Origin of the sequence: Nocardioides oceani (assembly GCF_030412965.1) — a bacterium.
Lineage (GTDB): Bacteria > Actinomycetota > Actinomycetes > Propionibacteriales > Nocardioidaceae > Nocardioides > Nocardioides oceani.
Map to the genome: position 1 here is coordinate 196,405 of NZ_JAUHJQ010000006.1, position 56,772 is coordinate 253,176.

Genomic DNA, 56,772 nt, shown 5'->3' on the forward strand with positions numbered 1-56,772 from the left:
ACCGGCCGCTCAGGCCAGCTGCAGCTCGTCCCAGTCGACCTCGGCGGTCCGGGCCTGGTACTCCGCGACGAGGCCCGGCCAGTTCGTGGTGATCCGCGGCCCGTCGACGTACCAGCTGTTGCAGCCGGCCCAGGCGCTGGTGGCCAGCCGGGTCTGCATCTCGCGGTCGTAGGCGTCGGCGGCCGCGGGGGTCGGCTCGACGGTGCGCAGGCCGCGGTCGGCGAGCCGGCGGACGACCTGGGCGATCCAGCCGGCCTGGCCCTCCATCATGTTGATGATCGAGCTGCCGCCGAGGTTGGTGTTCGGCCCATAGATGCAGAAGAAGTTCGGGAAGCCCGGGACGGCGATCCCGAGGTGGGCGCGGGCGCCGTCGGCCCAGTGCTGGTGGAGGTCGACGCCGCCTCGGCCGGTCACCTTCATCGGCGCGAGGAACTCGGTGGCGGCGAAGCCGGTGCCCCAGATCAGCACGTCGGCCTCGTGCAGCCGCCCGTCGGCGGTGCGGACGCCGTGCGCCTCGAGGCCTACCACCTCCTCGGGGACGACCTCGACGTGGTCGCGGGCGAGCGCGGGGTACCACTGGTTGCTGAACAGCACCCGCTTGCAGCCGAGCGGGTAGTCCGGCACGAGCTTCCGGCGCAGGGCCGGGTCCTGGACGCGCGCCCGCAGGTGCGCCTTCCACGTCGCCCCGATGGCGGCCATCAGCGGCTTGGTGACCGGCGAGTCGCCGGCCAGTGCGCCGTTGAAGCGCTCGGTGAGCCAGAAGACCGCCCGGCGCTCGGCGCGCAGGGCCGCCGGGAACCGCTCGAAGAGCCGGTGGTGGTGCGGTTGGTACTCCTGGTCGGGCTTGGGCAGCACGTAGGGGGCCGAGCGCTGGAAGACCGTCATCGACCCGACCCGGTCGACGATGCCGGGCACGAACTGCACGGCGCTGGCGCCGGTGCCGACGACGGCCACCCGCTTGCCGTCCAGCTCGACACCGTGGTCCCACTGCGCGGAGTGGAAGGCCGGCCCCGCGAAGTGGCCGGGGACCCGCGGCAGGGCGGGGTTGGACAGCTGCCCGACCGCGGAGACCAGCACCTCGGCCTCGTAGGTGTCACCTGCGGCGGTCTCGACGCGCCACGTCGCGCTCGCCTCGTCGTACGTCGCCGCGGTGACCTCCTGGTGCAGCCGCACCAGGTCGAGCAGGCCCTCCCCGCGGGCCGCGGACCGGAGGTACTCCAGGATCTCGGGCTGCGTGCCGTAGCGGCGGCTCCACCGCGGGTTCTGCGCCCACGACCACGAGTAGAGCGGCGAGGGGACGTCGCACGCGGCGCCCGGGTAGGTGTTGTCGCGCCACACCCCGCCCACGTCGCCGGCGCGCTCGAGCACCGTGATGTCGGTGATGCCCTGCTGGCGCAGCGCCCGCGCCGTCCCGAGCCCGCCGAAGCCGGCGCCGATGATCACCACGCGAGGTCCTTGCCGCTGCTGTGCCATGTCCTCATCCTCGGCGGCCGCACGGTCGGCGGGGATGCTCCGCGAGCACCATGCTTGATAATTCCGGCCATGAGCCGTCCGGTCGAGGTCGTCGAGCCGGCCGCCCGCGACTGGGAGTTCCCGCGCGCGGCGGCCGGCACCGCCCACCTCGTGGCGTACGCCGTGGCGCGCGGCGTCGCGCCGCGGGTCGTCCTGGCCGGCACCGGCCTGCGCGAGGACGACCTGCGCGCGCCCGGCCGCGAGGTCACCGCCGCCCAGGAGCTGCTCGTCGTGCGGACCCTCCAGCGGCTGCTCCCCGGGGCGGGCGAGGACGTGGGCGCGACGTACCGCGCCTCCTCCTTCGGCGTCCTCGGCTACGCCCTCCTCGCGAGCCGGACGGTGCGCGAGGCGATGGAGGTGACGCTGCGCTTCATCGACCTCTCCTACGCCTTCGCCCTGCCCCGCGCCGAGCTCTCCGGCGACCGGGCCCGGCTCGTGGTCGACGGCACCGCGCTGCCGGCCGACGTGCGGGCCTTCCTCGTCGCCCGGGACACCACCGCGATCCACGTCGTCGCGGACTCGCTCGTGCCCGGCGGCCTCGGCGCGACGCGGACCCTCGGGCCCGGGGTGGGGGTGCTCGACCTGGCGGCGGCCGAGCTGGAGCGGCCGCTGCCGCGGGAGGCGTCGGTCGCGGGGGAGCGGCTCGCCGAGGACATGTGCCGCGACGTGGTGGCGCGCCGGCGCGAGCGCACCGGCATCGCCCGCGACGTGCAGGTGCTGGTCACCCAGCGGCTGCCCGAGGGCGCCCCGATGCCGGCCGTCGCCGCCGGCCTCGGCCTCAGCGAGCGCAGCCTCCGGCGCCGGCTGGCCGACGCGGGGGTCGGCTACCGCGCGCTGGTCGAGGAGGTGCGCGAGTCGCTGGCCCGGTCGCTCCTGGAGTCGCGCGCCACGCTGCCGGTCGCCGACGTCGCCCGCCGGCTCGGGTACGCCGACGCCGCGGCCTTCACCCACGCGTTCACGCGGTGGACGGGCGTCCCGCCGGCGGCGTACGCCCGGGGGGAGCGGGTCAGGTGATGGTCATGCCGCCGTCGACGACGAGCGTCTGCCCGGTGATGTAGCCGCCGGCGGGTGAGGCGAGGAACACCGCGGCCGCGGCCAGCTCGGCGGGGTCCCCCTTGCGGCTCATGGGGATCCGGTCCTCGCGGGACTCCAGGTAGCCGGGCGGGTACTGCTCGGTCATCTCGGTGTCGAAGAACCCCGGCGCGATCGCGTTGACCCGGATGCCCTTGCGGCCGGTCCACTGCTGCGCCAGGTCGCGGGTCAGGCCCAGCAGGCCGGCCTTGCTGGCGGCGTACGCGGCCTGCGGGAGCCCGGCGGTGGTGATGCCGAGGACCGAGGAGATGTTGATGATGCTCGAGCCCGGCTCCATGACGCGACCGCACGCCTGCGCCATCCAGTAGCAGCCGTGCAGGTTGACGTCGACGACCCCGCGGAACTGCTCGGGCGTCTCGCGGGTGGAGGGGACCGCGGTGCCGATGCCGGCATTGTTGACCAGCACGTCGACGTGGCCGAGCTCCTCGACGGCCAGCGCGACGATGTTCGTGCACGAGTCGGGGTCGGAGACGTCGGTCTGCACGACCAGGGCCTTGCGGCCGGCGGCCTCGACCAGGCGCGCGGTCTCGGCGAGCCGGTCGGCGCGGCGGGCGCCGAGCACGACGTCGGCGCCGGCCTGGGCGAACGCCTCGGCGAACGCGACGCCCAGCCCGCTGGACGCGCCGGTGACCACGACGACCTTGCCGTCGAGTCGGAACATGTCGGTGACGGTCATGCGCGGAACTCTAGGCGGGCAGGCCGAGCGTCTCGCGCAGGGCGTCGGCCGCGCTCACCTGCGGCGACCAGTGGAGCTCGGCCTTGGCCCGCGTCGTGTCCATGAGCGCCGGGTGCGCGAGGGCCTCGACCCACTGCGCCGGCTGCGGCAGGCCCGGCAGTGCCGCGGCCAGCCGCGCCGCCGCGTGCGCGGGAGCCGCCGGGAGCGGCACCGGGACGCCACCGAGGATCCGCACGACGTCGGCCGCGGTGAGCACGTCGTCCGCCGCGATGTTGTAGGCGCCCGGAGGCCCCGCGGCCACCACGCACTGCAGCAGCGCCCGGCCGACGTCGCCCTCGTGCACCAGCTGCAGCGGCAGGTCGGGCACCGGCACCGGCACCGGGGGCAGCCGCTTGGGCACGTGCTGGAGGACCGACCCCAGCCCGCGTGCCCACTCCGCCCACCCGGGCAGGCGCAGCTTGCCGCCGACGGCGTTCGGACCGACCACGATCGGTGGGCGCAGCAGGTAGAGGTCGATCCCCTCGCGCTCGCCGGCCGCCTCGCGCAGGAGGCCCTCGAGCTCGGCCTTCTCCTGGGCGTAGAACAGCCGGTCGGCCGGCCGGGTCGGCCAGTCCTCGCCGATGCCGACCGGGTTGTCGGCGTGGAAGCCGTACGCCGCCACCGAGCTGGCGTACACGAACCGCCGCGCCCCCGCGTCGGCCGCGGCGTGGAAGGCGTTGAGCGTGCCGTCGACGTTGATCGCACGGGTCTCCGCGGCCGCGCCGCCGACGATCGCGAACGCCAGGTGCACCACCACGTCGGCCCCCGCGAACGCCTCCGCCAGGGCGTCGGGGTCGCGGACGTCGCCCTGCCGGTAGGTCGTCTTCACCCAGCCGCGCGCGGCCGGGTCGACGGGGCTGCGCGCGACGCCGACCACGCGGCGTACCCGGTCGTCGGCCTCGAGCAGCGGGACCAGCCCTGCGCCGAAGGTGCCGGTGGGGCCGGTGACGGCGACGGTGAGGTCCGCCTCGGACGGGTGCTGGGTCATGGCGACCCGTTACCCGCCCGGCCGTGGCGCTACCATGAGCGCATGCGCAGGACCCTGCTCCTTACCTAGCCGCGTCGACGAGCACGACCCGACGCGGCTGCCCCTCGTGACCGAGGGGTTTTTTCATGCCCGGGCGTGACCGGGAGCAGACGACCACCCAAGCGTGAGAACGGGAAGAGACGCAGATGAGCGAGCAGGGCCGGACCGACGAGGCCGCGACGTACGACATGTCCGCGGCGCAGGAGAAGTGGCGCCGGGTGTGGGACGACCTCGACCCCTTCCGCGCCGGCAGCGCGGCGCCCGGTGCGGAGAAGCGCTACGCGCTCACGATGTTCCCCTACCCCTCCGGCGACCTGCACATGGGCCACGCCGAGGTGATGGCGCTGCACGACGTGATCGCGCGCTACTGGTGGCAGCGGGGGTACGACGTCCTCAACCCGATCGGCTGGGACTCCTTCGGCCTGCCCGCCGAGAACGCCGCGATCCGCAACGACGAGCACCCGGCGACCTACACCTACGCCAACATCGAGACCCAGGCGGAGTCCTTCCGCCGCTACGGCATCTCCTTCGACTGGTCGCGCCGGCTGCACACCTCCGACCCGGAGTACTACCGCTGGACCCAGTGGCTGTTCCTGAAGTTCCGCGAACGGGGGCTGGCCTACCGGAAGAACAGCCCGGTCAACTGGTGCCCCAACGACCAGACGGTGCTGGCGAACGAGCAGGTCGTGCAGGGCATGTGCGAGCGCTGCGGCGCCGAGGTGACCAAGCGCGAGCTGAACCAGTGGTACTTCAAGGTGACCGAGTACGCCCAGCGGCTGCTCGACGACATGGACGCGCTGGTCGGCACCTGGCCCGACCGCGTGCTGGCCATGCAGCGCAACTGGATCGGCCGCTCCGAGGGCGCGCACGTCGACTTCGACATCGAGCTGGCGTCGGGGGAGACCCGGACGGTCACGGTCTTCACGACCCGCCCCGACACGTTGTACGGCGCGACGTTCATGGTCGTGGCCGCCGACGCGAAGCTGGCCGCCGAGGTCGTCGCGCCCGCGCAGGCCGACGCGCTGGCGGCGTACGTCGAGGAGGTGCGCAAGGCCTCCGACATCGACCGGCTCGCCACCGACCGCCCCAAGTCCGGGGTCGACCTGGGCGTCACCGCGACCAACCCGGTCACCGGCGAGCAGATGCCGGTGTGGGCCTCGGACTACGTGCTGGCCGACTACGGCACCGGCGCGATCATGGCCGTGCCCGCGCACGACCAGCGCGACCTGGACTTCGCGAAGGTCTTCGGGCTGCCGGTGCGCCGCGTCGTCGACACGGGCGAGGACAACCCTGAGGAGACCTACGTCGCCACGACCGGTGACGGCACCTACGTCAACAGCGGCCCGCTGGACGGGCTGGCCGACAAGGCCGCCGGGATCAGCCGGATCATCGAGCAGCTGGAGGCCGACGGGCGGGGGACCGGCACGGTCAACTTCCGCCTGCGCGACTGGCTGCTGAGCCGCCAGCGCTTCTGGGGCGCCCCGATCCCGGTCGTGCACTGCCCCGACTGCGGCGAGGTCCCCGTGCCCGAGGACCAGCTGCCGGTGCGGCTGCCCGACGACCTCAAGGGCGCCGACCTCAAGCCCAAGGGCGTCTCGCCGTTGGCCGCGGCCGAGGCGTGGGTCAACACCGAGTGCCCGTCCTGCGGCGGCCAGGCCTTGCGCGACAGCGACACGATGGACACCTTCGTCGACTCGTCCTGGTACTACCTGCGCTACCTGGACCCCTCCTACGACCAGGGCCCGTTCGACCCCGAGCAGGCCCGGGAGTGGATGCCGGTCGCGCAGTACGTCGGCGGCGTCGAGCACGCGATCCTGCACCTGCTGTACTCCCGGTTCTTCACCAAGGTGCTGCACGACATGGGGATGGTCGACTTCGTCGAGCCGTTCTCCGCGCTGCTCAACCAGGGCCAGGTCATCAACCAGGGCAAGGCGATGTCGAAGTCGCTGGGCAACGGCGTGAACCTGGGCGAGATGATCGACACCTACGGCGTCGACGCGGTCCGGCTGACGATGGTCTTCGCCGGCCCGCCCGAGGACGACATCGACTGGGCCGACCTCTCTCCGGGCGGCTCGGTGAAGTTCCTGCAGCGCGCGTGGCGGCTCGCCGGCGACGTCACCTCGCCCGCGGGCACCGCGCCCGAGGGCGGGGACGTGGCGCTGCGCAAGGCCACGCACAAGACGGTCCACGAGGTCGAGCAGCTGATCGAGGCGCACCGCTTCAACGTGGTCGTCGCGCGGACGATGGAGCTGGTCAACGTGACCCGCAAGGCCATCGACTCCGGGTGCGGGCCGGCCGACCCCGCGGTGCGGGAGGCCGTGGAGACGGTCGCGGTCCTGCTGTCGCTCGTGGCGCCGTACACCGCCGAGGAGATGTGGGAGCGCCTGGGCCACCAGCCCACCGTCGCCCGCGTCGGCTGGCCGAGCGTCGACCCGGCCCTGCTGGTCGAGGACACGGTGACCGCGGTGGTCCAGATCCAGGGCAAGGTCAAGGCGCGCCTCGAGGTCGCCCCGGACATCTCCGAGGCCGACCTGGAGCACCTGGCCATGGCCGACCCGGCCGTGGTGCGCGCGATCGACGGCCGCCCGGTCCGGAAGGTGGTCGTGCGCGCGCCGAAGCTGGTCAACGTGGTGGTCTGACCCCATGTCCTCGGAGTCGCCGGTGTCCTCGGGACGCACCGTCGTCGTCACCGACTCGACCGCCAGCCTCCCGTCGGAGGTGGCGGCCGAGCGCGGGATCGTCGTGGTGCCGCTGCAGGTCGTCATCGGCGCGGAGGTGCACGACGAGGGCGAGGGCGGCGCGACCCCGGAGATGGTCGCGGCGGCGCTGAAGTCGTTCACCCCGGTGAGCACCTCGCGGCCCTCGCCCGCGGCGATGACCGAGGTGTACGAGCGCGCGGTCGCCGAGGGGGCGACCGAGATCGTCTCGGTGCACATCTCCGGCGACATGAGCGGCACCTTCGAGTCCGCCCAGCTCGCCGCGCGGTCCGCGTCCGTGCCGGTCGTCGCCGTGGACTCGCGGCAGGTCGGGGTGGCGACGGGGTACGCCGCGCTCGCGGCCGCCGACGTCGCCGCCGCGGGCGGGACGGCCGCGGAGGCCGCCGCCGCCGCTGCGGCCCGGGCCGAGGTGTCCTCGTCGCTGTTCTACGTCGACACCCTGGAGTACCTCCGTCGCGGCGGACGGATCGGGGCCGCGGCCGCGCTCCTCGGCGGGGCGCTCGCGGTCAAGCCGCTGCTCACCATCGCCGAGGGGCGCGTCGAGTCGCTCGAGCGCGTGCGGACCTCCGCGCGCGCCATCTCCCGGCTCGAGGAGCTCGCCGTCGAGGCAGCCGGCGACCGGCCGGTCGACGTCTGCGTCGCCCACCTCGCCAGCGCCGACCGCGCCGGCGCCCTGGCCGGCCGCCTCGGCGAGCGGCTCGCCGAGCAGCTCGACGGCCGCGACGTCTGGTGCGGCGAGCTCGGCGCCGTCCTCGGCGCCCACGTCGGCCCCGGCATGCTGGCCGTCTGCGTGGCTCCGCGGTTGTGCTGACCGGCGCGCTGCAGGAGTCCCCGGTCAACCGGTGACTCCTGCACACACCACGGCAGATCTGCCGTGTATGTGCGGGACTGCCCTGATATGTGTGACCGCTGGGGCTGGTGGGACTCCGCGGTGAGCAGCTCGCAGAGCCCGGATCCGCGCACAGGGCGTGTGTCCGCCGCGGTCGTCCACAGGTCGGTGCCGGGGCCCGGCGGCGGAGCGGTCGACGTACCTAGCGTCCGTGGCATGCGTACCCGCCGTGCCGCCGCCGAGCACCAGGAGGCCGTCTCCCGACGGCTGGCCCTGCTGAGCGCCGAGCTCGCCGCGGAGCGACCCGGACCGGGTGCGGTGCTCGACGGACCTCCCGCGTCACCCGAGCCCGACTGGACGAGCGGCCACACCCGGGTGCGACCACCCGCGGGGCCGCCGCCGGCGACCTCGCCACCTCCGCCGCTGCCGCCGCCACCGCGCCAGCCGGAGCCGCCGCCGGGCCCGCCCGCGGTGCCCGAGCCGGGGAGGCACGCGGCCCGCCGTCGCATGCGGCTGGTGCCGCCGGCGGCCGACCTGGTGCCGGAGACGCTCCGCGGACGGGCGGCGCTCGGCTCGGCCCAGCTGACGGTCGTCGCGGTGGTGGTGGCGCTCGGCCTGGCGATCACCTGCTGGTGGGTCGTGCGCGGCGACGCCGGCACCCCCGTCGCGCCCGCGCCGGTGGACGCCTCCCCGGTCGCCGAGCTCGTGCCGGTTCCACCCGTGGCCGCGCCCACCGTGCCGACGTCGGCCGCCTCGTCGGGCGGGGCTCCGGTGGCGGAGGTGGTGGTCGACGTCGCGGGCAAGGTACGTCGGCCGGGCATCGTCGTCCTCGACACCGGAGCGCGGGTGGTCGACGCGCTGGAGGCCGCGGGCGGCGCCCGGCCGGGCGTCGACCTGTCCTCGCTCAACCTCGCGCGGGTGCTGGTCGACGGCGAGCAGGTCCTGGTGGGTGGGGCCGCAGCACAACCACTGCCGGGGCCGACCGGGGCGACCGGCGTGACGGGCACCCCCGGCACGCCGACGGCGCTCGTCGACCTGAACGCCGCCACGCCGGTGGAGCTCGAGGCGCTGCCGGAGGTGGGGCCGGTGACAGCGGCGGCGATCGTCGGCTGGCGCGACGAGCACGGCGGGTTCACCACGGTCGACGAGCTGCTCGAGGTCGACGGCATCGGCGAGGCCACGCTCGCGCAGATGCGCTCGTTCGTGACGGTGGGAGGTGGCTGACCGGGTCGACGTCCGGATGCCGCTGCTGGCGGCGGCCGCCTGGTCGGCGGGGCTGGCCGCCCAGCTGCTTGCGCTGTCGGCGGTCGTCGCGGCCGGGCTCGGCGCGCTGCTCGTGGCGCTCGCGGTGGCCCTGCGGCGCCCGGACCGGGCGACCACCGTCGCGGCGGTCGTGCTGGTGGCCGCGGCCGTGGGCTGCTCGGCAGCCGTCCGGGCCGAGCAGACCGGGGCCAACCCGGTCGCGGAGCTGGCGCGGGAGCGGGCCGCCGTGACGGTGATCGGCACCGTCGTGGCCGACCCGCGGCCGGTCGAGGGCCGCTTCGCCGACCGGGTGCTGACCCGGCTCGACGTGCACGAGGTGACCGGCCGCGGCGCGACGACCAGGCTGAGCACCCCGGTGCTCGTGCTGGGCGACGGGCCGTGGGCGGAGGTGCGGCTCGGGTCCACCGTGCGCGCGGGCGGGCGGCTGGACACCGCCGAGGGCCACGACCTGGCCGGGGTGCTGGTGGCCGGCGATCCCGAGCTGCTGGCCGGCCCGGGACCGTGGTGGCGCGGCGCCGACGCGGTGCGGACCTCCATCCGCGAGGCGGTCGAGCACCGGCCGCCGGCGCAGGCGGCCCTGGTGCCGGCCCTGGTCACCGGTGACGACCACCTGCTCGACGAGGAGCTCGAGGAGGACTTCCGCACCACCGGCCTGACCCACCTGCTGGCCGTCTCCGGCACGAACCTCACGCTGGTGGTCGGGTTCCTGCTCCTGCTGGCGCGCTGGTGCGGCGTCCGCGGCCGGGGGATGTACGTCGTCGGCGCGCTCGGCATCGCCGGGTTCGTGCTCCTCGCCCGCACCGAGCCGAGCGTGCTCCGGGCCGCGGTGATGGGGTCGGTCGCGCTGCTGGCCTCGGGCGTGCACGCGCTGCAACGCGGCTTCCGTGCCCTGGGCGTGGCCGTCGTGGCGCTCCTGCTCGTCCAGCCGGGCCTCGCTGTGTCACCCGGGTTCGCCCTCTCGGTGCTCGCGACCGCGGGCATCCTCGTGCTGGCGCCGGTGTGGCGTGACGCGATGGCCCGCTGGCTGCCGCGCTGGGCGGCCGAGGCGGTGAGCGTCCCGCTCGCGGCCCAGCTGGCCTGCACGCCGGTCGTCGCGGCGCTCTCCGGCGAGGTCAGCCTGGTCGCCGTGGCAGCCAACCTCGTCGTCGCCCCCGCGGTGGGCCCGGCGACGGTGCTCGGGCTGGCCGGCGGGCTGGTCGGCCTGGTGGTCCCCGCGGCGGGTGCCCTGCTCGGCACCGGGGCCGGCTGGTGCGTCGGGTGGATCGTCGCCGTGGCCGACCGCGGTGCGGACGCGCCCACCGCTGCGATCGGGTGGGGCACCGGCCCGACGGCGCTCGCCCTGCTGACGGTGCTGTGCCTGGTCCTCGCCCTGGCGCTGCGCGGGGTGCTCGCCCGGCCGGCGGCTGCGGTCGCGGTCGCCGTGGTCCTGGGACTGGTCGTGCTCGTCCGGCCGCCGACGCCCGGTTGGCCGGCGGGCGACTGGGTGGTCGCGATGTGCGACGTCGGGCAGGGCGACGCGCTCGCCCTGCGGTCCGGGCCGGGGGAGGCCGTCGTGGTGGACGCGGGGCCTGACCCGGGCGCGGTCGACCGGTGCCTCGACGACCTCGAGGTGGACCGCGTGCCGCTGACGGTGCTGACGCACTTCCACGCCGACCACGTCGACGGACTGGCCGGGGTGCTGGACGGCCGGGCGGTCGGCGCGGTCGAGGGGACCTCGGTCCTCGACCCGGTCGGCGGGGTCGAGGACGCCCGGGCGGCGGCCGCGGTCGCCGGGCTGCCGGTGCGGACGGCGACGTACGGCACGACCCGGAGGGTGGGGGAGGTGACCCTGCAGACGCTGTGGCCGCGGCCCGGCTCCGCGGCGGGCGCGGTGGGGGAGGAGGGCGACGCCGCGAACGACGCGAGCGTCGTGCTGCTCGCCGAGGTCCGGGGTGTGCGCGTCCTGCTCACCGGCGACCTCGAGCCGCCCGGTCAGGCCGCGCTCGCCCGGGCCGTGCCGGGTCTGCGGGTCGACGTGCTGAAGCTGCCGCACCACGGCAGCCGCTACCAGGACCTGCCCTTCCTGGCCTCGCTCGGCGCCGGCGTCGTGCTGGTCTCGGTCGGCGCGGACAACGACTACGGCCACCCGGCCGAGGAGGTGCTGGACCCGCTCGCGGGCGCCGGCGCCGAGGTCCGACGCACCGACGAGGACGGCGACGTGCTGGTCAGCGTCACCGAGGAGGGGATCGAGACCCACACCCGGCGGTGACGACCCGGTGACGACCCGGTGACGACCCGGCCGCGGCCCGCACCGTCCGTGCGCTGTGGGAGGCTGGGCCCACCATGGCAGCGGGTCCGAAGGCAGCAGACGTCCTGGGTCGGGTCACCCTGGTGACCGGCAAGGAGGAGTTCCTCAACGAGCGCACGGTCGCGGCCGTGCGGGATGCCGTCCGGGCCCACGACCCCGAGGCCGAGCTCTCCGAGACCGCCGCCTCCGAGCTCACGCTCGCGACCCTCGGCGAGCTCTCCGCGCCGTCGTTGTTCTCGAGCACGCGCTGCGTGGTCGTCCGGGCGCTGGAGAACCTCCCGGAGGAGTCCGTGGCCGGGCTGCTCTCCTACGCGGGCTCGCCGGTCGAGGACGTCGCGCTGGTGCTCGTCCACGGCGGCGGGCCCAAGGGCAGCGGCGTGCTCACCAAGCTGCGCAAGGCCGCGGGCGTCACCGAGTCGAAGTCCGGTGAGCTCAAGGCCTCGGAGTACCCGGGGTTCGTCGCCGCGGAGGTGCGCCGACACGGGTCGACCATCGACCAGGAGGCCACGTCGTTCCTGGTCTCCGCGGTCGGGCAGGACCTCCGGTCGCTGTCGGCGGCCGCCCACCAGCTGACCCACGACTTCCCGGGCCAGCCCCTCGACGTGGAGAAGGTCAAGCGGTACTTCGGCGGGCGGGCGGAGGCCAAGTCGTTCGCCGTGGCCGACGCTGCCTTCTCCGGTCGGCGCCACGTCGCCCTGGAGGAGCTGCGCTGGGCGTTGGACGGGGGGACCGCCCCGGTGCTGGTCACGTCCGCGTTCGCGGGCGGGGCACGCGGGCTGGCCCGCTACCAGGGCGCGCCGCGCGGGATTCGCGAGGCCGACCTGGCCCGCGAGGTCGGCGTCCCGCCGTGGAAGATCCGGTCGATCCGCGACCAGTCCCGCGGCTGGTCCGAGCACGGCCTGGCGCAGGCGATCCGGGCGGTCGCCCAGGCCGACGCCGACATCAAGGGAGCGGCCAGCGACGCGTCGTACACCCTCGAGCGGCTGGTGCTGACGATCACCGCGCTGCGCGAGAGCCGCTGACCCCTTCCACCAGGACGGCGTCCGGCGCCGGGACAACGCGAAAAAGGCGCCGACCCGAGGGGTCGACGCCGTTCGCGAGGGGCCTCAGAGAGAGGCGGCCTTCTTGGCGATCGCGGACTTGCGGTTCGCGGCCTGGTTCTTGTGGATGACGCCCTTGGAGGCGGCCTTGTCCAGCATGCGGGAGGCGTCGCGGGCCGCGGTGGTCGCGGTGTCCTTGTCGCCCGCCTCGGCGGCCTTGCGGAACTTGTTCACGGCGGTCCGCAGCCCGGTCTTGACGGACTTGTTCCGCTCGTGACGCTTCTCGTTCTGCTTGTTCCGCTTGATCTGGGACTTGATGTTCGCCACTACTGCGCCTTCGTCGTAGGTGTGGGGTGCTCTGCTGGGTGCTGCAGGTGTTCGTGAGCCGTCGGCGCCTCCGCCCATCAGGGTGGGCGCCGGACATGCGACGTACGAGATTAGCAGCGGGCGTTCCGGCCGCCCAAATCGCTCAGGACCAGCCGCGACGACGCGCCAGCAGGTCCCAGGTGGCCTCGGCGTTCCACCGCTGCGCGGTCCGGAGGAACGGCGAGGTGGGCGGCACCGGCTGGTCCTGCATCAGCAGGAAGTATCCCGCGTGCAGCGCGAGCACCGCGTCGACGTGGTCGGCCGGGACGTCGCGCGTCAGCGGGGACCGGGCGAGGACGGCGTCGACGTCGAGGCCGTCGCCGTGGGGACCGATCACGAGCGCGACGGTGTCGAACCAGGCGGCGCCGCGCACCGGCCAGTTCCAGTCGCACAGCAGCACCCGGCCGTCGGCGGCGAGCAGCACGTTGTCGTCGCGCACGTCGGTGTGCACGACGGTGTCGCCGCCGGCGACCTCCAGGGCCGAGGCCGCCAGCGCGGCCGCCTCGTCGAGGTGCTCCTCCAACCCGGGCACGTCGAGCCCGCGAGCGAGACCACCCGCCCGCACGCGGCCCCAGTACGCCGGCCAGTCGGCCATCTCCGCGGCGAGCGGGTCGAGCTCGAGGCCGGCCGGCGGCGGCGTGAGCGCGTCGGCGGCGAACGCGAGGGCCTCGACGACCCGGTCGAGATCCTCGGGCCGCCACGGACGCGCGGGCGGCACGTGGTCGACGTGCTCGATGCCGAGCACGACCCAGTCGTCGCCGTCGTGGCTCCACCGCAGCTGGGGCGCGGGCACCGTCTGCGGCAGGGCAGCCAGCTTCCGGGCCTCCTCGCGGTAGGACTGCGCGATCGCGCGCTGCGCGACGACCGAGGCGGCCTTGACGAAGTGGCGCGACCCGTCGGCGCAGGTGAGCACCGAGGCGAAGCCGGGGGTGAAGCCGCTGGTGCGCGACTCGGCCCCGACCACGGGCGCGCCGCAGCGGTCGGCCACCAGGTCACGGACGTGGGGCGGCAGGAACGGCCACTCCAGCCGGCGGGCGGTGCGGCCGTGCGGCACCGAGGTCAGGGTCACCGGGACATCCTCGCCGCAGCCGCGCCCCTCACCCCTCGGCGGGCACCGGGGCGGGCACCGGGGCGGTCACCTCGGCGGGCAGCACGCCGGCCGTCGCACGCGCGGTCGCCGGCCGCCACCCGGGCGGGCCGAAGACGTAGCCGAGCTTGTCCCGCAGGGTCGGCGCGCCGCGGACGTCGCGGGCGATGGCGGCGTACTCGTGGGTCTGCAGCGTCAGCAGGTTGTAGGTGCCCACCGGCTTCGTGAGGCCGTACGTCGGGCGGTGCAGCTCGGGCTGGAAGGTGCCGAAGAGCCGGTCCCAGACGATGAGGATCCCGCCGTAGTTGCGGTCGAGGTACTCCGGGTCGCTCCCGTGGTGGACGCGGTGGTGGGAGGGGGTGTTGAAGACCAGCTCGATCGGCCGCGGCAGCGTGCGGATCCGCTCGGTGTGCACGAAGAACTGGTAGACGAGGCTGATCGAGAAGCCGAGGAAGACCAGCGCCGGTGGGACGCCCAGCAGCGGCAGCGGCGCCCAGATGACCAGCTCGTGGGAGTTGTTCCACTTCTGCCGCAGCGCGGTGGAGAAGTTGAAGTGCTCGCTGGAGTGGTGGGCCTGGTGGGTGGCCCACACCAGCCGGACCCGGTGCGCGACGCGGTGGGCCCAGTAGAAGAAGAAGTCGACGCCCAGCACCGCCAGCGCGACGGTCCACCACGCGTCGGCGGGCAGCTGCCAGGGGGCGACGTGGACGAACAGCACCGTGTAGACCGCGAGCCCGAGCAGCTTCCACAGCGCCATCGTCACCACCGACACCGAGCCGAGCGAGACGCTGGTCCAGGCGTCGCGGCCGTCGTACCGGGCACTGCCGTCGGGCCGCTCGTCCTCGAGGAAGTACGCCGCGAGCGCCTCGACCACGACGAAGAGGAGGAAGAACGGCATCGCGAGCACGACCGGCTCGCGCAGGGCTTCGGGGATCGCGTGCCAGGTCGACTGGAGGGCGTCGGTCACGCGCAGATCCTGCCGCACTCGCCGAGTCGGGACCACCGGTTCCCGCGTGGGAGGATGGGCCGGTCCGTCCGACCCTCTGCCTGTCGAGAAGAGCCCGTGCCCCAGACGCCTGCGCCGAAGCCCGGCCACACCGATCCGGCGATCATCCGCAACTTCTGCATCATCGCGCACATCGACCACGGCAAGTCGACCCTCGCCGACCGGATGCTGCAGCTCACGGGCGTGGTGGGGGAGCGCGAGGCCAAGGCGCAGTACCTCGACCGGATGGACATCGAGCGCGAGCGCGGCATCACGATCAAGTCGCAGGCGGTCCGGATGCCCTGGACGGTCACCGACGAGGCGGCCGCCGAGCACGCCATCGACGCGGGGGCCGGCACCTACGTCCTCAACATGATCGACACCCCGGGGCACGTCGACTTCACCTATGAGGTCTCGCGGTCGCTCGAGGCGTGCGAGGCCGCGATCCTGCTGGTCGACGCGGCGCAGGGCATCGAGGCGCAGACCCTGGCCAACCTCTACCTCGCCATGGGTGCGGACCTGCACATCATCCCGGTGCTCAACAAGATCGACCTGCCCTCGGCGAACGTCGACAAGTACGCGCTGGAGCTGGCCAACCTCGTCGGCTGCGAGCCCGAGGACGTGCTGCTCACCTCCGCCAAGACCGGCGTGGGCGTCGAGGCGCTGCTCAACGAGATCGTCAAGCAGGTCCCGCCGCCGGTCGGCGACGCCGACGCCCCGGCGCGCGCGCTGATCTTCGACTCCGTCTACGACACCTACCGCGGCGTGGTCACCTACGTCCGGGTGGTCGACGGCTCGCTGAAGCACCGCGACCGGATCAAGATGATGTCGACCGGCGCGGTCCACGAGATGCTCGAGGTCGGCGTGATCAGCCCCGAGCCGCTCAAGGCCGGCGAGCTGGGGGTCGGCGAGACCGGCTACCTCATCACCGGTGTGAAGGACGTCCGCCAGTCACGGGTCGGCGACACCGTCACCAGCCAGCACCACGGCGCCAGCGAGCCGCTCGGCGGCTACGCGCACCCCAACCCGATGGTGTACGCCGGCCTCTACCCGATCGACGGCGACCAGTACCCCGAGCTGCGCGACGCCCTGCAGAAGCTCCAGCTCAACGACGCCTCGCTCACCTACGAGCCGGAGACCTCGGGCGCGCTCGGCTTCGGCTTCCGCTGCGGCTTCCTCGGCCTGCTGCACATGGAGATCACCCGCGAGCGGCTCGAGCGCGAGTTCGACCTCGACCTGATCTCGACCGCGCCGAACGTCGTCTACGACGTCGTCATGGAGGACGGCACGCAGCTGACGGTCACCAACCCCAGCGAGTACCCCGACGGCAAGATCAGCGAGGTCCGCGAGCCGATCGTCAACGCCACGATCCTGGCGCCGTCGGACTACATCGGCACGATCATGGAGCTGTGCCAGGCCAAGCGCGGCACGCTGCTCGGGATGGACTACCTCTCCGAGGACCGCGTCGAGATGCGCTACACCCTGCCGATGGGCGAGATCGCCTTCGACTTCTTCGACCAGCTGAAGTCCAAGACCAAGGGCTACGCCTCGCTCAACTACGAGCGCTCGGGCGAGCAGGCCGCGGACCTGGTCAAGGTCGACATCCTGCTCCAGGGCGAGCCGGTCGACGCGTTCTCCGCGATCATCCACCGCGAGGCCGCCTACGGGTACGGCGTGATGATGGCCGGCAAGCTCAAGGAGCTCATCCCGCGCCAGCAGTACGAGGTGCCCATCCAGGCCGCGATCGGCGCCCGGGTCATCGCCCGCGAGAACATCCGCGCGATCCGCAAGGACGTGCTCGCCAAGTGCTACGGCGGCGACATCACCCGCAAGCGCAAGCTGCTGGAGAAGCAGAAGGAGGGCAAGAAGCGGATGAAGATGGTCGGCCGCGTCGAGGTCCCCCAGGAGGCCTTCGTGGCCGCGCTCTCCACGACCGCGTCGGCCGAGAAGAGCGGCAAGAAGTAGCGCGTCCGCGGACCGCGTGGGCCCGGGAGGGTTGCGCGACGGCGTGCCTGGGGAGAGTGTCGGCACAACCGACAACGTCCTGGGGGGACAACATGACCGCGTTGTGGCCGTCGATCGACCCGACCTTCGTGCGTGACGTCGAGACGCGCACGCCCATCCGTTTCCGGCACGGGCTGGCGGGCCACCCGCTGCTCACGCTGGACGAGATCGCCCGGCTGGCCGAGGAGATGCCGCCGGCGTCGCTCTCGGCCGAGCCCGCCGAGAAGCCCATCGCCGCCGGGGACGCCGCTGACGTGGCCGAGTCCACCGACGACATCGGGCGGCGGATCCGCGACGTCGCGGTGAACCGCTCGTGGTTCACGCTGCTCCACGTCCACCAGGTGCCGCGCTACCGCGCCCTGGTCGACGAGGTCCTCGACGGCCTCGCGGAGGCCTCCGGCATGGACCCGGCCGACCTCACCCGCCGGATGGGCTTCCTGTTCGCCAGCTCGCCGCGCGGGGTCACCGCCGCGCACTTCGACATCGAGCACAGCTTCTGCATGCAGCTGCAGGGCACCCGGACGCTCGGGTTCGGCCGCTTCGCCGACGAGGAGGAGAAGAAGCGGGAGATCGAGCGCTACTGGAACGGTTCGTTCGGCCGCTTCCACGAGCAGCCCGAGACGATCGCCGAGCACGTCATCAGCCCGGGGACCGGCTGCTACATCCCGCCGTACACCCCGCACTGGATCGTCAACGGCGAGGAGACCTCGCTGTCGATGACGGTGACGTTCTTCAACCGCGACAACGAGACCGAGTCGCTGGTGCAGGCGTTCAACACGAAGTTCGCCAAGACCGGCATCACCCCGAAGCCCTTCGGGGAGTCGCCGTCGCGCGACCGGGTCAAGGTCGGCGCGATGAAGGCGTGGGCGGCGGTCAGGCGCGGCGCAGCGCGTTGAGGCGGCGTACGCCGTCCCAGGCGGCGAGCAGCAGCCGGCCGCGCACGCCGCGGGCCGCCCGGACCCGGGTCAGCACCCGCTGCCGCGAGGCGAAGCCGGCCTTGTAGGCCTCCTCGCCGCGCAGCAGGTCGACCTCGTGGCAGCCCTCGGCGGCCGCCTGCTCGACGACCCGCACCAGCAGGGCGGTGCCGGCACCGTCGTGCTCGCGGTCGGTCGAGCGCGCCAGCTGGTAGAGCGCGACACGGCCCGCGACCACGAACGCGACGGACACCGCGGCCGACCGCCCGCCGACCTCGAGCACGTCCACCCGCGCCTCGCCGCAGGCGACCGCCTCGACGAGGGCCGGCCGGAGGCGGGGCATCTGGGCCAGCAGGGGAGCCCGGTCGGGGCGGTCGCGGTGGAGCGCCTCGAAGGCGTCCAGGGCGTCCTCGACGGTCGCGGGCGCGGCCGTCCACTGGCGCACGCCGGCGCGGGCCAGCCGCGTCTCGGTGCGACGCACGTTGCGCCGGAACGACGCCGAGCGCGAGGCGAGGAAGCCCCCGTCGAGCGGTTCGTACGGCGCGACGTCCATCGTGGTGGCCGCCACGCCCAGCGCGTGGGCCGCGAGCGATCGCTCCGGGGCTCCGGCGAGGTCCAGGACGCGGGCCCCGGGGCGGGCGAACCAGCGCGCGAACGCCTCGGCCACGGCCTCCTCGTGCCCGGGCACCGCGACCAGGTCGACGTGGTCGGGGCAGGGCACCCCGTGCCCGGCCGGCCGCAGCAGCTCGACGCCGAGCACGCGGCGGCCGGTCAGCGCGATCCCGCCGACCGGCTCGTCGCCGGCCAGCACCACCAGGTGCGTCGGTGTGCCGCGGGACACGTGCCGCAGCCACCACGGCTGCAGGAACGGTGACGGATGTGGCGTGTGGTGCGAGATCCGCGCCCAGCGGGCCGTCTCGGTGTCGAAGTCGTGGCGCACGACCACCGTCGATCCGCGATCTGCGTGCACGACGTCACCGTAACGGCTGGTCTGGACAGGCGTTGAGGTTTACGTTCGAACCACCCGGGGCAGACCGGGAGCACATCTGTATACCGAGCACGTACTGGGGGACGTACATGGCTTCGCAGGGGGACGACCACGTCGTAGAAGGCGACACACGGGCCGGAGGTCCGTCGCTGTCGCCGAGCAGCAGCACCGGAGAGCAGGTCGAGGCGGCTCGAGCGGCCTTCTCCGCTCGCCGCGAGGCGGAGAACGTGCTGGCGGACGCCAGCCGGATCCGGGCGTCGGCAGCAGCCGACGCGGACGCGTTGCTGGTCGACGCGCAGATCATGGCCGACCGGCTGCAGTCGGAGTCGCTGGCGGAGTACGAGCGGCTCGTCCGCGAGGCGACCGAGCGGTCCGACGGCATCCTGGCCCGCGCCCGGGCGGAGGCCGACCGGCTGCGCACGGAGGCGCACGCCCAGGCCGAGGCCATGCGGGTGCGGGCCGAGAGCGAGATCGACCAGATCCGTGCCCAGGTCCGCGAGGAGCTGCGCGAGGAGCAGCTGGCGACGCTCGGCCACGCCCGGCACAGCTCGGACGGCCTGCTGCGCGACCTCGAGTCCGGCGTGCTCGGTCTCGGCACGACCTTCGAGCGGGCCAACGCCTCGGTCGCGGACGTCGTCGCCACCATCGGCCGGCTGCGCACCGTCACCGAGAGCGCGCTGCCGGTCGTCACCTTTGGTGACACCGTCCGCGCGGGCGCCGGTCAGACGACCCTGCAGCAGACCGCTCCGGAGGTGACCGAGCCGGTCGCCGAGCCGGTGGCCGAGGCCCCGGTCGTGGCGGACGCTCCCGAGCCGGTCGCGGTCGACGTGCCCGAGCCGGTCGTCGAGCCGGAGCCGGTCGAGGACGCCTTCGTCGAGGAGACGGCCGCCGAGGAGACGGCCGCCGAGGAGACGGCGGTCGAGCAGGCCGGGGACCGGGACCGCTGGGACGACCCTCCCGCGGGCGGCGGCTCGCCGATGATCGGCCGGGTCTCGACCGCGGACACCGCTCCGCCGGAGCCGGCCAGCGACGAGAACGCCACCAGCTTCCTCGGGACCGACCCGCCGCGGCCGGTCACCGACTGGTCGACCGGCGCGGACGCGACCGACGACGTCGTGCTGGGGACCGACCGGGTGGTCACGACCGCCGGATCGGGTGACTCCCGGCCCCTGGGGTGGCTCTTCCGCGCCACCTCCTGAGCCGGGGTCGGCTCAGGAGCCGTCCGCGCACTCCGACGGCGCCGCGCCGTCGGGGTGCACCGACACCGACTCGACGAGCGACCCCTGGGGCACGCGGCGGAACAGCTGCATGAAGATCCGCCGCGTGTCCCCGGCCGCGAAGCAGGTCCAGGTGCCGGACACGACGGCCACGAGGCCGCCGTCGGGGTCGGTGACCACGGCCTGCACGACCGCGCTCGGGACGGCCTCCTCGGCGGTGACGTCCGCCAGGACGACCGACCCGCGCGGTCCCTCCTCGATCCGCACCGGCTCGGCCCCGACCTCGGGAAGCGGGGCGGACGACCACGAGACGTCGCGGTAGGTCACCTCGACGTCGGCCACCTCGGCACCCTCATCGACCGTGCCGACGTACAACCCGTAGGTCCCACCTGGACGAAGGGAGCGCACCGTGCAGCAGCCGTCCTCACGCATCCGCGTGACCGACGACGCCAGCGCCGTGCCCCGCGAGTCGCGGAGCGTGATGACGGCGTCGGCACGCCGCAGCACCCGCTCGGTCGGGTTGCTGACCACCACCGAGACCAAGCCGTCGAGCTCGGCCCACGACACCGTCTCCAGCAGCGAGCCCGCGCTGGCGGCGGCGCTCGTCGCCGTCGGGTCCACCTCGCTCCCGGCTAGCTGGTCGGAGATGGTCGAGCAGCCGCTGAGCGACAGCGCGAGCGCGCCGGCCGCGACCGGGAGCAAGGTACGTCGGAGATCCCCCATGTCGCTCATGGTAGGCACCTCGTGACCCGGCCGGTGGCGGTCACGACGCCGCACTGGACCGTGGGCGACCGGTTGGCGGCGTTCCGGGTGCTGCTCCCGGCCGACCCGGGGCCGACCGTCGTGCTGGCGGTGGGCGAGGTCCTCATGCCCCACCTGCGAGCGGCGTTCCCCGACGCGCTGGACCTCGAGGAGGCGCTGGCGGCCGGTGCCGAGGCGAGCCTGCTGGTCCTGGAGGGACCCGCTCGGCCGCCGGTGCCGTTGGCGCCCGGCGCGAGCGTGGCGGTCCTCGGCGCCTCGGGGGAGCACGTCGTCTACCCGAGCGCGCACGAGCCCGAGCTGCTGTGGCGCTCCGGCTGGCCGGTCGCCGCCGGTGACCCGGTCGCCTGGGCGCGCCGCCGGGCGGGCCTGCGGGCCGCGCGACACCGCGGCGCCCCGCGGCTGGGGGTCGAGGGGCCTGCGGCACCGACGCTCGCCGACGTGGTGCTCGCCGACGTGGTGGAGCGGCTGCCCGAGACGTACGGCGCATCGGGCCGGCTGGTCGGCGTGACGACCGCCGGGCACACGCTGCTGCGCGTCCGCACGGCCGGGGGCGACGTGGCGGTGCGGCTGGACCTCCTCGAGCACGAGGGCGACCGGTCCGACCTGGTCGACCGGGTGCGGGCCGAGGTGCCGGCGGCGTCGCCGTTCCTGCCGGAGGTGCTGGCCACCGGGTCCACCCGCGGCTGCGCCTGGGTCGCGACGGCCTGGCTGCCGCGGACCGGCGGCCTGCGCTGGCCGTGGCCGCGGCCGGAGTGGCAGTGGGCGGTGGCCGACGAGCTGGCCGACGTCCTCGCCGCGACCCGCACCGGGCAGACCGGCCCCGGCTGGGCCCGGGCGTGGTGCGACCGCGCGGCCGTCGTGCCCGCCGCCGTACGCGACCGCTGGGCCGGCCTCCTCGCCGTGCTCGAGCCGGGGGTGCCGACCGGGTGGTGCCACGGCGACCTGTGGCCCGGCAACGTGCTGCTCGACCGCGACGCCGCGGTCGTCATCGACTGGGACAACGCCGCGCCCGACGCGCCGGCCGGGCTCGACCGGCTGCTGGTGCCGGCGCTGCGCGACGTGAACGAGCCCGGGCGCACCGTCGCCGAGCAGGTGATGGCGCTCGTCGACCAGCACGACCGGACCGGGTCGGTCGGCGAGCTCGAGGTCGCCGGCCGCCGCTGGCGCGACTGGGACCGCGACCACCGGCAGGCGCTGGCGCTGGCCGCCGTGGTGCTGTTCCTGCGCAACCGCTCCCCGCACGACCTCCCGACGGAGGCGCTGGCCGCCCACCTCGACGCGGTCGAGGCCGCGCTGACGGCCCCCGCCCCCGCTCAGGGGACGAGCGGTGCGACCGCCCCCGGGCCGGGCGAGCCGACCGGCGAGGCCGGCCGCACCGCGCGGGGCGCCCTGTGGCTCGCGACCAACGGCGTGGTCGTCAAGACCTCCCAGACCGTCGTGCTGCTCGCGCTCGCGGCGATGCTCGCCCCGTCCGCGCTCGGCCTCGTCGCGCTCGGCACGCTCGTGGCCAACGTCGCGGTCCAGGTGGCCAGCCTGGGCACGGCGAGCGCGCTGGTCTACTGGCGCGGCGACGTCCTGCGGGCGGCGCGCACCGCGGTGACGATCGGCGTCGGCTGCGCCGTGGTGCTCGCCGCCCTGCTCTGGGTGGCCGCCCCGTGGCTCGCCGCGGTCCTCGGCGCCGCCGACGGGGGAGCGGCCGTGATCCGCGGCCTCACGGTCGTGCTGCCCTGCACCGCGATCGCGGGGGTCACCAACGAGCTGCTGCGGCGCGAGCTGAGGTTCCTGCGCCGCATCGTCCCCGACACCGTCTCCTCGGTCGTCGGGGCGGTGGTGGCCATCGTGCTGGTCGTGCAGGGCTCCGGGGTCATGGCGCTGGTCGCCGGCCAGGTCACCCAGGCGGTGCTGACGATGCTGCTCTCGTGGTGCGTCCACCCGCCGGTGCTGCCCGGGTGGGACGCCAAGGACGCCCGCGGTCTGCTCGGCTACGGCGGCCCGTACGCCGGCACCCACCTGTTGGAGCTGGTGCAGCTCAACATCGACTACCTCATCGTCTCGGCCGTGCTCGGCACCATCGCGCTGGGGCAGTACTCCCTGGCCTTCCGGCTCGCGTTCATGCCCTACCTGATGATCGTCGTGGTCATCACCGGGGCCGCCTTCCCCTACCTCTGCCGGGTCCGCGGTCGCGAGCTCGGCCGCGCGGTCGTGGTCGTGATGACCGTGACCTCGACGCTGGTGCTGCCGCTGTGCCTGGGCGTCGCGCTGGTCGCCGACCACCTGGTGGTGCTGGGGGACAAGTGGTCCCCGGCGGTGCCCGCGGTCGCCTGGCTGGCGGCGTACGCCGGGCTGCTCAGCGTCGGGCAGCTCGTGCAGACCGCGGTCAACGCGGCCGGCCGGCCGGTGCTGGCCCTCGGCCTCCGGCTCGCCCACCTCGTCCTGCTGGTCAGCACCCTGGCCGTCGTCGTCGACCGCGGCATCACCGTCGTCGCGGCCGGCCAGGCGGTCGTCGCCGCGGTGGTGGCCGTGCTGGCGCTGGGGCTGGCCCGCACCTTCGTCTCCGGCTTCTCGCTGCGGGCGCTCGCGCTCGGGCTGCGTCCGGCGCTGCTCAGCGCGCTCGCGCTCGTCGCGGCCGTGCTGGTCGTCCGCTTCCTGCTCGGGGACGTCCCGCCCAGCCCGGGGACGCTCGCGCTCCTCGGGGCGGCCGGCCTGGCGGCGTACGCCGGGCCACTGTGGCTGCTGGACCGCGACCACCTGCGCGAGGCCGCCGCACTGCTGAGGAGGCCGTCATGAGAACCGGCACCCGCGCCGTCGCCACCGTCATCCGACCGGTGGCGCTGGCCCGCCGCACCCTCGCCACCGCCCACGGGCTGACCATCGTCGGCTGGCACCGCGTGGACGGCCGGACCTCCGACGGGCTCTCGACCGGCGTGGACGACTTCCGCCGCCACCTCGACGTGCTCGAGGAGTGGGGCGCCCGGGTGCTGCCGCTGGAGGAGGCGGCCGCGCGGCTGCAGGCCGGCACGCTGCCCGACCGGGCCGTGGCGCTGACGTTCGACGACGGCTACGCCAGCGTCGTGGACACCGCCTGGCCGATCCTGCGCGAACGCGGGATGGCCACGACGCTGTTCGTGGTGAGCGGGATCCTCACCGGCCACCGGTTCGCCTGGGACGCCCACGAGCCGGCGCACTGCCTGACCGGGCGGCTCCGGCCGGCGACCGCCGAGGAGCTCGTCGCGGCCGCCGAGGAGGGCCTCGACATCGGCTCGCACACCGTGAGCCACCCGTGGCTTCCGGCGCTGGACGACGACGCGCTCGAGCGCGAGCTCGTCGACTCGCGTGTCGTGCTGGAGGAGCTGCTCGGGCGGCCGGTGCGGTCCCTGGCGTACCCGACCGGCGGCTGGGAGCCGCGCGTGCGGGCGGCCGCGGACCGGGCCGGCTACACCGTGGGCATCACCGTCGACCGCGGCCTCAACACCGGGCGGGTGCACCCGCTGTCGCTGCGACGCGCGTTCGTGCCCAGCGGCGCCGCGGACCTGCGGCACATCCTGGACGGCGCCTACACCTTCCTGCGGCCGCTCGACCGCTGGCGCAGCCGGGGTGGCCCGGGATGGTGACAAAGGACGTCGTCCTCGACCTCGGCCTGCGCCGCGAGGCCCCCGTGACCCGACCGCGCGCGGTCGGGAGCTTCCTCGTGCCCCTGCTGCTGGCGGCGCTCGGCGGCTTCGCGGTCGGCTTCGCGCCGCAGCCGGCCATGCTCCTCGGCGCGGCCGCCGTCCTCGGCACCGCGCTGCTCGTCCGGCTGGAGTGGGCGGCGCTCGCGGTCGTCGCCAGCGCCGTCTTCGAGGACTACCTCGCGCTCGCCGACCCCCGCGCCACGAAGCTGCTCGCCGTCGTCCTCGTCGCGTCCTGGTTGGTACGGCGCAGCCGTGGCCCGCTGCGGGGGCCGGGACACCCGCTGGCCGGCGCCCGCAGCCACGGCCGGGCCGCGGTGCTCGGGGCGGTCCTCGTGCTGGTCGTCGTGCTGCTCGTCGCGACCGTGCTGCACCCCAACGGCCCCACCGGCGCGGCCGTGCTCGCGCGCTGGGCCGGCTTCGTCGTGGTCCTGCTGGTGCTGGTCGACGCCATGCGCGGCCCGCTCGCGCCGCGGACCGTCGCCCGCGTCTACGTCCTGGCCTGCGCCGCGGCAGCGGTGTGCGGGCTGGTGACCTACCTCGTCGGGGCCGACCGCCGGGTCGGCGGGCCGATCGGCGACCCGAACGACCTCGGCTTCTTCCTGCTCGCCGCGATCCCGCTCGGCACCGCGCTGCGTGCGGGCGCCCGCCGGCCGTGGGTCTACGACGTCGCAGTCGCGCTCAGCGTCGCCGCCGTCCTCGGCACCCTGTCGCGCGGGGCGCTGCTCGGCCTCGTGGTGGCCGTCGCGGTCGCCGTGGCGAGCCGGCAGCTGAGCTGGCGGGCGGTGGTCGCGCTGGCCGTCGCGGGCGGGACGACGGTCGCGCTGGCGCTCTCGCTCTTCCCGCAGCTGGTCGAGGTCAGCCTCGACCAGAAGGGAGCGGTCGCGGACCAGAACGTCTCCGAGCGCCTGGACCTGTGGGAGTCGGCCGGCCGGATGACCCTCGACGCCCCGGTCCTCGGCCACGGGCCGGGCTCGTTCTCGACCGAGCACCGGGACTACCTCGACCGGCTGCCCGACTCGGTCGACCACGACCTCGACGTCGCGCACAACACCTACCTCGAGACCTCCGCCGAGCTCGGCCTGGTCGGGCTGGCCGCCTTCCTCGGGCTGCTCGCCGCCGGGCTGCTCGCCGCCCGGTCCGGGTGGCGCGCCCGCGGCGACCGGCTCGCCGGCGGGGTCGGCGTGGCGCTGGTCGGCACCGCGGTGGCGGCGGTCTTCGTGACCGAGCAGTACTTCCTGCCGCTGTGGCTGCTGTGCGCGCTCGCCGCGGCGCTGGCCCGGGAGGAGCGCGCGTGACCCGGGTGGTGCAGGTGCTGACCCAGTCCGCCGGCGGGCCGGTCGACCACGCCGTCGACGTCGCCGCGGAGCTGGCCCGCCGCGGCGTGGACAGCCACGTGGTCGGCCCGCGGCCCGTCCACGTTCCCGGCGTCACCTGGCACGACTCCACCGTCGCCGGCAAGGCCGACGCCCGCGGGGCGCGCGACACCCTGCGCCTCCTGCGCGGGCTCCGCCCCGACGTCGTCCACGCCCACGACCGCCGCGCCGGCTGGCTGGCCCGGCTCGCCGCCCCGGTGCTGGGCGCGCCCGTCGTCTACACCCTGCACGGGGTCGCCGACGGCCTGTCCGACCTGGTCGCCGGGAACGTCCGTGCGGCCGAGCGCCGCCGCCGCGACCGGCTCTACTACCTGACCGGCGAGCGGCTGGTGACCCGCTGGGCCCGGGCCGGGGTCGTCGTGCCCAGCGCCGCCGTGGCGACGTACGCCGTGGAGTCGGTGGGCCTGCCCGAGCGGCTCGTGTCGGTGGTCCCCAACGGGGTCGACCCGGCGCGTTGGCGGCCGTCGCCGGCGCCCGCCGGCCCGGTGACCGTGGTGTGGACCGGCCTGCTCGGCGGGGTGAAGCGGATCGGCCTGCTCCTCGACGCGCTGGCCGCCGTGCCGGCCGCGCGGGCGCTGGTCGTCGGCGACGGGCCGGAGCGGCCCCTGGTCGAGCGGCGGGCCACCGAGCCGGCGCTGCTCGGCCGCGTGGAGCTGGCCGGCTGGCTGCCGGACCCCGCGCCGGCGTACGCCCGCGGGCACCTGCTCGCGCTGACGTCCGCGGCCGAGAACCTGCCGCTCTCGGTGCTCCAGGCGATGTCCTGCGGGCTCCCGGTGGTGGCGACCGCCGTCGGCGGCGTGCCCGAGGTCGTTCGCGACGGCGTCGACGGACTGCTCGCCCCGGCCGACGACCCCGCCGCGCTCACCGCTGCGCTGCGCACCCTCGTCGAGGACGAGGCCCTGCGCCAGCGTGCGGGGCGCTCCGCGCGGGTCCGGGTGGCGGAGTCGTTCAGCCTCGCCGGCTGCGTCGACGGTCTCGAGCGCGTCTACGACGAGGTGCGCGCATGAGGACGCTGATGGTGATCGCCGAGATGGGCTCGGGCGGCGCGGAGGCCGTCGTGGCAGACCTTGCCGCGGACCGCCTCGACCGCGGCGACGAGGTCGCGGTCGCGAGCGACCGGGGCTGGCGCACCGCCCACGTCGCCGGCCGCGGCGCCGACCTGGTGCCGGTGCCGCTGCGCCGCCCCGGCGCGCCCGCACTGGCCCGCTCGGCGGCCCGCCTGCGGCGCAACCTGCGGCAGCGCCCCGCCGACCTGTTGCACACCCACAACGTCCGCGCCACGCTCGCCGCCCACCTGGCCCAGCGCGCGGCCGGCCGGCGCGCGCCGCTGGTCGCCACGGTGCACGGGCTCGCGGCGGAGGACTACCCGCGGGCCGCGCGCGTGCTCGACCGCTGCGCCGACGTCGTGGTCGCGGTCTCCGCCGACGTCGCCGACCGGCTGGCGAGCGGCGGCCTGCCCACCGACCGGCTCCGCGTCGTCGAGAACGCCGCCCCGGCGCTGCGGCTGCCCGCGCGCGCCGCGGCCCGTGCGGCGCTCGGCCTGCCCGCAGACCAGCAGGTCGCGCTCGCGGTGTCCCGGCTGGTGGCGCCCAAGCGGCCCGACCTGCTCGTCGACGCCTGGTCCCGGGTGCCCGGCGCGCCGCTCCTGCTGCTCGCTGGCGACGGGCCCGCCCGCCCCGGCTTGGAGCGGCGGGTGGCCGACGCCGGCCTCGCCGACCGCGTCCGCCTGCTCGGCGACCGCCACGACGTCGACCGGCTGCTCGCCGCGGCCGACCTGCTGCTGCTGGCCAGCGACCGCGAGGGCCTGCCGGTCTCGGTGCTCGAGGCGATGGGCGCCGGCGTGCCGGTCGCCGCCTCGGCCGTCGGCGGCCTCACCTCGCTCGCCGGGGCCGTCGAGCTCGTGGCCGAGCCGACCGTCGACGCCTGGGCGGCGTCAGTGCGCCGGCTGCTCGAGGACCCGGGCCGACGCCGCGACCTGGCCGCCGCGGCCGGCGCGCTCGTGGAGGAGCGCTTCTCGCCGGCGGCGATGACGGCGTCGTACGACGCGATCTACACAGACGTGACCTGAAGGACTACCGGGGGGAAGACCGATGGAGCTGCACCAGATCGGCGGGGCGCTGTGGCGTCAACGCCTGCTCGTCCTGCTCGTGCTGGCGGTGACCGCCGTCGCCGTGGGCGTGGGCGTGGGGCTGGCGCCGAAGACCTACCGCGCCACGGCCGTGCTCGCGGCCGCTGCGGAGCGGGAGACGCTGGAGTCGCCCGACGACCTCGACGCGCTGCGCGGCACGCTGGCCGAGCTCGCCAGCAGCCGCGAGCTGCTCACCGAGGTGGCCGGCCAGCTCGACGTCGAGCGCGAGGTCAGCGACCTGCGCTCGGCGGTGAGCGCGGAGTGGGTCGGCGGCACCATCCTGATCCAGGTCGTCGCCGAGGACAGCGACCCCGAGGTGGCCGCGGACCTGGCCAACCGGGTCGCGATCACGCTGCCCTACTACGACCCCAGCGCCGGGTCGTTCCTCTTCACCCAGACCAACGAGGCCCAGCCGCCGCGGACCTACAGCAGCCCCAACCTGCTGCTCGCGATCGGCGTCGGCGCCGCGCTCGCGCTGGTCCTCGCGGTCGCCGCGGCGGTCGCGCGCGACCGCCGCACCAGCACCGTCGACACCGGCGCGGCCGTCGAGGAGGCGACCGGCGCCCCGCTGCTCGCGCACGTCGGTGTGCCGCGCGACCCGACCACGCTGCCGGCGCTCTACCCCGGCACGGCCGCGGCGGACCTCTTCCGCCAGCTGCGGATCGCGCTCGAGGCGCAGGCCGCGGGCGACCCGGTCAGCCGCGTCGTCGTCGCCGGCGTCACGCCGGGCGAGGTCAACGTGTGGCTGGGCGCGAACCTGGCGATCTCGCTGGCGAACGTCGGTCGGACCGTGCTGCTCGTCGACGGACGGATGGGCCCGCGCCACGGCCGCCCGATCGCCGCGGAGCCGGACACACCGGGCCTCTTCGACGTGCTGGCCGGCACCGAGCTGTCCCGGGCGGTCAGCCCCGGACCGGTGGAGCTGCTGAGCGTGCTGCCCGCCGGCGACGCCGGGTCCGAGCCGTACGAGTCGATGCTCGAGACCACCTTCGCCGACAAGATGGCCGAGGCGGAGGCGACGTACGACGTCGTCATCGTGCTCGCGCCGCCGCTGGAGACCTGCGACGACGCGCGCGTGATGGCGGCCCGCGGCTCGCTGCTCATGGTGGTGCCCGAGGGCCAGGTCGCCGCGCCGGCGCTGCGCGCCCACGCCGACCGCGTGCGGTCGGTCGGCGCGGGCCTGCTCGGGACGGTGCTCGTCGGGCGCCGCGCCGAGCGGGTGCTCACCTAGGAGGCGGGCGTGCGCAGGCGACCGCGGCGGGACGAGGGGATCCGCCGCCGGCTCCACGTGGCCCACGTGGCCGAGCCCTCCTCGGAGGGCGTGGCCGTGGTGCAGTACTCCTACATCCGCGAGCAGCTCCGGCGCGGCTGGCGGGTGACCGTGGTCTGCCCGAGCCACGGGTGGCTCGGCTACTCCGCGCGCGCCGCCGGCGCCGAGGTGCGGTGGTGGTCGGCGACCCGCGGCCCGGGCCGCTCGGTGCTGCGCGAGACCACCGAGCTGCGCCGGATCCTCGCCGAGGTCGACCCGGACGTCGTGCACCTGCACAGCGCGAAGGCCGGCCTGGCCGGGCGGCTCGCCCTGCGCGGGAGCCGGCCGACGATCTTCCAGCCGCACGCGTGGTCCTTCCTCGCGGTGGAGGGCCCGGTACGCCGTGCCTCGCTGGCGTGGGAGCGGCTCGCGGCGCGCTGGACGCACCGCCTGGTCTGCGTCAGCGAGGCCGAGCGGATCGCCGGCGTGGAGGCCGGCATCGAGGTGCCCACGCGGGTGCTGCCCAACGGCGTGGACCTGCTGCGGCTGGGGGTGCAGGGCCCGCAGGAGCGGCTCGCCGCCCGCGCCGGCCTCGGCCTGCCCGACGTGCCGACGGTGGTGTGCGTGGGCCGGCTGACCCGGCAGAAGGGCCAGGACGCGCTCCTCGACGCCTGGCCGTCGGTGCGCGAGCGGGTGCCGGCGGCGCAGCTGGTGCTGGTCGGCGCGGGGCCGGACCGCAGGGAGCTGGAGCGCCGGGCGGCCGACCTCGACGGCGTGCTGCTCGCCGGTGGTCGCACCGACGTGCCGCTGTGGCTCGCGGCGGCCGACGTCGCCGTCGCGCCCTCGCGGTGGGAGGGCATGCCGCTGGTGCCGCTGGAGGCGATGGCGTGCGGGCGCAGCGTCGTGGCCACCGCGATCCCGGGGATCGTGGAGGCCGTGCCCGACGACGCGGGGCAGCTGGTCGCGCCGGGTGACGCCGAGGCGCTGGCCGACGCGCTGGTCTACCGCCTGCAGTCCTCCGACGTGGCGACCGACGAGGGCTGGGCCGGCCGGCTGCACGTCGAGGACCACCACGACGAGCTCACGGCGGCCCGCGAGGTCATCGGGGTCTACCTGTCGGTCCTCCGGGAGCGGAGGAGCCGAGGCGCACGGCGCCGACCTCTCCCCGCGGTGCTCGGACGAGGACCGGGAGCGTCCGGCACATGATCTTGACGTCGCTCCACAGCGACCAGTTCTCGATGTAGTAGTTGTCGACGCGGGTGCGCTCGGCGATCGAGGTGTCCCCGCGCAGCCGGTGCACCTGCGCCAGCCCGGTGAGCCCGGCGGGGACCCGGTGGCGGTCGGCGTACCGGCTCTCGCTGCGGCTGAACGCGTCGACGAAGTGCGGCCGCTCCGGCCGCGGCCCGACCAGGCTCATGTCGCCCTTCAGGACGTTGACCAGCTGCGGCAGCTCGTCGAGGCCGGTGCGGCGCAGGAACCGGCCGACCGGGCCGATCCGCGCGTCGCCGTCGATGCTCCAGCGGGTCGCGCTCTCGATCTCGTCGTCGGGCCGCAGGGAGCGGAGCTTGTAGAGGGTGAACGGCCGCCCGCCGGTCCCGACGCGGGTCTGGCGGAAGACGACGCCCGGTCCGGTCTCGATGCGGGTGGCGAGCGCGCAGGCGGCCATCACCGGGGCGGCGAGGACGAGCCCGACCGACGCGAGGGCCACGTCGAGGGCACGCTTGCCCCAGCGGGCCAGCGGCCGGTGGCCCCAGCGGCGCAGGCGCATCAGCGTGACGCCCTGGACGACCTCGGTGCCGCGGGTGCCGGTGGCGCCCATCAGCTCGTGGAACCGGGGCACGACGAAGACCTGGTGGTCGCGCTCCACGCACCGGCGCACGACCGCCACGGTCTGGGCGTCCGGAGGCGCCGGGAACGCGAAGACCACGTCGTGGACGCCGAGGTCGGTCATCGCCTGCTCGAGCCGGTCGATCCCGCCGAGCAGCGGCACGGGCAGCCGCCGCGCGCTCGCGCCCCGCTCGACGATGCCCACCGGTCGCAGGCCGAGCTGGGGCTGGTCCAGCAGCGTCGCAGCCAGCGCCGAGCCGACCGGCTCGCCGCCGACGATGATCACCGGGTGCCCGGCGAGGCCACGACGGCGCAGCCCGTGGACCGTCGTGTACGCCGCCGTCCGCACCACCACCAGCAGCAGGGCCAGGCCGGCGGCGAACGCGGGCGCAACCGGCCACGTCGGGTCGCCGGTCACCCCGATGCGGGGCGCGGCGGCGACGAGCGCCAGCGTGCCGAGCGCCGCGGCGAGCAGCAGCCGGGGGAGGTCCTCCAGGACCGAGAGCACCAGCCGCGGGCGGTAGAGGTCCGCGCTGTGGCAGGTGAGGAACACCGCTGCCCCGGCGGCGGCCACCGGCACCGGGCTCACGTGGACGGTGCCCAGCACCGGCACGGCCGCGAGCACCACGGCGAGGAGGTCCAGCAGCACCAGCAGCGGACGCTGGCTGGGCAGGGACGGCAGCCGGCCCACCCACCGGTCGGACATGCGCATGCGAAGAACCCCCCGCTCGAGGGTCTACCCCGGCCCCGGGCCGGTCAACCCTCCTCGGGGTCGCCCGGCACGATGGGCGGGTGGTCACGGTCGTCGACGCCCTGCTCGAGGAGTGGGCCCTGGTGCGCGACGGGGCGCCGTTCCCCGCGGGGCGGGCGACGGTGCTGCCGGTCCGCGACGAGCGCGGGCCGGCGGTGCTCAAGGTCGGTGCGGCGACGGACGCGCCCGCCCTCGAGCCGCTCGCCCTGCAGCGGTGGGGCGGGACCGGTGCGGCCCGGCTGCTGCGGGCCGACCCGCACCGCCGGGCGCTGCTGCTCGAGCGGCTGGCCGGCCCGGACCTGGCCGACCCCGCGGCCGGCCACTGGGACGTCGCGGCCTGCGAGCTGGTCGGGGCGCACCTGGGGCTCCTGCACGTCGACCCGCCTCCGCAGGTGCCCCGCCTGGCGACGTACGTCGCGGAGCGGACGGGTGCGCTGGCCGCCCTGCCGCGCGATGCGCCGCTGCCGCACCGCCTGGTCGAGCAGGCGGTGTCCCTGGGCCGGGCGCTCGCGCGCGACCCGGGGGAGGAGCGGCTGCTGCACACCGACCTGCACTACGCCCACCTGGTCGCGGGCGAGGACCCCGACGACTGGCGGGCGGTCTCGCCCAAGCCGCTGGCCGGCGACCCGCACAGCGAGGTGGCGCCGCTGCTGTGGCACCGGTGGGAGGACGTGACGGGGGACGTCCGCGGCACGCTGCGGCGCCGGTTCCACGCCGCGATCGACGCCGCCGGCCTCGACGAGGACCGCGCGCGGGACTGGGTCGTGGTGCGGACGGTCCACCGGGCGCTCGCCGGCCTGGCCGACCGCGAGCTGGTCACCCGGTGCGTCGCGGTCGCCAAGGCCGTCCAGGAGTGAGCCGGCCCGGCCGCCCCGCGATGCGGGCGGAGATGCGCCCGATAATGCGGCGCGGGCGGCCCCGGCGGGTGACAATCACGGGGTGTCCCAGCTCGTCTCCGTCAACGTCGGCACGCCCCGCGAGGCCGCCTGGGCCGGCATCGGCCGCACCAGCATCGACAAGGCGCCGGTCCGCGGCCCGGTCGAGGTCGGGCGGCTCGGCCTCGCCGGCGACCGCGTCTCCGACACCCGTCACCACGGCGGGGTCGACCAGGCGGTCTACGCCTACGCGCGCGAGGACCTGGACCGCTGGGCGGTCGACCTGGGCCAGGAGGTGCGCGACGGGCAGTTCGCGGAGAACCTCACCACGCGGGGCGTCGAGGTGACCGGCGCCGAGGTCGGCGAGCGGTGGCGGGTCGGCACGGCGCTGCTCGAGGTCGCCTACGTCCGCACGCCCTGCAACGACTTCAAGACCTGGATGGGCCGGTGCGGGTTCGACAATCGCGCCTGGGTCAAGCGGTTCACCCTCGACGGGGCGCCCGGTGCGTACCTCCGCGTCCTCGACCCCGGCACGGTGCAGGCCGGCGACGACATCGAGGTGCTGCACCGCCCCGGCCACGGCGTCACGATCGGGACGATGTTCCGCGCGCTGCACACCGAGCCGGCGCTGCTGCCGCGGCTGCTCGAGGTCGAGGGGCTGGCCGAGAAGGCGCGGCGCAAGGCCGAGCAGTACGTCGCCGCGCGCGCCTGAGCCCACCGAACCGGCACGCCCGGGGCGCGGTAGGGAAAACTTCGTTGATCGGGTGTCCAACCAAGGAGAAGTCGGCTACTCGCGGGTTGGAAGTGACGTAGGTTACGCGGCAACGATCCGCGACGGGAGGAGCGGCCGCTTCGGCCTACCCTCCCTGCCGTCACCCAGGAGAGCCATGCCCGTCAACCACGACACCAGCTTCGTCGACCACCTGGCCCCGAACATGGCCGTGCAGTTCCTCGACCGCGTCGCCGCGTCGTCCGCGGCCGAGGCGTTCCGCTTCCCCCGCGGTGAGGCGTGGGAGTCCGTCACCTGGGCCCAGGCAGGGGAGCGGGTACGCCGCCTGGCCGCCGGCCTGCTGTCGCTCGGCCTGGAGTCCGAGCAGCGCGTCGGCATCGCGGCCGGCACCCGCTACGAGTGGATCCTGGCCGACCTGGCGGTGATGTGCGCCGCCGGCGCGACGACCACCGTCTACCCGACGACCAACGCCCCCGACGTGGCCTACATCCTCGGCGACGCCGAGTGCCGCATCGTCTTCGCCGAGGACGACGAGCAGCTGGCCAAGATCCGTGGCCACAAGAACGAGCTGCCGCACCTGATGAAGGTCGTGACCTTCGACGGCACCGCCGACGGCGACTGGGTCATCTCGATGGACCAGCTCGCCGAGCTCGGCGAGAAGTACCTCGCCGACCACCCCGACATCATCGAGCAGACCGCGCAGGCCATCGGGCCCGACCAGCTCGCGACGCTGATCTACACCTCCGGCACCACCGGCAAGCCCAAGGGCGTGCGGCTGCGCCACCGCTCCTGGGTCTACGAGGGCGCGGCGATCCAGGCCCAGGACATCCTCCACGAGGACGACCTGCAGTTCCTGTGGCTGCCGATGGCCCACTCCTTCGGCAAGGTGCTGCTCTCCAGCCAGCTCGCGTGCGGCTTCGCCACCGCGATCGACGGCCGCATCGACAAGATCGTGGAGAACCTCGGCATCGTGAAGCCGACGTTCATGGGCGCGGCCCCGCGCATCTTCGAGAAGGCCCACGGCCGGATCGTCACCATGCAGCAGGCCGAGGGCGGCGCCAAGGAGAAGATCTTCAAGAAGGCCTTCGAGGTCGGCATCAAGGTCGACCGGCTCCAGCGCGACGGCAAGTCCGTCCCGCTGCCGCTGAAGCTGCAGCACGGCCTGTTCGACAAGCTCGTCTTCAGCAAGGTCCGCGACCGCTTCGGCGGCCGGGTCCGCTTCTTCATCTCCGGCTCGGCGGCGCTGAACCAGGAGATCGCGGAGTGGTTCAACGCCGCAGGCATCCTCATCCTCGAGGGCTACGGCATGACCGAGAACGCCGCCGGCGCCACGGTCAACCACCCCGAGGACTACAAGATGGGCACCGTCGGCCCCGCGCTGCCGGGCGCCGAGGTCCGCATCGGCGAGGGCGACGAGGTCCAGATCAAGGGCCCGCACGTCATGGAGGGCTACCACAACCTGCCCGAGGAGACCGCGAAGGCGTTCACCGAGGACGGTTGGCTGCGCACCGGCGACAAGGGCTCGATGGACGCCGACGGCTTCCTCACCATCACCGGCCGGATCAAGGACCTGTTCAAGACCTCCGGCGGCAAGTACATCGCCCCCTCGGCCATCGAGTCGAAGTTCAAGGCGCTGTGCCCCTACACCAGCCAGTTCATGGTCTTCGGCAGCGAGCGCAACTACTGCGTCGCGCTGGTCACCCTCGACCCGGACGCGATGGCGGGCTGGGCCGAGGAGAACGGCATGTCGGGCGCGCCCTACACCGAGGTCGTCTCCTCCCCGCAGGTCAAGGAGATGGTCGCCGGGTACGTCGAGCAGCTCAACGGCCGCCTCAACCGCTGGGAGACCATCAAGAAGTGGGAGATCCTCGACCACGACCTCACCATCGAGTCCGGCGAGCTGACCCCCTCGATGAAGGTCAAGCGCAACGTCGTGGAGGACAACAACAAGGCCCGGATCGACGCGCTCTACGCCTCGTGATGCACCCTTGACCCACGGCTGAACCAGTCGTCGGACCACCCAGAGGTGGCCACCCCCGGTTGACGCGTTCGAACGCATGTTCGATACTGGGGCGTGGCCACCTCTTCCTCTGCAGCGTCGCCCTCGGTGGGGGGCGAGATCGAGCGCCTGCGCGAGCGCATGCAGCGGATGACCGACGGCGTCCCGCGGCGGCCGCTGCCCACCCACCCCGCGCTCGGCGGGGTGGTCCAGCTGCGCACCGGCGGCAGCTACGAGGTCGACAGCGCCACGCTCGCGCTGGCCCTGATGGCCGGTCCGTCGCAGGCCGGTGAGTGGTGCGCGGTCGTGGGCGTGCCGGACTTCGGCGCCGAGGCGGCGGCCGCCGCCGGCGTCGAGCTCGGCCGCACCGTGCTGGTCCCCGAGCCCGGCGAGCAGTGGCTGGAGGTCACCGCCGCGCTCGTCGACGTCGTCCCGCTCGTCGTGCTGCGCCCGCCGCCGCGGGTCGGCGAGCACGTCGCCGAGAAGCTCGGCGCCCGGCTGCGCAAGCGCGCGGGCGTGCTGGTCTCCCTCGGCCCGTGGCCGCGCTGCGAGGTCCGGCTCACCACCGCCGAGCCGCGGTGGACCGGCGTCGGTCTCGGCCACGGCCACCTGCGCAGCCGCCGGCTGGTCGTCGAGGCGCGGCGCGGGTCGGCTCCGCCGCGGCGTACGGCGTTGTGGTTCCCCGGCGAGCAGGGCGCTCCCGCGCCGGCCGCCCCGGTGGTCCTCCCCGGGCCCGTCGCGGTCGCGGGCTGAGATGCGCGCACTCGTCGTGTGGTGCCCCGACTGGCCGGTGGTCGCCGCCCTGGCCGAGGAGGCCCGCCCACCGCGGCAGCCGGCCGCGGTCTTCTCCGCCAACGTCGTGCAGGCCGTCAACGGTCCCGCCCGCGACTTCGGCGTACGCCGCGGCATGCGGCGGCGCGACGCCCAGGCGCGCTGCCCCGAGATCGCCGTCCTCGCCGCCAACCCCGACCGGGACGCCCGGGCGTTCGAGGACGTCCTCGCGGTCCTGGAGCAGCTGCGGCCGGGGGTCGCGCCGCTGCGGCCCGGCCTGGTCGCGCTGCGCTCGCCGGGCCGGTTCTACGGCGGGGAGGCCGAGGCCGCGGCCGTCGTGGCCGAGCGGCTGGTCCGGCACGGGGTCTGGGACTGCCGGGTGGGGATCGCCGACGAGCTGTTCACCGCCGAGCAGGCCGCGCGGCGTGCCGAGCCGCAGGACAGCGTGGTGGTGCCGGCGGGGGAGTCGGTGCCGTTCCTGCGCGCGCTGCCGGTCGAGGTTCTCGAGGACCCCGAGACCGTCGGCCTGCTCAAGCGGCTGGGGCTGCGCTCGCTGGGGCAGCTGGCCGACCTCGGTGCCGGGGACGTCCTGGCCCGGTTCGGCCGGCAGGTGGCGTGGGTGCACCGGATCGTCTCGGGCCGGGGCGAGACGCTGCTGGCCGAGCGCGCCGTCCCGCCGGACCTCGAGGTGCACGTCGACTTCGAGCCGCCGCTGGACTCCGCGGAGACGATCTCCTTCAGTGCCCGGCGCACCGCCGACGCCTTCGTCGAGCGGCTGGCCCGCCACGGCCTGGTCTGCACCGAGCTGCTCGTGCAGGCCGAGGCCGACGGGGTGGTCGCCTCCTCGCGGCGGTGGGTGCACCCGCGCTGGTTCGGCGCCGCGGACGTCGTCGACCGGCTGCACTGGCAGCTGCAGGGCGCCATGAACGGGCTGAGCAGGGGCGGGGAGGTCCGCGCCCCGGTCGAGCGGGTGCGGTTCGTGCCCGAGACCGTCGTCCCCGACGCGGTCCATGCCGACGGGCTCTGGGGCGGCACCGACGAGCGGGTCCAGCGGGGGATCGCCCGGGTCCAGGGGATGCTCGGCCACGAGGCGGTCGTCGTGCCGGTGCTCCAGGGCGGCCGGGCGCCGGCGGACCGGCAGGCGATGGTGCCCTGGGGCGAGCGGCCCACCGGGCTGCGGCCCACCGGGCTGCCCTGGCCGGGCAGCATCCCGCCCCCGGCGCCGGCCCGGGTGCTGGCCGACCCGTGGCCGGCGGCGCTGGTCGAGCCGGGCGGGCGGCCGGTCGTGGTCGACGAGCGGGGGGCGGTGCGCGGGGAACCGGCGCGGTTCCGCCCGCACGCCGACGAGCCGTGGCAGCCGGTCGCGGCGTGGGCCGGCCCGTGGCCGGTCGAGGAGCTGTGGTGGGAGGGCACGCCGCGCCGGGTGGCCCGCTTCCAGGTCGTGGGGGTCGACGGGCGCGCCTGGCTGATGACGTACGACCAGGCCGCCGCGGAGTCGGTCTGGTGGACCGAGGCGGGCTACGACTGATGGCCGAGAAGCACCGGGGGGACTGATGGGCTGGAACAACCCCACGATGCCCTGGGCCGAGCTCGAGCGGCGGCTCTCGGGCCGCCCGGACCTGTCCTCGGAGGCGCCGATCTCGCGGCGCAAGCGGCGGCCCCAGCAGACCGACGTCGCCGCGCCCGACGGTCCGGTGGTGCCCTACGCCGAGCTGCACTGCCACTCCAGCTTCAGCTTCCTCGACGGCGCCAGCTCGCCGGACCAGCTGGTGCTCGAGGCGATCCGGCTGGGCCTGGACTCGTTGGCGATCACCGACCACGACGGCTTCCACGGCGCGCCGCTGTTCGCCGAGACCGCGCAGGTCAACGCCGCGCCGTCGGGCCGCTCGGGCCTGCGCACGGCGTACGGCTCGGAGCTCTCCCTCGACCTGGGCCGCGCCCAGCAGGGCGTGGCCGACCCCGAGGGCACCCACCTGCTGGTGCTCGCCCGCGGCGTGGAGGGCTACCACCGGCTGGCAGCGGCGATCACCGACGCGCACCTGCGCGGGCAGGAGAAGGGGCGCCCGGTCTACGACCTCGCCGAGCTCGGCGAGCGGGGGCGCGGCCACTGGCTGGTGCTGACCGGGTGCCGCAAGGGCGCGGTCCGCTCGGCGCTGCGGGCCGACGGCCCGGCCGGGGCCGCGCGCGAGCTGCGCCGGCTGGTCGAGCTGTTCGGCCGCGACTCGGTGGCCGTGGAGCTGGTCGACCACGGCTACCCGGGCGACTCCGGCGACAACGACCTGCTCTTCGCGCTGGCCGCCGAGCACGGCCTGCCCGCGGTGGCGACCAACAACGTCCACCACGCCCGCCCCGGCGACCACCGGCTGGCCGCCGCGATGGCGGCGATCCGCGCGCGGCGCAGCCTGGCCGACATGGACGGCTGGCTGCCCGCGAGCGGCGCGGCGTGCCTGCGGTCGGGGGAGGAGATGGCGCGGCGGTTCGCCCGCTACCCCGGCGCGGTGGTCCGCTCGGTGGAGCTGGCCGACCAGGTCGTCTTCGACCTGCAGAAGGCGACCCCGCGGCTGCCCAAGGACGGCATCCCCGAGGGGCACACCCCGATCAGCTGGCTGAAGGTGCTGACCTGGCGCGGCTTCGAGGAGCGCTACTACGGCACCGACCTCGAGACCGAGGCGCGCGCCAAGATCCACCACGAGCTGGAGGTCATCGAGCGCAAGGACTTCGCCGGCTACTTCGTCATCGTCCACGACATCGTCGCCTTCGCCCGCTCCCGCGGGATCCTGTGCCAGGGCCGCGGGTCCGCGGCGAGCTCGGTGGTCTGCCACGCGCTCGGGATCACCGCCATCGACCCGGTCTTCTACCGGCTGCCCTTCGAGCGGTTCATCTCCGAGCACCGCGACGAGGAGCCCGACATCGACGTCGACTTCGACTCCGACCGCCGCGAGGAGGTCATCCAGTGGGTCTACGAGCGCTACGGCCGGCACAACGCCGCGCAGGTCGCCAACGTCATCAGCTACCGCCCCAAGATGGCCGTGCGCGACGCCGCCAAGGCGCTCGGCTTCTCGCCCGGCCAGCAGGACGCCTGGTCGAAGTCGATCTCCAGCTGGACCAAGGTCGAGCCCGACGGCGACCCCGGCGAGACCGAGGTCCCCGAACAGGTGGTCGCGCTGGCCAACCAGCTGCTCTCCACCCCGCGCCACCTCGGCATCCACTCCGGCGGGATGGTGCTCACCGAGCGACCCATCGGCGAGGTCTGCCCGATCGAGCACGCCCGGATGGAGAACCGCACGGTCCTGCAGTGGGACAAGGACGGCTGCGAGTTCATGGGCCTGGTCAAGTTCGACCTGCTCGGGCTCGGGATGCTCTCCGCGCTCGACCACATGATGCGCATCGCCGCCGAGCACCTCGGGGACCGCTGGGAGCTGGCGACCATCCCCAAGGAGGAGCCGGCGGTCTACGACATGCTCTGCCGCGCGGACTCCATCGGCGTCTTCCAGGTCGAGAGCCGCGCCCAGATCGGCACCCTCCCGCGGCTGCAGCCGCGCTGCTTCTACGACCTGGCGATCGAGATCGCGCTCATCCGCCCCGGCCCTATCCAGGGCGGCGCGGTCCACCCCTACGTCCGCCGCGCCACCGGCCGCGAGCCGGTCACCTACCCCCACCCCGAGCTGGTGCCGGTGCTCGAGCGGACCCTCGGCGTGCCGCTGTTCCAGGAGCAGCTGATGGACATGGCCAAGACCATCGGTGACTGCACGCCCGACGAGGCCGACCTGCTGCGCCGGGCGATGGGCTCCAAGCGCGGCGTGGAGCGGATCGAGAGCATCAAGCACAAGCTGTACGCCGGGATGGAGCGCCGCGGGATCGTCGGGGACGACGCCGACGCGATCTACGTCAAGATCCTGTCCTTCGCCAACTTCGGCTTCGCCGAGAGCCACTCGCTCTCCTTCGCCAAGCTCGTCTACGCCAGCTCGTGGTTCAAGCTGCACTACCCGGGCGCGTTCCTCGCCGGGCTGCTCCGGGCCCAGCCGATGGGCTTCTACTCCCCGCAGTCGCTCGTCGGTGACGCCCGCCGGCACGGCGTCACCGTGCTCAAGCCCGACCTCGAGCGCTCCGGCGCGCAGGCCGACCTCGAGCCGCTGACCTCGGACGCGCGCACCTCCGGCCTGGACTCCTGCCTGCTCGACCACCCGGGCAAGACGTTCTTCGTCCCGGGCACCCCCGACCCCACCCCGCAGCACCGGCGGGACACGGCGTACGCCGTCCGGCTGGGGCTGGACTCCGTGCGCGGCATCGGTCCGGACGTGGCCGCGCGGATCGTGGCCGCCCGGGCGGAGCGGCCGTTCGCCGACCAGGTGGACCTGTCCCGGCGCGCCGGTCTCGACGCCCGCCAGCTCGAGGCGCTGGCCACCGCGGGGGTCTTCGACAGCAGCGGGCTGACCCGTCGCCAGGCGCTGTGGAACGCCGGCTGGACCGAGCGGGAGGACCAGCTCGAGGGAGTCCGGGTCTCCGGGGACGCGCCGATGCTGCCCGACATGGACGAGGTCGAGCTGACGATGGCCGACCTCTGGGCCACCGGCGTGACGCCCGACAGCCACCCGTTCGGCCACCTGCGCGGCCAGCTGCGGCGCGCCGGGGTCCGCTCGGTGGCCGAGCTGGCCACCACCGAGCCGAACCGCCGGATCAGCGTCGCGGGCCTGGTCACGCACCGGCAGCGGCCGGGCACGGCCGGCGGGGTCACGTTCCTCAACCTCGAGGACGAGACCGGCATGCTCAACGTCATCTGCACCGTCGGCGTCTGGCGCCGCCACCGCAAGGCCGCCGCCGGCTCCTCGGCGGTGGTCGTCCGCGGGATGCTCGAGCGCGAGGACGGCGCCACCAACCTGGTGGCCGACAAGATCTCCTCCCTCGAGGACCTCCATCCCGAGGCGGGCCGGGCGCTGCGCGAGAAGCACCGCTCCCGCGACTTCCGCTGACCCGCCTCGACGGGCGCGGGGTCATCGGTGCGGCTGGGGGTGCGCACAGCGGCCGCACAGGGACGACGGCTCGAATGACGCCATGAGCACCCAGCACTCCTCCGCCGACCTCGAGGACCACGACCTCGGCCTCTCCTCCGACCTCCCGCGCATCCTGGGTCGCCGACGCCTCTTCGGCCTGGCCGGCGGCGTCGGTGCGGCCGCCGCGCTGGTCGCCTGCGGCGCCGACGAGACCACCACCGAGCTGACCTCGACCGGCTCCCGGCCGACCCCGCCTTCCGGTGGCCCGCCGGCCGGCGGCGGCGCCGGGGGTCCCGGCGGTGCCGAGGGGTCGGACGTCGACGTCGCCGAGGGCGAGATCCCCGAGGAGACCGCCGGGCCGTACCCCGGTGACGGCTCCAACGGCGCGAACGTGCTGACCGAGTCCGGCGTGGTGCGCAGCGACCTCACCACGAGCTTCGGCTCCGCGTCGAGGGTCGCCGAGGGCGTGCCGGTCACCATCCGGCTCCGCGTCCAGGACCTGTCCGGCGACGACGTCTCGCCGCTGGTCGGTGCCGCGTTCTACCTGTGGCACTGCGACCGGGCCGGGGAGTACTCGATGTACTCGGAGGCCATCGCCGAGGAGAACTACCTGCGCGGGGTCCAGGAGACCGACGAGGACGGCCGCGTGGAGTTCACCAGCATCTTCCCCGCCTGCTACGACGGCCGCTGGCCGCACATGCACTTCGAGGTCTACGAGTCGCTGGCCTCGGCGACGACGTACACCAACAAGCTGCGCACCTCCCAGCTCGCCCTGCCCGAGGACGTGTGCCGCGAGGTGTACGCGACCGACGGCTACGAGACCAGCCTCGACAACCTCAACCGGGTCGCGCTCGACACCGACATGGTCTTCGCCGACGGCCACTCGCTGCAGCTGGCGAAGGTGACCGGATCGGTCGAGGAGGGCTACACGATCAGCCTCAACGTGCCGGTCTGAGTGCCCGTGCGGGGCCTCGTCCGGCGATGTGGCCGGCCGGGTGCCCGGTGGGAGGATGGAGCGCGTGCCTTCCGTCCTCCCCGCCGGCGACCCGGTGCCCGAGGACGGCGCTCTCCCGGAGGAGTCGCTCGCGCGGCTGGGGGAGCGGCCGTTCGGGTTCTACGTGCACGTGCCGTTCTGCACGGTGCGGTGCGGCTACTGCGACTTCAACACCTACACCGCCTCCGAGCTCACCATCGGCGGCGGCACGACCGTCTCCCGCGGCACCTACGCCGCCGCCGCGGTCGAGGAGGTACGCCGCGCGCGACGCGTGCTCGGGGACCGCGACCTCCCGGTGGAGACCGTCTTCCTCGGCGGCGGCACCCCGACGCTGCTGAGCCCCGCCGACCTCGGGTCGGTGCTCACCGCGATCGACCAGGAGTTCGGCCTGGTGCCCGGCGCCGAGGTCACCACCGAGGCGAACCCCGACAGCGTCGACCTGGCCTACCTCGACGGCCTGCGCGCGGCCGGGTTCACCCGCGTCTCGATCGGCATGCAGTCCGCCGTCCCGCACGTGCTCCGCGTGCTCGACCGCACCCACGACCCGCTGCGCGTGCCGGCGGCGGTCGAGTGGGCCCGCGCAGCCGGCTTCGACCAGGTCAGCCTCGACCTGATCTACGGCACGCCGGGGGAGTCCCTCGACGACTGGTCGACCTCCCTCGACGCGGCGCTGGCCTGCGCGCCGGACCACGTGTCGGCGTACGCGCTCATCGTGGAGGAGGGCACGGCCCTGGCCCGGCAGGTCCGCCGCGGCGAGGTGCCGATGACCGACGACGACGACCTCGCCGACAAGTACCTCCTGGCCGACGAGCGGATGACCGCCGCCGGGCTGGGGTGGTACGAGGTGTCCAACTGGAGCCGGGACGCCGCCTCGCGGTGCCGGCACAACGAGCTCTACTGGACCGGCGCGGACTGGTGGGGCGTCGGCCCCGGGGCGCACTCCCACGTCGGCGGCACCCGCTGGTGGAACGTCAAGCACCCGGCGGCGTACGCCGACCGGATCGCCGCGGGTCGGAGCCCCGCCCACGCGCGCGAGGTGCTGAGCGCCGAGGACCAGCGGGTCGAGCGGGTCCTGCTCGAGCTGCGCCTCACCGACGGGCTGGACCGCCGCGTGCTCGACGAGGCCGGGAACGCAGCAGTCCCCGGCCTCGTGGACCGGGGACTGCTGGTGGAGCGGGCGGGCCGGCTGGTGCTCACCCGTGACGGCCGGCTGCTCGCCGACGCGGTCGTGCGCGACCTGCTGGCCTGACTGGCGACCTGGGTCAGCTGACCATGCGGATGGTCAGCGGGTAGCGGTAGAGCTCGCCGTTGGACGCCTTCACCGACCCGATGATGGTGAACACCAACCAGATCAGGCCGACGATCGGCAGCAGCAGGAAGCCGATCAGCACGAAGGCCAGCACGAAGGAGACGATCCCGTAGATGAGGATCGAGAGCTGGAAGTTCAGCGACTCCACGGCCTGGGCGCGGACGTAGGCCGACTGGTTGCCCTTGACGAGCATGACCAGCAGCGGGCCGAGGAACGCCAGCGCGACGAACGCGCCGATCAGCGCCGACCAGTGCGCGGCGCCGCCCCAGGTGCGCTCGTCGGGGTTGCTCGGGCCGCTGCCGCCGTACGGCTGCTGGTACGGCGGCTGACCCGGCGGCTGCTGGCCGTAGGGCTGCTGGTTGTAGGGCTGGGTGCCGTAGGGCTGTTGCCCGGAGGGCTGCTGGCCGTACGGCTGGTTCCCGTACGGCGTGCCCTGCGGCTCCTGCGGGTCGGACGGCGGGGGGCCGTAGGGATCGCTCACGGGTGCTCCTCGGTGACGAAGTCGATCAGCTCCTCGACCCTACCGAGAAGCGCGGGCTCGCAGTCACCGAACGAGTGCACCTTCGACAGGATGTGCTTCCAGGCCCGCGCGATGTCGGCCTGGTCGCGGTGCGGCCAGCCCAGCTGTTGGCACACGCCCTTCTTCCACTCGATGTGCCGCGGCACGTCCGGCCAGGCCTGCAGCCCGAGCCGGTCGGGCTTGACCGCCGCCCAGATGTCGATGAACGGGTGGCCGACGATGAGCACGTGCTTGCCGACCGGCGACCTGCGCACGGCGTCGGCGATGCGGCTCTCCTTCGAGCCCTTGACCAGGTGGTCGACGAGGACCCCGACGCGGCGGTTCGGCCCCGGGCCGAAGTCGCGCAGCTGGTCGCCGAGGTCGTCGACGCCGTCGAGGTACTCCACGACCACGCCCTCGATCCGCAGGTCGTCGCCCCACACCTTCTCGACGAGCTCGGCGTCGTGCCGGCCCTCGACGAAGATCCGGCTGGCCCGGGCAACGCGGGCCTTCGCGTCGTGGACGGCGATCGAGCCCGACGCGGTCCGGGTGGGCTTCGCGGGCGCGGTGCGCCGCACCGGCGCGGTGAGGATGACCGGCTTGCCCTCGAGGAGGAAGCCCGCGCCGAGCGGGAAGGTACGGCGCCGGTTGCGGCGGTCCTCGAGCGTGACGGTGTGCAGGTCCCGGTCGACGGCGACGATCTCGCCGACCCAGTCCGTGGTGACCTCCTCCACGACCGCGCCGAGCTCGGCGGGCGCCTCGACGGCACGGCCGCGCTTCGGGGCGCGCCAGTCGGTCGAGAGGACGTCGGATCCGTAGCGGTCGGTCACGCCTCCGACGCTAGGCCGGAGCGCCGACAGCGCGGCGCACGCCGCGCCGGGTCAGCCCTCCTGTGACGTGCTCGACCCGTCCTCGGCCGCGTCCTGCTCGGCCTCCTGGTCGGTGTGCTTGCCCTCCTCGAGCAGGTCACCGGCGGTCTCGCCGGGCTCGAGGCCCTCGGCGAGCGGGTTGTCGTCGCCGGGCCGGAGGTCCTCGGGCAGCTGCTCGTCGCTGATGCCGGTCGGGTCCTGGGTGGCGTCCTCGGGTGTGGGCTCGCTCATGCGGTGTCCGTACCCGGTTCAGATCAGCGGCAAGCGCCGCTGGCTGCGCGGCAGCTGGGCGTAGGCGCGCTCGACCGCGGCAGCCAGGTGCTCGCGCGGCCACGGCCACTCCGCGGCCCCCAGCGCCTCGGCGAGGGGCACGCCGCGGGTGGCCAGGTCGCGGACCGTCTCGGCGACGATCCCGATCAGGTTGCGCTGCTCCTCGACGAAGTCGCGGTCGACCACCGGTCCGTGCCCGGGCACGACGACGGAGGCGGGTGTCGTCAGCCCGAGCACGATGTCGAGGCTCAGCGGCCAGTCCATCGGCCAGGAGTCCTCGCCGAACGACGGGGGCGCCGAGGACTCGACCAGGTCGCCGGCCACCAGCACGTCGGCGTCCGGGACCCGGAGGACGAGGTCGCCGGCGGTGTGCCCGCGACCGGGGTGGACCAGCTCGAGGGAGCGGTCGCCGAGGTCGAGCACGCGGATCGAGGAGAAGACGTGGTCGGGCACCACGACCGTGGTGGCGAGGACGTCCTCGCGGTGCGGGTCGGCCGCGTCGGCGGCGTACCGCTCCTGGACGGCGGCGGCGCCGCGCTCCAGCTCGGCCGCCGCCTCCTCGTGCGCATGGACAGGCACGTCGGGATCGAGCTCGCGGAAGGCCTGGTTGCCGAAGGTGTGGTCGAAGTGCCAGTGGGTGTTGACGACGGCGACGACCTCGCCGCCCAGGGTGCGTACGTCGTCGGCGAGCGCGCGCCCCGCGGCCGCCGAGCCGTGGGTGTCGACGACGACCAGCCCGCGCTCGCCCCCGACGACGGTGGTGGTCACGTCGAACCAGGGGCGCCGGGTCGTCCAGACCCGGTCGGCGATCTCGGTGAAGGTCACCCGGCGAGCCTAGGCGGCGCCATCGGCGGCGGGAGGCTCAGCACATGCCGTGGTGCAGCTGGCGGCGGAGCATGTCGCCGAGCTCGGCGGTGGTGCGGGCCGGTCGGGGGAAGTGCAGGACCGTGCGGTCGGCGCCGTGCGGCCCGACCCACTGCACCTCGACGCCGTCGGTGCGCAGGTCGGCGAGGGCCACGCCGACCACGTCGGTCATCGGGGCGCCGGTCGTGGAGGAGACCGCGCGGCGCAGCTCCTCCTGGTGGTGGCTGTTGGCGTGCTCGACCGAGCGCTGGAGGTAGCCGCGGTTCAGCTGGTGCTCGGGCGCGCGGAACCGGCCGACGTCGACGCGCAGCTGGCGCTCCGCCGGCTGGCCGGCCCGGCCGAGAGCCACGAGGTCGGGCTTGAGGGCCACCACCTCGCGGGGGTCGCCGCAGCACTCGCAGACCTCCCGGCCGCGCACGACGAGCCGGCCCGCGAGCGCGAGCGTCGCGTCCCGGTCGGGGGAGCCGTGGCGACCGAGCCCGCTGTGGACCGTCAGCAGGGCGCGCCGGCCCTCGGCTGCGACGACGGCGAGCTCGGAGCCGAGCGGCGTGGAGAACGTCGGCTCGCCCCCGCAGTCCTGCATGCCGGTGCCCGCGGCCTCGGCGCCCTCGAGCACGTCCGGCGCGCCGTCCACGACGAGGTGGACGCTCGCAGGGCAGGAGAGGATGCTGCGCGCCGCGGCCGCGCCACCGTCGGGGTCGTGGCGGACGCTGCTGCTCGGGACGACGGTCATGAGAGCTCCCTCCATTAAGACTTAGGTGAGCCTAACCTATGCCACCGGTCGAGTGCCCGGCCAGCCGTGCGTCCCGCCGGCCGAGATCGTCGCCCTCGTCCGACCGCGCGCTACAGTTGGCACTCAGTCGTGACGAGTGCCAGACGAGCCGGACGGGTGGGAGGCGACGTGCAGGAGGACCGCAGGCTCGCCGTGCTGCGGGCCATCGTCGAGGACTACGTGGCGACCGAAGAGCCGGTCGGCTCCAAGGCGCTCGTCGAGCGGCACGGGCTCGGCGTCTCGCCCGCCACGGTCCGCAACGACATGGCCGTGCTCGAGGACGAGGGCTACATCACCCAGCCGCACACCAGTGCCGGCCGGGTGCCCACCGACAAGGGCTACCGCCTCTTCGTCGACCGGCTCAGCACGGTCAAGCCGATGTCGTCGGCCGAGAAGCGCGCGATCGCCTCGTTCCTCGACGGCGCCGTCGACCTCGACGACGTCGTCACCCGGTCGGTCCGGCTGCTCTCGCAGCTGACCCGGCAGGTCGCCGTCGTGCAGTACCCCACGCTCTCCCGCTCGACCGTGCGCCACGTCGAGCTCGTCGCGCTCGCCCCGACCAAGCTGCTCGTCGTGCTCATCCTCAGCACCGGCCGCGTCGAGCAGCGGCTCGTCGAGCTGCCGGCGGAGCTGACCGAGGACGCGCTCGCCGAGCTGCGCTCGCGCGTGAACCAGGCGGCGACCGGCGAGGTCATCGCCGACGCCGTACGCCGCCTTCGCGAGGCCGTGCCGGAGGCCCCCGGTCCCGGACCGGACCGCGACGACGGCGTCACCCGCGCGGTCGTCGAGACCCTCGCCGACGCGATGGAGGACCACCGCTCCGACGCCCGGGTCGCGGTCGGTGGCGCCGCCAACCTCGCGCGGTACGGCGACTCCTTCGACTCCGCCGTCCGGCCCCTGCTGGAGGCGCTGGAGGAGCACGTCGTGCTGCTCCGGCTCCTCGGCGAGGCGACCGTCGGCGGCACCGTCACGGTCCGCATCGGCGCCGAAGGGCCCTACGAGCAGCTCTCCTCCACCAGCGTCGTCGCCACGGGCTACGGTCCGCGCGACGAGGCGCTGGCCACGCTGGGCATCGTCGGCCCCACGCGCATGGACTACCCCGGGACCATGTCGGCGGTGCGGGCCGTGGCCCGCTACGTCTCCCGGATCCTCGACGAGGGCTGACGGGCCCTCGCCCCGACGTACCCCTCACATCCCCGATCCCGCGAAGGAACACAGGTGAGCCAGGACCTCTACGAGCTGCTCGGCGTCGACCGCGAGGCGGACGACACCGCGATCAAGAAGGCCTACCGCCGGCTCGCGAGGCAGTACCACCCCGACGTCAACCCCGACCCGGAGGCGCAGGAGCGGTTCAAGGAGGTCTCCCGCGCCTACGAGGTGCTCTCCGACCCGCAGAAGCGGGCGGCCTACGACCGCGGCGGCGACCCGTTCGGCGGCGGCGCCGGCGGCTTCGGGCAGGGCGCCGGCTTCTCCTTCACCGACATCATGGACGCCTTCTTCGGCGGCCAGGCCGGGGCCGGCGGCGGCGGTGGGCGGGGCCCGCGTCCGCGCGTGCGCCGCGGCCAGGACGCGCTGATCCGGCTCGAGGTCGACCTGGCCGAGGCGGCGTTCGGCGTCACCCGCGAGCTCAAGGTCGACACGGCGGTGCTGTGCACGACCTGCCACGGCGACGGCGCCGCGCCGGGCAGCCACCCGGTGCCGTGCGAGACCTGCCGCGGCCAGGGCGAGGTCGCGCACGTCCAGCGCTCGTTCCTCGGCGAGATCCGCACGCTGCGCCCGTGCGCGGCCTGCCGCGGCTTCGGCACGATCATCCCCGAGCCCTGCCGCGAGTGCTCCGGCGACGGGCGCGTGCGCTCGCGCCGGACGCTGACGGTCAAGATCCCCGCGGGCGTCGACACCGGCACGCGGGTGCAGCTGGCCGAGCAGGGCGAGGTCGGCCCCGGCGGCGGGCCCGCCGGCGACCTGTACGTCGAGATCCAGGTGGCCGCCCACCCGGTCTTCACCCGCCACGGCAACGACCTGCACTGCACGGTCACGGTCCCGATGACCGCGGCCGCCCTGGGCACCTCGCTGACGCTGCCGACGCTCGAGGCCGACGTCGAGCAGGGCGCCGACTCCGGCGTGGAGACCGAGTTCGCCCTCGAGATCCCCGCCGGCACCCAGTCCGGCACCGAGCAGGTGCTCCGCGGGCGCGGCGTGCCCGGGCTCCGCGGCGGGCGGGGCGACCTCGTCGTCTCGGTCGCGGTCGAGACCCCGCAGCGCCTCGACGGTCGGCAGGAGGAGCTCCTGCGCGAGCTCGCCGCGATCCGTGGCGAGGAGACCCCGTCTGGGCAGGTCAAGCCGGGCTCGAAGTCGTTCTTCGGCCGGCTCCGCGACGCCTTCGACGGTCACTGATGTCGCTTCCGGTCCACCTCGTCCCGTCGCTGACGGGCGTCGGTGCCGGAGCGACCGTCACCGTCGACGGCGACGAGGCGCACCACGCGGTCGCCGTCCGCCGGCTGCGTGTGGGGGAGCGGGTCGTCCTCACCGACGGGGCCGGCACCTCGGTCACCGCCGAGGTCAGCTCCACCGGCAAGCGGGTCTTCGAGGCGGTCGTCGGCGACGTACGCCGCGTGGAGCCGCCGTCACCGGCGGTCGTCGTCGTGCAGGCGCTCCCGAAGGGCGACCGCGGCGAGCTCGCCGTCGAGGTGCTGACCGAGGTCGGCGTCGCCCGGGTCGTGCCGTGGGCGGCCGCGCGCTCGGTCGCGGTGTGGAAGGGCGAGCGCGCCGCGAAGTCCCTGGCCAAGTGGCGCTCGACCGCCCGCGAGGCGGCCAAGCAGGCCCGCAGGTCCTGGTTCCCCGAGGTCGCCGAGCTCGCCTCGACCGACGACGTCGTCGAGCTGCTGTCGTCGGCGACGCTGGCCGTGGTGCTGCACGAGGAGGCGTCGGTGCCGCTGGCCTCGCTCGACGTCCCGGCCGAGGGACCCGTCGTCGTGGTGGTGGGGCCGGAGGGCGGGTTGACCGACGAGGAGGTCGCGTCGTTCACCGCCGCCGGCGCGTCGTCGGTGCGCCTGGGCTCGGAGGTGCTGCGCACCTCGACCGCGGGCGTCGCCGCTGTCGCCGCGCTGCTGACGCGGACCCCGCGCTGGGGCTGAGCGCTGCTCGACCGCTACTCGACCGCTACTCGACCGTGATGGTCTTGCTGTCGACCATCGGCCCGCCGCCCTCGCCCCCGGAGGGGTCGTCGGTCATCGCGACGAACGTGTAGGTCCCGGGCTCCAGGCCGGACACGTCGACCTCGCTCGCCCACGGGTAGAGCTTGTCCATCCAGCCCTCGGCCGTCGCGAACCCGTCGACGACGACCTTCCCGCTGCTGTCGCGGACCTCCCACGGCACGGTCGCCTCGAACGACGAGGCGACGCCGCCGGCGGTGAAGGTGTCGGCGACGGTCGCGCCCTCCTCGGGACCGCTGATGCTCACCAGCGACAGCACCTCCAGCGGGGCGGCCTGGACGAGGTCACCGGTCACGCCGAACAGCGGCGCGGGCTCGCCGGCGGCGTCCACGACGCGCACGGGGAGGCGCTCCTGCGCGACGCCCTGCAGGGTGTAGACGAGCTGCTGGACGGCCAGCCGGGCGCCGTTCCGGGACAGCTCCCCGGGCGCGCTCCACCCGTCGTCGGCCACCTCGACGACGATCGCCCCGTCCTCGGCCCGCACGTCGGCGAACGCGCCCTCGGGGAACAGCGAGCGGTAGTCCGCGTCGAGCGCGTCGCCGGTCGTCAGCAGCCGTGCCGCCTCGACGTACGGGTCGCCGCCCACCCGCCGGAACTCGCGGTAGAGCCGTGCTCCCTGCGGGGTGTCGCCCACGAAGTACACCGGCACGGTCGTCTCGCTGCCGCCGCCGTCCTCCGACGGGGAGCCGTCGGACGTGGGCTCCTCGCTGGGCTGGCTCGTCTCGTCGGGGCTGGTCGAGGCGGTCGGCGAGGTCGTGCTGCCCGCGGGGGTGGGGTCCGCCGCCGAGCCGCCGTCCTCACCGCAGGCGCCGAGCGCGAGGGCGAGGGTCGAGGCGGTCAGCAGGGCGGTGATCCGCAGGCGAGCGTCCATGGGTTCATCCTCCCGGGTCGGGGTGCCGATGCCGGTGAGACGCGCGCGGGACGGCGCTAGGTTGCGTGCATGAGTGATGCGGACTGCCTGTTCTGCAAGATCGTCGCCCAGGAGGTGCCGGCGGAGGTCGTGCACGTCACCGAGCGCACGGTCGCGTTCCGGGACATCAACCCCCAGGCGCCGACCCATGTGCTCGTCGTGCCGCGCGACCACTACGAGAACGCCGCCGCGCTCGCCGCCGGCGACCCGGTCGCCTCCGCCGAGCTGGTCACCGCCGCCGCGGCCGTCGCGACCGCCGAGGGCCACGCCGACTACCGGCTGGTCTTCAACACCGGCGCCGGCGTCGGCCAGACGGTCTTCCACACCCACCTGCACATGCTCGCCGGGCGCCCGATGACCTGGCCCCCGGGCTGATCGTCCTCCCGACGCACCGAAGTCCCTCCGGCCGCCGACGTCCCCGCGGGGCGACGGTCACGCTGGGCACTCCGGTACGTCGGCCGGTCGCGCCCTACCGGTAGCCCACGAGCGTCGGCGTGGCGGTCAGGACGCGGAGACCGACCGGTGCTCCGGGGATGGTGACGGTGCCGTCGACGGGCTGCCACGGCCCGCCGTCGACGCTGAACTCCGCGGAGTACGTCGTGTCCACGCTCGGCGCCACCCGCCCGGCCTTCCGGTAGTCGTGGGTCACCTCGAGGTCCGGGTACGCCGCGCCCGGCCCGCTCGTGGTGGCCGTCGTCCCGTCGCCGAAGCTCCACGTGTAGCTCGTCGGGTGGATCCGCAGGTCGACCTGCCGACCGAGCAGGGTCACGCTGCGGGTCAGGTCGCCCTGCTCGGTGTAGAAGTTCGTCGCGAAGTTGACCAGCGTGCGCCCGTTCGGCGGCTGGACCTGCAGCTGCGCCGGCGGGAGCCCGACGCGCCGTAGAGCATTCAGCACCATGGCGTTGGTGATCTGTGGCTGCGTCGGCTCCGCTTCGTCAGGGCAAGCCTGGTAGTTCGCTAGTTCCTGGCCATCGACGGATACGAACCACCACTCGGTCAACACCTCGCCGCCTGGGCAGAGAGCAACCTCTTGGCAGGTCGCAGCGCCGCCAACGGCGCAGACGGGAGCGCTATGCCAGGCCCCCGGAGTGGACGACGTTTGGGTTGTGTCCTGGGGCGGCGCTGCGCACCCAGCTGAATTGGAGTTGCTATTGACCGAGAAGAAGTTTCCTGTCGCACCTGCAGAGGTTGAGCCATTCGTGACCGGAGTGCATCCGTCCGCCTGAGCCGGGGCAGGAGCCAGGGAGAGCAGTGTCCAGGCGACCAGGACGAGGGTGGCGATGGCCCGGTTCATTGGGCGTTCCAGTACGAGATGATCGGGACGCCGTTCTCGTTGATTACAACGAAAGTCGCCCGAATGGTGGATGACGGAAATTCTCCGTCCTTCGAGTCGCCCGGAAGATCGATTCGTTGCGCCTGGTTCTTCACGCGCGCAAGTACTTGAAACGCGGGGCCTTCGCGTAGGCGCACCCTCTTCGTCTCGAGAATGTTTACCGTCGTCTCGCCGCCCTCGATCTGACCACCGTCGTCGTAGACAGCGGATATAGCTTTTCGACCGCTCGTGCAGGGGGCGCATTCCGCAGCTGAGACCTTCTTGAGAGGCCGTACGTCGCCAGTCGCCTGTGCGTAATCAGCGAGCTGCCAGAAGTAGGTGACGAGTGCGTCGGCGCCGGTAGCGGAGAACTGCCGCGCAAGGGCCGGGCGCGTTGGCTCCCCGTCCGAAGGAGCCGACGGTGACGCGACCGCCGACGTCGCCGAAGCGGACGGCGAGGGGGCGAACGTCGGCTCGGGATCGTCGCCGGAGCAGGCGGAGAGGCCAAGGGTGGTGGCGAGCGCGAGGGCGCCGAGGGTGCGCAGCGGCATGGTGCGGTCCTTCCCGAGACAGCAGCGCCCAGACCGAGGCGCCCGCTTCGGACGATAACCACGTCGCGCCGCGATGGCGACCGTCCGGGGACGGGTTGTGGACGACCCCACGACGCAGGGACCACGTCGGCCACACCAGCGCCAGCGGACCCGCGACCGGCGCTCAGAACAGCTGCAGCGCCCGCACCAGGGCGAAGACGACCGGCAGGCCGAAGACGACGAGCATGATCCAGGCGGTGACCCGGTGCCGCCGTTGGGTCGGGTCGAGCCGGCTGGCGAAGTCGAGGAGGGCCCCGTCGGGGACGTGCGCGGTGAGCCCCATCCGGCGGGCGTCGGGCGGGAGGTGGGTGCCGGCCTCCCAGGCCGGCGCGGTGTCGTCGTCGTGGTCGTCGGGATCCTCGACGGGATCACACGGGTCCACGGGAACACTCGGCACGCGACCGACGCTACGCCGTGCAGCGCAACTCGCTGGGGCGCGCGCGAGCGCTCCCGTAGCATGGACAGGCACCCACCGTCGACGAAAGGCCGCCCGGACCGGGCATCCATGACTGACAGCCAGACCCACTCCACGCGGCACACCGTCGTGGTCCCGAACAGCATCAACATGGTCAGCCTCCTCGGGCCCGGTGACGAGCACCTCGCCCTGCTCGAGCAGGCCTTCGACGCGGACGTCCACGTCCGCGGCAACCGGATCACGCTGTACGGCGAGCCGGGAGAGGTCGCCCTCGCCGAGCGGCTGCTCGACGAGCTGGTGACGATCATCCGCACCGGCCAGGGCGTGACGGGGGAGACCGTCGAGCGCGTGCTGGCGATGCTGCGAGCCGAGACCACCGAGCGCCCCGCCGACGTGCTGAGCCTCAACATCCTCAGCAACCGTGGCCGCTCGATCCGCCCGAAGACGCTGAACCAGAAGCGCTACGTCGACTCCATCGACAAGCACACGGTCACCTTCGGCATCGGGCCGGCCGGCACGGGCAAGACGTACCTCGCGATGGCCAAGGCCGTGCAGGCCCTCCAGAGCAAGAACGTCAACCGGATCATCCTCACCCGCCCGGCCGTCGAGGCCGGCGAGCACCTCGGCTTCCTGCCGGGCACGCTCAGCGAGAAGATCGACCCGTACCTGCGCCCGCTCTACGACGCGCTGCACGACATGATCGACCCGGAGTCGATCCCGAAGCTGATGGCAGCGGGGACGATCGAGGTGGCGCCGCTGGCGTACATGCGCGGTCGCACGCTCAACGACTCCTTCATCATCCTCGACGAGGCGCAGAACACCACGCCCGAGCAGATGAAGATGTTCCTCACCCGCCTCGGCTTCGGCTCGAAGATCGTCGTCACCGGCGACATCACCCAGACCGACCTGCCCGGCGGCGTGAAGTCGGGCCTGCGGATCGTCGAGGGCATCCTCGACGGCGTCGAGGACATCTCGTTCAACCGGCTGACCAGCCACGACGTCGTGCGGCACCGCCTGGTCGGCAAGATCGTGGCGGCGTACGACGAGTTCGACGCCGAGCGTGAGCGGGTCAGCGAGCAGCGGGCAGCCAAGGACGCCACGCGGTGAGCATCGAGGTCCTCGACGAGTCCGGCCACGCGCTGGACGTGCGGTGGCTGGCCGACCTCAGCCGGTTCGTGATGGACCGGATGCGGGTGCACCCGATGGCCGAGCTGTGCATCAAGGCCGTCGACGAGGCGACCATCGCCGAGCTCAACGAGCAGTGGATGGACAAGGAGGGCCCGACCGACGTCCTGGCCTTCCCGATGGACGAGCTGCGCCCCGGCCTGGTCGACGAGGAGCCCGAGGAGGGCGTCCTCGGTGACCTGGTGCTGTGCCCGGAGATCGCCGAGAAGCAGGGCGGAACCGCCGGCCACGGCAAGGACGCGGAGATCGAGCTGCTGACGGTGCACGGGATCCTGCACCTGCTCGGCTACGACCACGCCGAGCCCGAGGAGCACAAGGAGATGTTCGGCCTCCAGGACGAGCTGCTGAAGGAGTGGCGCGCCCGGTGACCGCCGGAGACGTGTGGCTGCTGGTCACAGCGGCCGCACTCGTCGCGCTCGCGGGCCTCTTCAGCGCCGTCGACGCGGGCATCAGCGCGTTCTCGCGCGCCCGCGCCGAGGAGCTGGTGGGGGAGGAGCGTGCGGGCGCCAAGCGGCTCGTGGCGCTGCTCGACGACCCGGTCCGCTTCCTCAACACCGCGCTCTTCCTGCGCCTGCTGTGCGAGGTCGCGGCGATCGTGCTGGTCACCCTGCACATCGACGAGGCCGTCGACGGCGCCTGGTGGGCCAGCGTGCTGCTGACCATCGCGATCATGCTGGTGGTCAGCTTCGTGGTCATCGGCGTCGCCCCGCGCACCCTCGGCCGGCAGCACTCCGAGACCGTCGCGCTCTTCTCGGCCGGCCCGTTGATGGCGCTGAGCCGGGTGCTCGGGCCGCTGCCGCGGCTGCTCATCGTCGTCGGCAACGCGCTGACGCCGGGCAAGGGCTTCCGTGAGGGCCCGTTCTCCACCGAGACCGAGCTGCGCGAGCTGGTCGACCTCGCCGAGGCGTCCGCGGTCATCGAGTCCGGCGAGCGTCGGATGATCCACTCGGTCTTCGAGCTCGGCGACACCTCGGCCCGGGAGGTGATGGTCCCGCGCAACGACGTGGTCTACGTCGAGCGGCACAAGAACCTGCGCCAGACGATGTCGCTGTTCCTGCGCTCGGGCTTCTCCCGCGTGCCGGTCATCGAGGACAACCTCGACTCGATCGTCGGCTTCGCCTACCTCAAGGACGTGGTGCGCCGCGACTTCGAGGCGCCCGAGGTCGAGCTGACCCAGCGCATCGACGAGGTGATGCGCCCGGCGACGTACGTCCCGGAGTCCAAGCCCGTCGACGCGCTCCTCTCCGAGATGCAGGCCAACCGCCAGCACATCGCGGTGGTGGTCGACGAGTACGGCGGCACCGCCGGCATCATCACCATCGAGGACCTCCTCGAGGAGATCGTCGGCGAGATCACCGACGAGTACGACGAGGAGCAGGTCGAGACCGAGGAGCTGCCCGACGGCGAGGGCTGGCGGGTCTCCTCGCGCTACCCGGTCGACGACCTCGACGAGCTGTTCGGCTTCGACGTCGAGGAGGAGGACGTCGACAGCGTCGGCGGCCTCATGGCCAAGCACCTCGGCCGCGTGCCGATCCCCGGCTCGGTGGTCGTGGCCCACGGCCTGCGCTTCGAGGCCGAGGGGCCCGCGGGCCGTCGCAACAAGGTCGCGACCGTCCGGATCATGCCGGTCGGCGCCGACGACCCCGACGAGAGCACCCAGGAGGACGAGTGAGCACCGGGCCCACGAGCGAGGTCGGCGAGGTCAGTGCGGAGGACCGCAAGCTGGTGACCCTGGCCCGCGCGACGCGTGCCCGCACCCGCGCGGCGGAGGGGGCCGCGGTCCGCGACGCCGACGGCCGGACGTACGCCGCCGCGACGGTCGACCTGCCGTCGCTGCAGGTCTCAGCGCTCGGCGTGTGCGTCGCGATGGCCGTCGCCTCGGGCGCGACCGGCCTCGAGGCGGCGGTCGTGCTGACCGAGTCCGAGGCGCTCGCGGACGCTGACCTGGCGGCCGTGCGGGACCTCGGCGGTGCCGGCGTCGTCGTCCACCGGGGCGACCCGCGCGGCACGTTGGTGACGACCACCACCACCTGACCCGGGCCGAGAGACCCTCGCGCGCTGGATGCTCCGGCGGGAGTAACTTGTTGCCCGTGGCAACCGTCAGCGCCTGGCAGCACCACACCGAGGCGGTCGACCGGCTGCGAGCGTCGTACGCCGCGATCCCGGCGGGTGCGCCGGTCCGGCTGGCCAAGCAGACCTCCAACCTGTTCCGGCCGCGGACGGCCGCGGTCGGCCCCGGCCTGGACGTCAGCGGGCTGACCGGCGTGATCGAGGTCGACCCCGCCTCCTGCACCGCCGAGGTCCAGGGCATGTGCACCTACGAGGACCTCGTGGACGCGACGCTGCCACACGGGCTGATCCCGTACGTCGTGCCGCAGCTGCGCACGATCACCCTCGGCGG

At 74.4% G+C, this 56,772-nt stretch carries 51 protein-coding genes (1 of these 51 only partly in view); 33 read left to right on the forward strand and 18 right to left on the reverse strand.

Annotated features, from left to right (window positions below):
* Positions 1–9: 9 nt before the first annotated feature.
* The gene (locus QWY28_RS15535) at positions 10–1,473 is read right to left on the reverse strand and encodes a flavin-containing monooxygenase (RefSeq protein WP_300953470.1); all 1,464 of its coding nucleotides are present in this window, start codon (positions 1,471–1,473) and stop codon (positions 10–12) included.
* 69 nt (positions 1,474–1,542) lie between these two features.
* On the opposite strand from QWY28_RS15535, the gene QWY28_RS15540 reads away from it, so the two are divergent.
* A complete protein-coding gene (locus tag QWY28_RS15540; RefSeq protein WP_300953471.1) occupies positions 1,543–2,526 on the forward strand; it encodes an AraC family transcriptional regulator in 984 nt (327 codons plus the stop codon).
* On the opposite strand, the gene QWY28_RS15545 is transcribed toward QWY28_RS15540, so the two are convergent.
* Positions 2,519–3,280: an SDR family NAD(P)-dependent oxidoreductase gene (locus QWY28_RS15545; protein ID WP_300953472.1), complete on the reverse strand. Its 762-nt coding sequence runs from the start codon at positions 3,278–3,280 to the stop codon at positions 2,519–2,521. The two genes, QWY28_RS15540 and QWY28_RS15545, sit on opposite strands and share 8 nt — an antisense overlap.
* 10 nt (positions 3,281–3,290) lie before the next feature.
* On the reverse strand, positions 3,291–4,307 hold the full coding sequence (locus QWY28_RS15550) for an NAD-dependent epimerase/dehydratase family protein (protein WP_300953473.1): 1,017 nt from the start codon (positions 4,305–4,307) through the stop codon (positions 3,291–3,293).
* Positions 4,308–4,492: 185 nt separating this feature from the next.
* Here QWY28_RS15550 and leuS point away from each other — a divergent pair, with 185 nt between their 5' ends.
* From leuS to holA, 5 genes are all read left to right on the forward strand, one after another.
* Complete coding sequence (gene leuS / locus QWY28_RS15555; protein ID WP_300953474.1) at positions 4,493–6,985, forward strand: leucine--tRNA ligase; 2,493 nt, start codon at positions 4,493–4,495, stop codon at positions 6,983–6,985.
* A 4-nt stretch (positions 6,986–6,989) separates the two neighbouring features.
* Entirely contained in the window at positions 6,990–7,874 is an 885-nt protein-coding gene (locus QWY28_RS15560; protein WP_300953475.1) for a DegV family protein, read from the forward strand.
* Between the two features lie 234 nt (positions 7,875–8,108).
* The gene (locus QWY28_RS15565; RefSeq protein ID WP_300953476.1) at positions 8,109–9,116 is read left to right on the forward strand and encodes a helix-hairpin-helix domain-containing protein; all 1,008 of its coding nucleotides are present in this window, start codon (positions 8,109–8,111) and stop codon (positions 9,114–9,116) included.
* Entirely contained in the window at positions 9,109–11,403 is a 2,295-nt protein-coding gene (locus QWY28_RS15570; RefSeq protein WP_300953477.1) for a ComEC/Rec2 family competence protein, read from the forward strand. Before QWY28_RS15565 ends, QWY28_RS15570 begins: the two co-directional genes overlap by 8 nt.
* A gap of 74 nt (positions 11,404–11,477) precedes the next feature.
* Positions 11,478–12,464 carry a DNA polymerase III subunit delta gene (holA, locus tag QWY28_RS15575; protein ID WP_300953478.1) on the forward strand — a complete coding sequence of 329 codons (987 nt, stop codon included), beginning with the start codon at positions 11,478–11,480 and terminating at the stop codon, positions 12,462–12,464.
* Between the two features lie 84 nt (positions 12,465–12,548).
* Here the strand turns inward: holA and rpsT are convergent, their stop codons facing one another.
* The 3 genes from rpsT to QWY28_RS15590 form a co-directional block, all read right to left on the reverse strand.
* Positions 12,549–12,809, reverse strand: coding sequence for a 30S ribosomal protein S20 (gene rpsT, locus QWY28_RS15580; protein ID WP_300953479.1), 261 nt, complete (start codon positions 12,807–12,809; stop codon positions 12,549–12,551).
* A 142-nt stretch (positions 12,810–12,951) separates the two neighbouring features.
* Positions 12,952–13,917: a phosphotransferase gene (locus QWY28_RS15585; protein ID WP_300953480.1), complete on the reverse strand. Its 966-nt coding sequence runs from the start codon at positions 13,915–13,917 to the stop codon at positions 12,952–12,954.
* Positions 13,918–13,945: 28 nt separating this feature from the next.
* Positions 13,946–14,902, reverse strand: coding sequence for a sterol desaturase family protein (locus tag QWY28_RS15590; protein WP_300953481.1), 957 nt, complete (start codon positions 14,900–14,902; stop codon positions 13,946–13,948).
* A 54-nt stretch (positions 14,903–14,956) separates the two neighbouring features.
* Between QWY28_RS15590 and lepA the strand changes: the two genes are divergently transcribed.
* Both lepA and QWY28_RS15600 read left to right on the forward strand, forming a co-directional pair.
* Positions 14,957–16,885 (forward strand): translation elongation factor 4, encoded by a 1,929-nt coding sequence (lepA, locus tag QWY28_RS15595; RefSeq protein ID WP_300953482.1) that lies wholly within the window; start codon positions 14,957–14,959, stop codon positions 16,883–16,885.
* A gap of 92 nt (positions 16,886–16,977) precedes the next feature.
* On the forward strand, positions 16,978–17,820 hold the full coding sequence (locus QWY28_RS15600; RefSeq protein WP_300953483.1) for a JmjC domain-containing protein: 843 nt from the start codon (positions 16,978–16,980) through the stop codon (positions 17,818–17,820).
* On the opposite strand, the gene QWY28_RS15605 is transcribed toward QWY28_RS15600, so the two are convergent.
* Complete coding sequence (locus tag QWY28_RS15605; RefSeq protein ID WP_300953484.1) at positions 17,798–18,808, reverse strand: GNAT family N-acetyltransferase; 1,011 nt, start codon at positions 18,806–18,808, stop codon at positions 17,798–17,800. The genes QWY28_RS15600 and QWY28_RS15605 overlap by 23 nt on opposite strands.
* 107 nt (positions 18,809–18,915) lie before the next feature.
* On the opposite strand from QWY28_RS15605, the gene QWY28_RS15610 reads away from it, so the two are divergent.
* Positions 18,916–20,025 (forward strand): F0F1 ATP synthase subunit B, encoded by a 1,110-nt coding sequence (locus QWY28_RS15610; RefSeq protein WP_300953485.1) that lies wholly within the window; start codon positions 18,916–18,918, stop codon positions 20,023–20,025.
* Between the two features lie 12 nt (positions 20,026–20,037).
* Here the strand turns inward: QWY28_RS15610 and QWY28_RS15615 are convergent, their stop codons facing one another.
* On the reverse strand, positions 20,038–20,775 hold the full coding sequence (locus QWY28_RS15615; protein WP_300953486.1) for a hypothetical protein: 738 nt from the start codon (positions 20,773–20,775) through the stop codon (positions 20,038–20,040).
* 12 nt (positions 20,776–20,787) lie between these two features.
* On the opposite strand from QWY28_RS15615, the gene QWY28_RS15620 reads away from it, so the two are divergent.
* From QWY28_RS15620 to QWY28_RS15650, 7 genes are read left to right on the forward strand one after another with little or no spacing between them, the layout of a single operon-like run.
* The gene (locus QWY28_RS15620; RefSeq protein WP_300953487.1) at positions 20,788–23,592 is read left to right on the forward strand and encodes an oligosaccharide flippase family protein; all 2,805 of its coding nucleotides are present in this window, start codon (positions 20,788–20,790) and stop codon (positions 23,590–23,592) included.
* Complete coding sequence (locus QWY28_RS15625; RefSeq protein ID WP_300953488.1) at positions 23,589–24,416, forward strand: polysaccharide deacetylase family protein; 828 nt, start codon at positions 23,589–23,591, stop codon at positions 24,414–24,416. The genes QWY28_RS15620 and QWY28_RS15625 overlap by 4 nt, the downstream gene beginning before the upstream one ends.
* A complete protein-coding gene (locus QWY28_RS15630) occupies positions 24,410–25,771 on the forward strand; it encodes an O-antigen ligase family protein (protein ID WP_300953489.1) in 1,362 nt (453 codons plus the stop codon). The genes QWY28_RS15625 and QWY28_RS15630 overlap by 7 nt, the downstream gene beginning before the upstream one ends.
* Complete coding sequence (locus QWY28_RS15635) at positions 25,768–26,856, forward strand: glycosyltransferase family 4 protein (RefSeq protein WP_300953490.1); 1,089 nt, start codon at positions 25,768–25,770, stop codon at positions 26,854–26,856. The genes QWY28_RS15630 and QWY28_RS15635 overlap by 4 nt, the downstream gene beginning before the upstream one ends.
* Positions 26,853–27,917, forward strand: coding sequence for a glycosyltransferase family 4 protein (locus tag QWY28_RS15640; protein ID WP_300953491.1), 1,065 nt, complete (start codon positions 26,853–26,855; stop codon positions 27,915–27,917). Before QWY28_RS15635 ends, QWY28_RS15640 begins: the two co-directional genes overlap by 4 nt.
* A gap of 22 nt (positions 27,918–27,939) precedes the next feature.
* A complete protein-coding gene (locus tag QWY28_RS15645) occupies positions 27,940–29,208 on the forward strand; it encodes a hypothetical protein (protein ID WP_300953492.1) in 1,269 nt (422 codons plus the stop codon).
* 9 nt (positions 29,209–29,217) lie between these two features.
* Complete coding sequence (locus QWY28_RS15650; protein ID WP_300953493.1) at positions 29,218–30,432, forward strand: glycosyltransferase; 1,215 nt, start codon at positions 29,218–29,220, stop codon at positions 30,430–30,432.
* Here QWY28_RS15650 and QWY28_RS15655 read toward each other — a convergent pair.
* Positions 30,326–31,765: a sugar transferase gene (locus QWY28_RS15655; RefSeq protein ID WP_300953494.1), complete on the reverse strand. Its 1,440-nt coding sequence runs from the start codon at positions 31,763–31,765 to the stop codon at positions 30,326–30,328. The genes QWY28_RS15650 and QWY28_RS15655 overlap by 107 nt on opposite strands.
* Positions 31,766–31,845: 80 nt before the next feature.
* Here QWY28_RS15655 and QWY28_RS15660 point away from each other — a divergent pair, with 80 nt between their 5' ends.
* From QWY28_RS15660 to hemW, 8 genes are all read left to right on the forward strand, one after another.
* Complete coding sequence (locus QWY28_RS15660; RefSeq protein WP_300953495.1) at positions 31,846–32,661, forward strand: aminoglycoside phosphotransferase family protein; 816 nt, start codon at positions 31,846–31,848, stop codon at positions 32,659–32,661.
* A gap of 82 nt (positions 32,662–32,743) precedes the next feature.
* Positions 32,744–33,391, forward strand: coding sequence for an MOSC domain-containing protein (locus QWY28_RS15665; protein WP_300953496.1), 648 nt, complete (start codon positions 32,744–32,746; stop codon positions 33,389–33,391).
* Positions 33,392–33,566: 175 nt separating this feature from the next.
* Positions 33,567–35,390, forward strand: coding sequence for an AMP-dependent synthetase/ligase (locus tag QWY28_RS15670; protein ID WP_300953497.1), 1,824 nt, complete (start codon positions 33,567–33,569; stop codon positions 35,388–35,390).
* A gap of 126 nt (positions 35,391–35,516) precedes the next feature.
* Positions 35,517–36,161: a DnaE2-dependent mutagenesis accessory factor ImuA' gene (gene imuA' / locus QWY28_RS15675; protein WP_300953498.1), complete on the forward strand. Its 645-nt coding sequence runs from the start codon at positions 35,517–35,519 to the stop codon at positions 36,159–36,161.
* 1 nt (position 36,162) lies between these two features.
* Positions 36,163–37,707 (forward strand): DNA polymerase Y family protein, encoded by a 1,545-nt coding sequence (locus QWY28_RS15680; protein ID WP_300953499.1) that lies wholly within the window; start codon positions 36,163–36,165, stop codon positions 37,705–37,707.
* Between the two features lie 25 nt (positions 37,708–37,732).
* Positions 37,733–41,149: an error-prone DNA polymerase gene (locus tag QWY28_RS15685; RefSeq protein WP_300953500.1), complete on the forward strand. Its 3,417-nt coding sequence runs from the start codon at positions 37,733–37,735 to the stop codon at positions 41,147–41,149.
* A gap of 82 nt (positions 41,150–41,231) precedes the next feature.
* Entirely contained in the window at positions 41,232–42,125 is an 894-nt protein-coding gene (locus QWY28_RS15690; RefSeq protein ID WP_300953501.1) for a dioxygenase family protein, read from the forward strand.
* 64 nt (positions 42,126–42,189) lie between these two features.
* Positions 42,190–43,413, forward strand: coding sequence for a radical SAM family heme chaperone HemW (gene hemW / locus QWY28_RS15695; RefSeq protein WP_300953502.1), 1,224 nt, complete (start codon positions 42,190–42,192; stop codon positions 43,411–43,413).
* 13 nt (positions 43,414–43,426) lie between these two features.
* Here the strand turns inward: hemW and QWY28_RS15700 are convergent, their stop codons facing one another.
* From QWY28_RS15700 to QWY28_RS15720, 5 genes are read right to left on the reverse strand one after another with little or no spacing between them, the layout of a single operon-like run.
* A complete protein-coding gene (locus QWY28_RS15700; RefSeq protein WP_300953503.1) occupies positions 43,427–43,954 on the reverse strand; it encodes a DUF4870 domain-containing protein in 528 nt (175 codons plus the stop codon).
* The gene (locus tag QWY28_RS15705; protein WP_300953504.1) at positions 43,951–44,802 is read right to left on the reverse strand and encodes a DUF3097 domain-containing protein; all 852 of its coding nucleotides are present in this window, start codon (positions 44,800–44,802) and stop codon (positions 43,951–43,953) included. The genes QWY28_RS15700 and QWY28_RS15705 overlap by 4 nt, the downstream gene beginning before the upstream one ends.
* A gap of 51 nt (positions 44,803–44,853) precedes the next feature.
* Positions 44,854–45,072 carry a hypothetical protein gene (locus QWY28_RS15710; RefSeq protein ID WP_300953505.1) on the reverse strand — a complete coding sequence of 73 codons (219 nt, stop codon included), beginning with the start codon at positions 45,070–45,072 and terminating at the stop codon, positions 44,854–44,856.
* A gap of 18 nt (positions 45,073–45,090) precedes the next feature.
* Positions 45,091–45,936, reverse strand: coding sequence for an MBL fold metallo-hydrolase (locus QWY28_RS15715; protein ID WP_300953506.1), 846 nt, complete (start codon positions 45,934–45,936; stop codon positions 45,091–45,093).
* 37 nt (positions 45,937–45,973) lie between these two features.
* Complete coding sequence (locus QWY28_RS15720) at positions 45,974–46,708, reverse strand: hypothetical protein (protein ID WP_300953507.1); 735 nt, start codon at positions 46,706–46,708, stop codon at positions 45,974–45,976.
* A gap of 168 nt (positions 46,709–46,876) precedes the next feature.
* Here QWY28_RS15720 and hrcA point away from each other — a divergent pair, with 168 nt between their 5' ends.
* Genes hrcA through QWY28_RS15735 form a run of 3 tightly spaced genes read left to right on the forward strand, consistent with a single transcriptional unit; the run spans position 46,877 to position 49,881 of the window.
* A complete protein-coding gene (gene hrcA, locus QWY28_RS15725) occupies positions 46,877–47,911 on the forward strand; it encodes a heat-inducible transcriptional repressor HrcA (RefSeq protein WP_300953541.1) in 1,035 nt (344 codons plus the stop codon).
* A gap of 54 nt (positions 47,912–47,965) precedes the next feature.
* Entirely contained in the window at positions 47,966–49,141 is a 1,176-nt protein-coding gene (gene dnaJ, locus QWY28_RS15730; RefSeq protein WP_300953508.1) for a molecular chaperone DnaJ, read from the forward strand.
* Positions 49,141–49,881, forward strand: coding sequence for a 16S rRNA (uracil(1498)-N(3))-methyltransferase (locus tag QWY28_RS15735; RefSeq protein WP_300953509.1), 741 nt, complete (start codon positions 49,141–49,143; stop codon positions 49,879–49,881). The genes dnaJ and QWY28_RS15735 overlap by 1 nt, the downstream gene beginning before the upstream one ends.
* 25 nt (positions 49,882–49,906) lie before the next feature.
* On the opposite strand, the gene QWY28_RS15740 is transcribed toward QWY28_RS15735, so the two are convergent.
* Positions 49,907–50,830: a Gmad2 immunoglobulin-like domain-containing protein gene (locus QWY28_RS15740; protein WP_300953510.1), complete on the reverse strand. Its 924-nt coding sequence runs from the start codon at positions 50,828–50,830 to the stop codon at positions 49,907–49,909.
* A gap of 69 nt (positions 50,831–50,899) precedes the next feature.
* On the opposite strand from QWY28_RS15740, the gene QWY28_RS15745 reads away from it, so the two are divergent.
* Complete coding sequence (locus QWY28_RS15745) at positions 50,900–51,244, forward strand: HIT domain-containing protein (protein WP_300953511.1); 345 nt, start codon at positions 50,900–50,902, stop codon at positions 51,242–51,244.
* Positions 51,245–51,338: 94 nt separating this feature from the next.
* Here the strand turns inward: QWY28_RS15745 and QWY28_RS15750 are convergent, their stop codons facing one another.
* The 3 genes from QWY28_RS15750 to QWY28_RS15760 form a co-directional block, all read right to left on the reverse strand.
* The gene (locus QWY28_RS15750; protein ID WP_300953512.1) at positions 51,339–51,767 is read right to left on the reverse strand and encodes a PKD domain-containing protein; all 429 of its coding nucleotides are present in this window, start codon (positions 51,765–51,767) and stop codon (positions 51,339–51,341) included.
* A gap of 392 nt (positions 51,768–52,159) precedes the next feature.
* Entirely contained in the window at positions 52,160–52,732 is a 573-nt protein-coding gene (locus tag QWY28_RS15755) for a DUF6318 family protein (protein ID WP_300953513.1), read from the reverse strand.
* Between the two features lie 163 nt (positions 52,733–52,895).
* Positions 52,896–53,168, reverse strand: coding sequence for a hypothetical protein (locus QWY28_RS15760; protein WP_300953514.1), 273 nt, complete (start codon positions 53,166–53,168; stop codon positions 52,896–52,898).
* 108 nt (positions 53,169–53,276) lie between these two features.
* Between QWY28_RS15760 and QWY28_RS15765 the strand changes: the two genes are divergently transcribed.
* The 5 genes in view from QWY28_RS15765 to QWY28_RS15785 are tightly spaced (at most 56 nt apart) and all read left to right on the forward strand, a layout consistent with a single transcriptional unit that may run on beyond the window.
* Entirely contained in the window at positions 53,277–54,293 is a 1,017-nt protein-coding gene (locus QWY28_RS15765) for a PhoH family protein (RefSeq protein ID WP_300953515.1), read from the forward strand.
* On the forward strand, positions 54,290–54,739 hold the full coding sequence (gene ybeY / locus QWY28_RS15770; protein ID WP_300953516.1) for an rRNA maturation RNase YbeY: 450 nt from the start codon (positions 54,290–54,292) through the stop codon (positions 54,737–54,739). Before QWY28_RS15765 ends, ybeY begins: the two co-directional genes overlap by 4 nt.
* Positions 54,736–56,043 carry a hemolysin family protein gene (locus QWY28_RS15775; protein WP_300953517.1) on the forward strand — a complete coding sequence of 436 codons (1,308 nt, stop codon included), beginning with the start codon at positions 54,736–54,738 and terminating at the stop codon, positions 56,041–56,043. The genes ybeY and QWY28_RS15775 overlap by 4 nt, the downstream gene beginning before the upstream one ends.
* Positions 56,040–56,405, forward strand: coding sequence for a cytidine deaminase-like protein (locus QWY28_RS15780; protein ID WP_300953518.1), 366 nt, complete (start codon positions 56,040–56,042; stop codon positions 56,403–56,405). The genes QWY28_RS15775 and QWY28_RS15780 overlap by 4 nt, the downstream gene beginning before the upstream one ends.
* A gap of 56 nt (positions 56,406–56,461) precedes the next feature.
* Positions 56,462–56,772, forward strand: partial view of an FAD-binding oxidoreductase gene (locus QWY28_RS15785; protein WP_300953519.1) — the 5' portion only. The gene runs 1,045 nt beyond the window's last position; 311 of the gene's 1,356 nt are visible here — the first part of the coding sequence; the start codon lies at positions 56,462–56,464; its stop codon lies off the right edge, out of view.

Excerpts from the sequence above, each read along its gene's own strand:
- QWY28_RS15545 (WP_300953472.1), bottom strand. The coding sequence starts at position 3,280 with ATGACCGTCACCGACATGTTCCGACTCGACGGCAAGGTCGTCGTGGTC.
- QWY28_RS15630 (WP_300953489.1), top strand. The coding sequence starts at position 24,410 with ATGGTGACAAAGGACGTCGTCCTCGACCTCGGCCTGCGCCGCGAGGCC.
- QWY28_RS15600 (WP_300953483.1), top strand. The coding sequence starts at position 16,978 with ATGACCGCGTTGTGGCCGTCGATCGACCCGACCTTCGTGCGTGACGTC.
- QWY28_RS15680 (WP_300953499.1), top strand. The coding sequence starts at position 36,163 with ATGCGCGCACTCGTCGTGTGGTGCCCCGACTGGCCGGTGGTCGCCGCC.
- QWY28_RS15655 (WP_300953494.1), bottom strand. The coding sequence starts at position 31,765 with ATGCGCATGTCCGACCGGTGGGTGGGCCGGCTGCCGTCCCTGCCCAGC.
- QWY28_RS15755 (WP_300953513.1), bottom strand. The coding sequence starts at position 52,732 with ATGCCGCTGCGCACCCTCGGCGCCCTCGCGCTCGCCACCACCCTTGGC.
- QWY28_RS15550 (WP_300953473.1), bottom strand. The coding sequence starts at position 4,307 with ATGACCCAGCACCCGTCCGAGGCGGACCTCACCGTCGCCGTCACCGGC.
- QWY28_RS15670 (WP_300953497.1), top strand. The coding sequence starts at position 33,567 with ATGCCCGTCAACCACGACACCAGCTTCGTCGACCACCTGGCCCCGAAC.
- leuS (WP_300953474.1), top strand. The coding sequence starts at position 4,493 with ATGAGCGAGCAGGGCCGGACCGACGAGGCCGCGACGTACGACATGTCC.
- QWY28_RS15565 (WP_300953476.1), top strand. The coding sequence starts at position 8,109 with ATGCGTACCCGCCGTGCCGCCGCCGAGCACCAGGAGGCCGTCTCCCGA.
- QWY28_RS15610 (WP_300953485.1), top strand. The coding sequence starts at position 18,916 with ATGGCTTCGCAGGGGGACGACCACGTCGTAGAAGGCGACACACGGGCC.
- QWY28_RS15765 (WP_300953515.1), top strand. The coding sequence starts at position 53,277 with ATGACTGACAGCCAGACCCACTCCACGCGGCACACCGTCGTGGTCCCG.
- QWY28_RS15745 (WP_300953511.1), top strand. The coding sequence starts at position 50,900 with ATGAGTGATGCGGACTGCCTGTTCTGCAAGATCGTCGCCCAGGAGGTG.
- QWY28_RS15640 (WP_300953491.1), top strand. The coding sequence starts at position 26,853 with ATGAGGACGCTGATGGTGATCGCCGAGATGGGCTCGGGCGGCGCGGAG.
- QWY28_RS15625 (WP_300953488.1), top strand. The coding sequence starts at position 23,589 with ATGAGAACCGGCACCCGCGCCGTCGCCACCGTCATCCGACCGGTGGCG.
- lepA (WP_300953482.1), top strand. The coding sequence starts at position 14,957 with ATGGGCCGGTCCGTCCGACCCTCTGCCTGTCGAGAAGAGCCCGTGCCC.
- QWY28_RS15540 (WP_300953471.1), top strand. The coding sequence starts at position 1,543 with ATGAGCCGTCCGGTCGAGGTCGTCGAGCCGGCCGCCCGCGACTGGGAG.
- QWY28_RS15710 (WP_300953505.1), bottom strand. The coding sequence starts at position 45,072 with ATGAGCGAGCCCACACCCGAGGACGCCACCCAGGACCCGACCGGCATC.
- holA (WP_300953478.1), top strand. The coding sequence starts at position 11,478 with ATGGCAGCGGGTCCGAAGGCAGCAGACGTCCTGGGTCGGGTCACCCTG.
- QWY28_RS15560 (WP_300953475.1), top strand. The coding sequence starts at position 6,990 with ATGTCCTCGGAGTCGCCGGTGTCCTCGGGACGCACCGTCGTCGTCACC.
- QWY28_RS15740 (WP_300953510.1), bottom strand. The coding sequence starts at position 50,830 with ATGGACGCTCGCCTGCGGATCACCGCCCTGCTGACCGCCTCGACCCTC.
- QWY28_RS15750 (WP_300953512.1), bottom strand. The coding sequence starts at position 51,767 with ATGGTGCTGAATGCTCTACGGCGCGTCGGGCTCCCGCCGGCGCAGCTG.
- QWY28_RS15535 (WP_300953470.1), bottom strand. The coding sequence starts at position 1,473 with ATGGCACAGCAGCGGCAAGGACCTCGCGTGGTGATCATCGGCGCCGGC.
- QWY28_RS15735 (WP_300953509.1), top strand. The coding sequence starts at position 49,141 with ATGTCGCTTCCGGTCCACCTCGTCCCGTCGCTGACGGGCGTCGGTGCC.
- QWY28_RS15685 (WP_300953500.1), top strand. The coding sequence starts at position 37,733 with ATGGGCTGGAACAACCCCACGATGCCCTGGGCCGAGCTCGAGCGGCGG.
- QWY28_RS15720 (WP_300953507.1), bottom strand. The coding sequence starts at position 46,708 with ATGACCGTCGTCCCGAGCAGCAGCGTCCGCCACGACCCCGACGGTGGC.
- QWY28_RS15690 (WP_300953501.1), top strand. The coding sequence starts at position 41,232 with ATGAGCACCCAGCACTCCTCCGCCGACCTCGAGGACCACGACCTCGGC.
- QWY28_RS15645 (WP_300953492.1), top strand. The coding sequence starts at position 27,940 with ATGGAGCTGCACCAGATCGGCGGGGCGCTGTGGCGTCAACGCCTGCTC.
- QWY28_RS15615 (WP_300953486.1), bottom strand. The coding sequence starts at position 20,775 with ATGAGCGACATGGGGGATCTCCGACGTACCTTGCTCCCGGTCGCGGCC.